The organism is Salinivibrio sp. MA607 (genome assembly GCF_001996245.1).
GTDB lineage: Bacteria > Pseudomonadota > Gammaproteobacteria > Enterobacterales > Vibrionaceae > Salinivibrio > Salinivibrio costicola.
Window position 1 is genome coordinate 1 of record NZ_MUFJ01000022.1, and the last position, 57671, is coordinate 57671.

50 protein-coding genes and 3 pseudogenes (1 of these 53 running past the window's edge) are annotated in these 57671 nt (G+C 48.3%); 27 read left to right on the forward strand and 26 right to left on the reverse strand.

The genetic code is table 11. The annotated features are described in order from the left end of the window. The first annotated feature begins 77 nt into the window (after positions 1-77). The 3 genes from BZG81_RS10975 to BZG81_RS10985 are packed head-to-tail and all read left to right on the forward strand — an operon-like array spanning position 78 to position 4872. The gene (locus tag BZG81_RS10975) at positions 78-1445 is read left to right on the forward strand and encodes an NADH-quinone oxidoreductase subunit L (protein WP_077677373.1); all 1368 of its coding nucleotides are present in this window, start codon (positions 78-80) and stop codon (positions 1443-1445) included. Next, the gene (locus tag BZG81_RS10980) at positions 1445-3892 is read left to right on the forward strand and encodes a DUF2309 domain-containing protein (RefSeq protein WP_077677374.1); all 2448 of its coding nucleotides are present in this window, start codon (positions 1445-1447) and stop codon (positions 3890-3892) included. Before BZG81_RS10975 ends, BZG81_RS10980 begins: the two co-directional genes overlap by 1 nt. Positions 3893-3900: 8 nt before the next feature. After that, positions 3901-4872 (forward strand): L-threonylcarbamoyladenylate synthase, encoded by a 972-nt coding sequence (locus BZG81_RS10985; RefSeq protein WP_108743486.1) that lies wholly within the window; start codon positions 3901-3903, stop codon positions 4870-4872. Between the two features lie 10 nt (positions 4873-4882). On the opposite strand, the gene BZG81_RS10990 is transcribed toward BZG81_RS10985, so the two are convergent. Both BZG81_RS10990 and BZG81_RS10995 read right to left on the reverse strand, forming a co-directional pair. Continuing rightward, positions 4883-5341: a PaaI family thioesterase gene (locus BZG81_RS10990; protein WP_077677375.1), complete on the reverse strand. Its 459-nt coding sequence runs from the start codon at positions 5339-5341 to the stop codon at positions 4883-4885. Beyond that, positions 5286-5801 carry a NifB/NifX family molybdenum-iron cluster-binding protein gene (locus BZG81_RS10995; RefSeq protein ID WP_077677376.1) on the reverse strand — a complete coding sequence of 172 codons (516 nt, stop codon included), beginning with the start codon at positions 5799-5801 and terminating at the stop codon, positions 5286-5288. The genes BZG81_RS10990 and BZG81_RS10995 overlap by 56 nt, the downstream gene beginning before the upstream one ends. A 361-nt stretch (positions 5802-6162) precedes the next feature. On the opposite strand from BZG81_RS10995, the gene BZG81_RS11000 reads away from it, so the two are divergent. Both BZG81_RS11000 and BZG81_RS11005 read left to right on the forward strand, forming a co-directional pair. Beyond that, a complete protein-coding gene (locus tag BZG81_RS11000) occupies positions 6163-6936 on the forward strand; it encodes a type IV toxin-antitoxin system AbiEi family antitoxin (RefSeq protein ID WP_077677377.1) in 774 nt (257 codons plus the stop codon). Positions 6937-6940: 4 nt separating this feature from the next. Further along, entirely contained in the window at positions 6941-7858 is a 918-nt protein-coding gene (locus BZG81_RS11005; RefSeq protein WP_077677378.1) for a nucleotidyl transferase AbiEii/AbiGii toxin family protein, read from the forward strand. Between the two features lie 22 nt (positions 7859-7880). Here BZG81_RS11005 and BZG81_RS11010 read toward each other — a convergent pair whose 3' ends face one another. The 5 genes from BZG81_RS11010 to BZG81_RS11030 form a co-directional block, all read right to left on the reverse strand. Then, a complete protein-coding gene (locus tag BZG81_RS11010; RefSeq protein WP_021023566.1) occupies positions 7881-8162 on the reverse strand; it encodes a DUF134 domain-containing protein in 282 nt (93 codons plus the stop codon). Positions 8163-8275: 113 nt separating this feature from the next. Beyond that, on the reverse strand, positions 8276-9724 hold the full coding sequence (gene gnd / locus BZG81_RS11015; RefSeq protein ID WP_077677379.1) for a decarboxylating NADP(+)-dependent phosphogluconate dehydrogenase: 1449 nt from the start codon (positions 9722-9724) through the stop codon (positions 8276-8278). An 11-nt stretch (positions 9725-9735) separates the two neighbouring features. Beyond that, positions 9736-10461, reverse strand: coding sequence for a 6-phosphogluconolactonase (gene pgl, locus BZG81_RS11020; RefSeq protein ID WP_077677380.1), 726 nt, complete (start codon positions 10459-10461; stop codon positions 9736-9738). Then, the gene (gene zwf / locus BZG81_RS11025) at positions 10458-11960 is read right to left on the reverse strand and encodes a glucose-6-phosphate dehydrogenase (RefSeq protein ID WP_077460712.1); all 1503 of its coding nucleotides are present in this window, start codon (positions 11958-11960) and stop codon (positions 10458-10460) included. The genes pgl and zwf overlap by 4 nt, the downstream gene beginning before the upstream one ends. A 236-nt stretch (positions 11961-12196) precedes the next feature. Next, positions 12197-13123, reverse strand: a complete 927-nt coding sequence (locus BZG81_RS11030) for a LysR family transcriptional regulator (RefSeq protein WP_077576735.1) — start codon at positions 13121-13123, stop codon at positions 12197-12199. Between the two features lie 218 nt (positions 13124-13341). Between BZG81_RS11030 and BZG81_RS11035 the strand changes: the two genes are divergently transcribed. Then, on the forward strand, positions 13342-14973 hold the full coding sequence (locus BZG81_RS11035; protein ID WP_077677381.1) for a glycoside hydrolase family 13 protein: 1632 nt from the start codon (positions 13342-13344) through the stop codon (positions 14971-14973). 100 nt (positions 14974-15073) lie between these two features. On the opposite strand, the gene BZG81_RS11040 is transcribed toward BZG81_RS11035, so the two are convergent. Beyond that, positions 15074-16381, reverse strand: a complete 1308-nt coding sequence (locus BZG81_RS11040) for an ATP-grasp domain-containing protein (protein ID WP_077677382.1) — start codon at positions 16379-16381, stop codon at positions 15074-15076. A 138-nt stretch (positions 16382-16519) separates the two neighbouring features. Continuing rightward, a complete protein-coding gene (locus BZG81_RS11045; protein ID WP_077661440.1) occupies positions 16520-17485 on the reverse strand; it encodes a zinc-binding metallopeptidase family protein in 966 nt (321 codons plus the stop codon). A gap of 279 nt (positions 17486-17764) precedes the next feature. On the opposite strand from BZG81_RS11045, the gene BZG81_RS11050 reads away from it, so the two are divergent. The 4 genes from BZG81_RS11050 (at position 17765) to BZG81_RS11065 (ending at position 24584) form a co-directional block, all read left to right on the forward strand. Continuing rightward, positions 17765-19768 carry a hypothetical protein gene (locus BZG81_RS11050; protein ID WP_077677383.1) on the forward strand — a complete coding sequence of 668 codons (2004 nt, stop codon included), beginning with the start codon at positions 17765-17767 and terminating at the stop codon, positions 19766-19768. 365 nt (positions 19769-20133) lie between these two features. Next, the gene (locus BZG81_RS11055; protein ID WP_077677384.1) at positions 20134-21963 is read left to right on the forward strand and encodes a M4 family metallopeptidase; all 1830 of its coding nucleotides are present in this window, start codon (positions 20134-20136) and stop codon (positions 21961-21963) included. Positions 21964-22227: 264 nt separating this feature from the next. Next, a complete protein-coding gene (locus BZG81_RS11060; protein WP_077677385.1) occupies positions 22228-22965 on the forward strand; it encodes a substrate-binding periplasmic protein in 738 nt (245 codons plus the stop codon). 65 nt (positions 22966-23030) lie between these two features. Continuing rightward, positions 23031-24584: a methyl-accepting chemotaxis protein gene (locus BZG81_RS11065; protein ID WP_077677386.1), complete on the forward strand. Its 1554-nt coding sequence runs from the start codon at positions 23031-23033 to the stop codon at positions 24582-24584. Between the two features lie 88 nt (positions 24585-24672). Here BZG81_RS11065 and BZG81_RS11070 read toward each other — a convergent pair whose 3' ends face one another. The 4 genes from BZG81_RS11070 to BZG81_RS11085 form a co-directional block, all read right to left on the reverse strand. After that, positions 24673-25440 carry a substrate-binding periplasmic protein gene (locus BZG81_RS11070; RefSeq protein ID WP_158011842.1) on the reverse strand — a complete coding sequence of 256 codons (768 nt, stop codon included), beginning with the start codon at positions 25438-25440 and terminating at the stop codon, positions 24673-24675. 65 nt (positions 25441-25505) lie between these two features. Next, the gene (locus tag BZG81_RS11075; RefSeq protein WP_077677388.1) at positions 25506-26570 is read right to left on the reverse strand and encodes an efflux RND transporter periplasmic adaptor subunit; all 1065 of its coding nucleotides are present in this window, start codon (positions 26568-26570) and stop codon (positions 25506-25508) included. Then, on the reverse strand, positions 26567-29875 hold the full coding sequence (locus BZG81_RS11080) for an efflux RND transporter permease subunit (RefSeq protein ID WP_077677389.1): 3309 nt from the start codon (positions 29873-29875) through the stop codon (positions 26567-26569). Before BZG81_RS11080 ends, BZG81_RS11075 begins: the two co-directional genes overlap by 4 nt. 135 nt (positions 29876-30010) lie before the next feature. After that, positions 30011-30349 carry an ArsR/SmtB family transcription factor gene (locus BZG81_RS11085; RefSeq protein ID WP_021023582.1) on the reverse strand — a complete coding sequence of 113 codons (339 nt, stop codon included), beginning with the start codon at positions 30347-30349 and terminating at the stop codon, positions 30011-30013. 214 nt (positions 30350-30563) lie between these two features. Here BZG81_RS11085 and BZG81_RS11090 point away from each other — a divergent pair, with 214 nt between their 5' ends. From BZG81_RS11090 to BZG81_RS15940, 4 genes and pseudogenes are all read left to right on the forward strand, one after another. Then, positions 30564-30755, forward strand: a complete 192-nt coding sequence (locus tag BZG81_RS11090) for a YgaP family membrane protein (RefSeq protein WP_077460700.1) — start codon at positions 30564-30566, stop codon at positions 30753-30755. A gap of 10 nt (positions 30756-30765) precedes the next feature. Then, the gene (locus BZG81_RS11095; protein ID WP_077661449.1) at positions 30766-32466 is read left to right on the forward strand and encodes an FAD-dependent oxidoreductase; all 1701 of its coding nucleotides are present in this window, start codon (positions 30766-30768) and stop codon (positions 32464-32466) included. A 191-nt stretch (positions 32467-32657) separates the two neighbouring features. Next, positions 32658-33752, forward strand: a pseudogene (locus tag BZG81_RS15935) (PAS domain S-box protein); the annotation flags it as partial. A gap of 375 nt (positions 33753-34127) precedes the next feature. After that, positions 34128-34400 (forward strand): methyl-accepting chemotaxis protein, encoded by a 273-nt coding sequence (locus BZG81_RS15940; RefSeq protein ID WP_439438228.1) that lies wholly within the window; start codon positions 34128-34130, stop codon positions 34398-34400. 70 nt (positions 34401-34470) lie between these two features. Here BZG81_RS15940 and BZG81_RS11105 read toward each other — a convergent pair whose 3' ends face one another. Next, positions 34471-35952, reverse strand: a complete 1482-nt coding sequence (locus BZG81_RS11105) for a putative bifunctional diguanylate cyclase/phosphodiesterase (RefSeq protein WP_077677391.1) — start codon at positions 35950-35952, stop codon at positions 34471-34473. Between the two features lie 391 nt (positions 35953-36343). On the opposite strand from BZG81_RS11105, the gene BZG81_RS11110 reads away from it, so the two are divergent. Together BZG81_RS11110 and BZG81_RS11115 are read left to right on the forward strand one after the other, a co-directional pair. Further along, on the forward strand, positions 36344-36769 hold the full coding sequence (locus tag BZG81_RS11110) for a YeeE/YedE family protein (protein ID WP_077576743.1): 426 nt from the start codon (positions 36344-36346) through the stop codon (positions 36767-36769). A gap of 15 nt (positions 36770-36784) precedes the next feature. Beyond that, a complete protein-coding gene (locus BZG81_RS11115) occupies positions 36785-37225 on the forward strand; it encodes a YeeE/YedE family protein (RefSeq protein ID WP_077677392.1) in 441 nt (146 codons plus the stop codon). A 59-nt stretch (positions 37226-37284) separates the two neighbouring features. Here the strand turns inward: BZG81_RS11115 and cysM are convergent, their stop codons facing one another. After that, positions 37285-38178 carry a cysteine synthase CysM gene (gene cysM / locus BZG81_RS11120; RefSeq protein ID WP_077677393.1) on the reverse strand — a complete coding sequence of 298 codons (894 nt, stop codon included), beginning with the start codon at positions 38176-38178 and terminating at the stop codon, positions 37285-37287. Between the two features lie 225 nt (positions 38179-38403). Here cysM and cysP point away from each other — a divergent pair, with 225 nt between their 5' ends. The 4 genes from cysP to BZG81_RS11140 are packed head-to-tail and all read left to right on the forward strand — an operon-like array spanning position 38404 to position 42354. After that, on the forward strand, positions 38404-39408 hold the full coding sequence (gene cysP / locus BZG81_RS11125; protein ID WP_077677394.1) for a thiosulfate ABC transporter substrate-binding protein CysP: 1005 nt from the start codon (positions 38404-38406) through the stop codon (positions 39406-39408). A gap of 58 nt (positions 39409-39466) precedes the next feature. Then, positions 39467-40303, forward strand: a complete 837-nt coding sequence (gene cysT, locus BZG81_RS11130; RefSeq protein ID WP_028569692.1) for a sulfate ABC transporter permease subunit CysT — start codon at positions 39467-39469, stop codon at positions 40301-40303. Between the two features lie 10 nt (positions 40304-40313). Beyond that, a complete protein-coding gene (gene cysW / locus BZG81_RS11135; protein ID WP_077677395.1) occupies positions 40314-41222 on the forward strand; it encodes a sulfate ABC transporter permease subunit CysW in 909 nt (302 codons plus the stop codon). A 4-nt stretch (positions 41223-41226) separates the two neighbouring features. After that, on the forward strand, positions 41227-42354 hold the full coding sequence (locus BZG81_RS11140; RefSeq protein WP_077669829.1) for a sulfate/molybdate ABC transporter ATP-binding protein: 1128 nt from the start codon (positions 41227-41229) through the stop codon (positions 42352-42354). 125 nt (positions 42355-42479) lie between these two features. Here the strand turns inward: BZG81_RS11140 and BZG81_RS11145 are convergent, their stop codons facing one another. The 6 genes from BZG81_RS11145 to BZG81_RS11170 form a co-directional block, all read right to left on the reverse strand. Continuing rightward, positions 42480-43895, reverse strand: a complete 1416-nt coding sequence (locus BZG81_RS11145; protein WP_077661456.1) for a glycoside hydrolase family 1 protein — start codon at positions 43893-43895, stop codon at positions 42480-42482. A gap of 12 nt (positions 43896-43907) precedes the next feature. Continuing rightward, positions 43908-44906 (reverse strand): LacI family DNA-binding transcriptional regulator, encoded by a 999-nt coding sequence (locus BZG81_RS11150; protein WP_021022534.1) that lies wholly within the window; start codon positions 44904-44906, stop codon positions 43908-43910. A gap of 73 nt (positions 44907-44979) precedes the next feature. Continuing rightward, positions 44980-45309, reverse strand: a complete 330-nt coding sequence (locus BZG81_RS11155; RefSeq protein ID WP_077661458.1) for a PTS lactose/cellobiose transporter subunit IIA — start codon at positions 45307-45309, stop codon at positions 44980-44982. Beyond that, on the reverse strand, positions 45309-46604 hold the full coding sequence (locus BZG81_RS11160; protein ID WP_077677396.1) for a PTS sugar transporter subunit IIC: 1296 nt from the start codon (positions 46602-46604) through the stop codon (positions 45309-45311). The genes BZG81_RS11155 and BZG81_RS11160 overlap by 1 nt, the downstream gene beginning before the upstream one ends. A gap of 10 nt (positions 46605-46614) precedes the next feature. Further along, positions 46615-46920 carry a PTS sugar transporter subunit IIB gene (locus tag BZG81_RS11165; protein WP_021022536.1) on the reverse strand — a complete coding sequence of 102 codons (306 nt, stop codon included), beginning with the start codon at positions 46918-46920 and terminating at the stop codon, positions 46615-46617. Between the two features lie 243 nt (positions 46921-47163). Continuing rightward, positions 47164-47436 carry an EAL domain-containing protein gene (locus BZG81_RS11170; RefSeq protein WP_077677397.1) on the reverse strand — a complete coding sequence of 91 codons (273 nt, stop codon included), beginning with the start codon at positions 47434-47436 and terminating at the stop codon, positions 47164-47166. Between the two features lie 340 nt (positions 47437-47776). On the opposite strand from BZG81_RS11170, the pseudogene BZG81_RS15820 reads away from it, so the two are divergent. Next, positions 47777-47947 (forward strand): annotated as a pseudogene (locus BZG81_RS15820) (transposase family protein); the annotation flags it as partial. A gap of 89 nt (positions 47948-48036) precedes the next feature. Here BZG81_RS15820 and BZG81_RS11175 read toward each other — a convergent pair. Then, positions 48037-48576, reverse strand: a complete 540-nt coding sequence (locus BZG81_RS11175) for a hemerythrin domain-containing protein (protein ID WP_069363067.1) — start codon at positions 48574-48576, stop codon at positions 48037-48039. A 183-nt stretch (positions 48577-48759) separates the two neighbouring features. Between BZG81_RS11175 and norR the strand changes: the two genes are divergently transcribed. From norR to BZG81_RS15945, 3 genes and pseudogenes are all read left to right on the forward strand, one after another. Further along, complete coding sequence (gene norR, locus BZG81_RS11180; protein WP_077677398.1) at positions 48760-50295, forward strand: nitric oxide reductase transcriptional regulator NorR; 1536 nt, start codon at positions 48760-48762, stop codon at positions 50293-50295. Next, entirely contained in the window at positions 50295-50699 is a 405-nt protein-coding gene (locus BZG81_RS11185) for a YbaN family protein (protein WP_077669825.1), read from the forward strand. Before norR ends, BZG81_RS11185 begins: the two co-directional genes overlap by 1 nt. Then, positions 50696-51117: pseudogene (locus tag BZG81_RS15945) on the forward strand (ThiF family adenylyltransferase). Before BZG81_RS11185 ends, BZG81_RS15945 begins: the two are co-directional and overlap by 4 nt. A 159-nt stretch (positions 51118-51276) precedes the next feature. Here BZG81_RS15945 and BZG81_RS11200 read toward each other — a convergent pair. From BZG81_RS11200 to ubiU, 4 genes are all read right to left on the reverse strand, one after another. After that, on the reverse strand, positions 51277-52479 hold the full coding sequence (locus tag BZG81_RS11200; protein WP_077677399.1) for an NnrS family protein: 1203 nt from the start codon (positions 52477-52479) through the stop codon (positions 51277-51279). A gap of 619 nt (positions 52480-53098) precedes the next feature. Further along, positions 53099-53635 carry a molybdopterin adenylyltransferase gene (mog, locus tag BZG81_RS11205; RefSeq protein ID WP_077677400.1) on the reverse strand — a complete coding sequence of 179 codons (537 nt, stop codon included), beginning with the start codon at positions 53633-53635 and terminating at the stop codon, positions 53099-53101. 31 nt (positions 53636-53666) lie between these two features. After that, on the reverse strand, positions 53667-54539 hold the full coding sequence (locus BZG81_RS11210) for a U32 family peptidase (protein ID WP_077677401.1): 873 nt from the start codon (positions 54537-54539) through the stop codon (positions 53667-53669). 4 nt (positions 54540-54543) lie between these two features. Continuing rightward, entirely contained in the window at positions 54544-55536 is a 993-nt protein-coding gene (ubiU, locus tag BZG81_RS11215; RefSeq protein ID WP_077677402.1) for a ubiquinone anaerobic biosynthesis protein UbiU, read from the reverse strand. 93 nt (positions 55537-55629) lie between these two features. Here ubiU and ubiT point away from each other — a divergent pair, with 93 nt between their 5' ends. The 3 genes in view from ubiT to BZG81_RS11230 are tightly spaced (at most 44 nt apart) and all read left to right on the forward strand, a layout consistent with a single transcriptional unit that may run on beyond the window. Then, positions 55630-56127, forward strand: a complete 498-nt coding sequence (gene ubiT, locus BZG81_RS11220) for a ubiquinone anaerobic biosynthesis accessory factor UbiT (protein WP_077677403.1) — start codon at positions 55630-55632, stop codon at positions 56125-56127. A 33-nt stretch (positions 56128-56160) separates the two neighbouring features. After that, entirely contained in the window at positions 56161-57522 is a 1362-nt protein-coding gene (gene hemN / locus BZG81_RS11225; RefSeq protein ID WP_077677404.1) for an oxygen-independent coproporphyrinogen III oxidase, read from the forward strand. A gap of 44 nt (positions 57523-57566) precedes the next feature. After that, on the forward strand, positions 57567-57671 hold the 5' end (the start) of the coding sequence (locus BZG81_RS11230) for a cytochrome P450 (RefSeq protein ID WP_077677405.1). It continues 1014 nt past the right edge of the window; 105 of the gene's 1119 nt are visible here — the first part of the coding sequence; it begins with the start codon at positions 57567-57569; its stop codon lies beyond the right edge, outside the window.

Here is a 57671-nt window from a genome sequence, read left to right on the forward strand (position 1 = left end):
GGTTATTTATAATGTATTTTACTTAACTGTAGTAAGTTTTCACAATGGTTCGCATAACTATTGCTGTGAGGTAAGTCATGTTATCCCTATTTCTCGTCACTCCGCTCAAACTGGTGCTGCTGGCACTGGTTGCTCTTCTTGGCGGTGTTATATGGCGATACAGTGCCACTGCGTTTGCGGGCGAAGCCGACAAACACCGTTTTCTTTTATCCTTATTGCTCACCTTGTCGGCAGTCTTGTTGGTTTTAGTCAGCAATCACCTGTTGCTGTTTTGGCTTGCTTGGGTGGCGGTTAGCCTCTCATTGGGTCGCTTAATTCTTTTCTATCCGCATCGGCCTCGCGCCCAACTCGCGGCACACAAAAAAATGCTGCTCGCCCGCTTTAGCGAATTGCTACTCGGTGGCGCATTTTTACTGTTATTTTTCCACTACCAAACCGCGCAGATTGACCAATTGATGTTTCAAGTCAGCCAGCAACCTCATACGCTGACTGTAAGCATCGCCGCCTTTATGCTGGTGGGTGTGGCGATCATTAAGTGCGCGCAACTGCCCTTGCACGGCTGGCTCATTCAAGTGGTGGAAGCACCTACGCCTGTCTCTGCCTTGTTGCACGCCGGTATTGTGAATCTTGGCGGGATCTTATTGATGCTGTTCGCGCCAGTGCTCGCGGCGAGCCCCAGTGCCAGCTTTGCACTGCTGGTTATCGCCGGTGTCAGTACCCTGGTGGCAGGGCTGGTGAGCCTGACACGCGTGAGCATTAAGGTAAAACTGGCGTGGTCGACCGTCGCACAAATGGGTCTGATGTTAGTTGAAATCGCCCTAGGCCTTTATGAGTTGGCACTGCTGCACTTACTGGCGCACTCTTTCTACAAGGCGTTCTCTTTCCTCAACAGCGGCAATGGGGTGAATCATTGGCTAGCAACCCAACTGGCCGACGCCTCAGTTCCGCGTCGCTGCCATTGGCTTGCCGCGATGGCCACCACCGCCGGTTTGATTGTCGCCGTGCACCTGAGTGTCGGTATTTTAAATAGTTTTGCAGCCGGTTGGTTGCTGTGGATGGCGATGACCATGCTGCTATTACCGGCCTTTACCCGCCCAGGCGCTGCTCGCCCGACACGCGTGCTGCTCAGTAGCGTGTTTGCGCTTGGCCTGCTCGGGCTCTACGCCGCCATTAAACATAGCTTGATTGTGTTTGTCGCGGGTGGAAATGCCACCTATTTATTTGCCGATGCCTTTGCGCTGGTGCTGTTTATCACGCTGTTTGCTCTATCACTGGCGGTCCAGTACTGGCCTCACAAAGCGTGGGTCAACCGCCTGTTTATTTGGCTGAACGCCGGGGCTTACCTTGATGAGTGGGCGACGCGCCTAACACTCAAATGGTGGCCGAGTGCTTCTTTAATCCAACTACAAACGACCCAATGGCAACCGCATAAGGAGACGCGTTAATGATTGCGAAAACGCCCAACGTATCTGCACACCCTGAGTCCCTCGATGTGAGCGATTTTCGCGATGCCACCCAGCAAGCGGTCGTAGCGATTGCGCCAAGCTGGCCGTTGGATCAAATGATTGCGGTGAACCCATGGTGGCCGCAACGCTTTACCCCCATTGAGCAAGTCTTTGCTGAGCAAGCGGTGTTAAGTGCCCACTGTCCGCTAATGCCGTCGGCGTACTATCTGTCGCATTGGCAATCGCCCATTAGTGAGGCACACCTTGCCGAGGCCATTTCAACCTCTGGCAGCGCATTAACAGTGAGTGATTGTCTGCGTGCACTGCGCATTCATAGCAGTAACCTCCCGCGTTGGAAGCCATTGGCTGAGTTGTGTGACCGCACTCGGGAAACACAAGAAGGCTTATCGTGGCAGCAAGAAATCCAGCAGCAAGTGAGCCAGTTTCTCGCGCTTTATCACCAATACCCACAGCGCTTTGATGCCCAAGGCCAAGGCGGTGAACACCTTTATCAATGCTGGTTGAGTGTGGTGAGCCAAGATAAAGGCATTAAAACCCTCACTGGCGTGGATTTGCTCGCCGATTTCGCCGCTCTACCCACCCAAATGGATGCACTGATCGCTGAAGCGGCCGCCTTTTGGCAACCGATCCTTCATGACCCAAACGGTAACTTGGCCTATTGCCACGCGCTGATGCATGGTTTATCAGGTTGGGCAAGCTGGCAGGCTTGGTTAGATTGGCAGCAACAGCTCAGTGACAGTGAACAACAAGATCATGGCATGGGCCTATTCGCGATTTTACTCGCTTGGGATACAGTGCTGGCACGCTGGCTTGCTAAACACCGTGAAGCGGCGTGGGCAAGCATTCGTCAGTCCATGCACCACCAAGCGGTGAATGTGCGCCATTGGTATCACCAAGCACAACAACAGCTCGCGCCACTGTGGATTTGGCAGCAAGCGCTGGAAATCAGTCAGCAGCGCCCTTGGGCACACGCCTTGTCCGCGCAGGCCAGTGTCGACACTCTCGCCACCTCGCCTACGCTGCAAGCTGTGTTTTGTATCGATGTGCGCTCTGAACCGATGCGTCGCGCGTTAGAAGCACAATCTGATCGGATTCAAACCCTTGGCTTTGCTGGCTTTTTTGGCTTGCCGATCGCCTATCAACCCACTGATAGCCAGATTCACCGCCCGCAACTGCCCGGCTTATTGGCACCGGCGATCACCGCCTCACAAACTCATGCCACCCCCGAACGCTGGTTGCGGATGACCAAGCTCGGCTGGCAACGTAGCCTTGATGCGCCCRCCGCCAATTTAGGCATGGTCGAAGCCGGTGGCATGCTGAAACTGGTGAGTTTGTTAAAGCGCGCATTGCGCATTTCTGGCACCGAAAACCCGCTGAATCGACTCAGTCATACTGACAGTGATTGGGCGCTCACCCGTGACAATACACCATTAACCGCAGCAGAAAAGGCGGAGCTAGGTGCTGGTATCTTGCGGGCAATGGGCATTACTGACCAACTGGCCGATGCCGTCTTGTTGGTGGGCCATGGCAGTGAAACCTGTAACAACCCTCATGCAGCAGGGCTTGACTGTGGTGCTTGCGGTGGACAAACCGGCGAGGTGAATGTCCGCGTACTCGCGCAGCTTCTGAACGATGCCGACGTGCGCGATGCCATGGCAAAGCAAGGCGTAACGATTCCCACCAGCACCCGTTTTTATGCCGCCATGCACAACACCACCACCGACGCACTGGATGTCTTTCACGCCCCCGAGCATGCCGCGTGGCAAACTTGGCTGGCCGACGCGAGCGAACAAGCACGTGCAACCCGCGCCAACCAGTTTGACCAAACGCCTACCCAGCCATCCAAGCTCAAACGCTTCTTTGCAACACGCGCCAAAGACTGGGCACAAATGCGTCCTGAGTGGGGACTATGTGACAACGCCGCGTTAATCGTGGGCCCGCGCACCCTGTCTCGACAGATTAATTTGCAAGGTCGCAGCTTTTTACACGACTACGACTGGCATAGAGACAGTGACTTTAGCCAGCTTACGGCAATCCTCACCGCGCCCATGGTGGTGACCAATTGGATCAACTTGCAGTACTTTGCTTCTGTTACCGCACCGGAAAAATTCGGCAGCGGAAACAAATTGCTGCACAACATCGTGGGTGGCCACATTGGGGTGTTTGAAGGGAATGGTGGTGACTTGCGAATTGGCTTATCGCATCAATCTGTGCACGATGGCCGTCGATATCGCCACCAGCCAGTGCGATTAAGCGTATTTATCGCTGCCCCTCGGGAGGCAATTGATAGTATACTTGCACGCCATAACGATATAGCCGCGCTGGCGAATCACGGCTGGCTGTACTTGATGCAAATTGATGCGCAAGGTGCAGTATGGCAACGCGATCGCTCGGGTCAGTGGTATCACCTGAACGTAGCAAAATAAAACGGAGCATGTCGTTGAAAACGCAACTTCTCTCAGCGCAGTGTTCAACGGACCTAACACAAGCCGCCGAGCTACTGAAAGCCGGCGAACAAGTCGCGGTGCCTACAGAAACCGTGTACGGTCTGGCAGCGGATGCCAGCAATCCAGACGCCGTCGCGGGCATTTTTACCGCCAAAGGGCGACCCGCCAATCATCCTTTGATTGTGCATCTCGGTGACGTCGCATCGATCACCGAGTGGGCAACGCAGATCCCTGATGAAGCATATAAGCTGGCGAATGCCTTCTGGCCAGGGCCGATGACGCTGCTGCTGCCACGAGCCGAGCATGTTTCACCGGTAGTCACGGGTGGATTGGATACCATTGGGCTTCGCGTGCCCGCGCAACCTGTGTTATTGGACCTGCTCGCCACCCATCAACTTGCCGTTGCCGCCCCGTCARCGAACCCGTATAAAAAGCTCAGCCCCACCACGGCAGAGCAAGTGGTGCATGGTTTAGGCGGAAAAATTGCGGCAGTCATTGATGGCGGCCCTTGCCAACATGGGCTGGAGTCGACCATTGTCGATCTTACCAAGCGCCCCTTCCGCGTACTTCGTGCCGGTCCAATCACCGCCAGCGAGCTGAGCGCCGTATTGGGTGAAACCGTGGAAGCGCCCGAGCAGCACGATAGCGTGGTGCCTGGCAATGTCGGTAGCCATTACCAACCTAACACCCGGTTGCAAATGGTGGCCGCAGATCTGTCCGATCTCCCAGCGCCTAATTCTGAAAAGCGCGCGGCCTTACTTCACTTTGGCGACGCCCTGACACGGGATGATCTGGTGTGTATTACCATGCCGAATGACGCCGCACGCTACGGGCAAGCGTTATATCACCAACTTGCCCAAGCCGATCAACTCGGCGTCGATGAAATCTGGCTCGCCCAGCCTCCTCAAGGTGAAGCGTGGCTTGCGGTCCATGATCGCCTGCGCCGCGCGGTCAGCTAGTTTTTGACGCTCACAACGCGCGTGTTTGCATAAAGCTTGCCGTTGCACTGGCACACACAGTGTCTGCAACGGTCAGTGTTGCCTCCAACCGACTCATGCCGTGTTTCGCTTTCACACACCAGGCACGCACCTCACCATAAACAGCGATAGGCACCGGATGGTGATAGCGAATATTAAGTGACGCTGTCACACTTTGCGGGGCAAACAAGAAAGTACAATGGGTCAACCCCGCATCCAAAAGCGTGGCAATGACCCCACCGTGCAGCTGATCTTGATACCCCTGCCAAGTGCTTTCTAACCATACGCTTGCGGTCACGGCGTTGTTATCGTCTTGATAAAATTTAAGATTAAACAGCCCGTTGTCACTGCAAGCCACACACTGATGATGGGAATCCGGCGGGATAACAGGTTGCTTATTCATGGCAACCGCAACCGTGGCCACTGTTTCGACCTCGTTGACCTTGTCCATGTCCACACCCCCGATGTTGACCACCTATACCACTATCTTGCGCGCCACACCCTCGCCCACGTCCTGAATGACACGCTGCTTTCCGTTGTTGTGGTTGTTGCTGTTGCTTCATTCGCTGCAACGCAGGCCGCCCTTGACTGGCCTCCGTCAGTGGTTTCCAGTACGCAGGCGACAACCACTGGGTAGGATTTAAACGGCCGTTGGTCAACTGATAAACATCAACATCCGCGGCCAGCAATCCCGCCAAGGCATGCTCACCGATATGGCGCGTCACCACACGTGTCACCTGGTTGGCTTTTAACATCGCAATCAAGGCGTTTTTGGCACCACAGCCTTCCGTTACTCGTGGGTTGGCGAGTTGAGCGAGTGCCTGTCCATCGTCGTCAAACAGCACAAAATGTTCTGCTTTCATAAAATGTCCCGCAGGACGGTCTTGGTTCATCGCAATGGCAATTGTCATCTTCCGTTCTCTCTTTATATAAATGGCATATGCTAAAAATACGCCTGATTTATGGCATATGCAAACTATTCTATGAGAGAAAAATGAAGAAAGTCACGTCAAGACGTGGAGAGTGTTCGAATCAAGCTGCAACGTCGTGCGACAAAATACTTTTTCGAACACGCGCTCATCCTTGCTAAGTCGCATGATGAATGACAATAACTAAATGGAAGCATTGGTTTAAAAAACTCCATTTTCACGGCAATAATTGACGTGAAAATATGACTATTCAAACTAAAAACCGAAAAAGTTTGAAAAACATAAAATACACGTCAATAATTAACGTGTATTTTATGTTTTATAAACCAGTGTGGAATGACTCATGCTGAACACTGAAGCGAGACAACAACTACAGAAAGTGCTGCCCCTGGATATGGTTGCTACTAAGTCATGGCTAGAGGCACAAGGACTTAATCTGCACTTCCTAGATAATGCGATACGAAACCAAACGCTAGTCCCTCTTGCAGCCGGTGTATACATAAGGCAAGAAGCGAGACTATCTTGGAAAGGCATCGTTGCTTCGTTGCAATGTATGACCCATACCCCTATCCATGTTGGAGGCCTTACCGCGTTAGAGCTGGAAGGGTTTAGTCATTATCTGTCCAAAGGAAGCAAACCCAGCGTTCACCTCTATTCTGCTGAGATGCTGCCTAGATGGCTGGCTAGAATCGATGCGCCAGCACAATTTGAGTGGCATGGCACTCGTCGCCTATGGTCAGAGACGCTAATGCAAGACAACCAGTACCTGAGGCAAGATAGCTGGCAAGCATCTCTTCCGTCATTACATTATTCCTGTCCAGAGAAAGCCATTTTAGAGCTTTTAGCTATCGTGCCCAATACCATCAGCTTTGAACACGCTGACCAACTTATGCAAGGATTACACAACCTATCGCCTCGTAAACTGAATGCCTTGCTAAGAGCCTGTCGCAGTATCAAAGCAAAGCGACTCTTTCTCTGGCTGGCAGGTAGGCATCAACACGCTTGGCTTAAATACCTCACACCAGAACAGTATGCACTGGGCTCTGGTAAAAGACTGATCGCTAAAGGCGGCAAACTAGAGCCAACCTGGCAAATAACAGTGCCTAAGGATATGTGAAAGCATGGATAGACAAAGCCACTACTACCGACAAGTGCAGCTACTACTGAGGATTATTCCTTTTGTTGCCAAGCACGACTGTTTCGCTCTCAAAGGTGGGACAGCTATCAATTTGTTTGTTCGTGACTTTCCTCGACTTTCAATTGATATCGACTTAGTTTTTCTGCCCATAATGGAACGGAATGAAGCACTACGGACCATCAAGAGCAACCTAGATACCCTAGCCTCCACGATAACGGCTAACATCGACAATACACGTGTTGTCCGCTCCTTCCTGGATAAATCAGATGCTCTGCGTTTATTGGTGGAGCGAGATGGCGTTCAAATCAAAATTGAACTCTCCCCTGTACTACGCGGTACGGTTTACGACCCCCAAGTCATGCCAGTAAGTGGGGCTGTTGAAGATGAGTTTGGTTTTGCAGAGATGCCAGTGGTGAATTTTGCCGATTTATACGCGGGTAAAATCTGTGCAGCACTGGATCGTCAACACCCGAGGGATCTTTTCGACGTCAAGCAACTACTTGATAACGAGGGACTCCCCGATGATCTTCGCAAAGCCTTATTGGTTTATATTATTAGCCACCCACGTCCTATTGCCGAACTACTTAGACCAAACTTCAAGGATATTTCAGGTGTTTATGAAGGAGAGTTTCGGAATATGGCCGATCAAGACATTCCCCAGGCGGAGCTCGAAGCAACTCGCAAGCAGCTGGTGAAGATCATAAACTCGTCTTTGACGCCCCAAGAGCGATCATTTTTACTGTCCTTCAAAAATCGCACGCCTGATTGGGCGCTTTTAGAGCTGTCGGGAATTGACCAGTTACCAGCCATCCGTTGGAAAATGCAAAATCTCGCCAAAATGAACGCCGAGAAACACTCAGACGCGTATCGTCAACTTAAACAAATATTAGGCCCTATGTAAGCCAAATAAACTCGGCACAACACTACTCTTCTGACTCAAACACCAGTGCTTTGCCTTCTACGAGGCAGGCGGTGGTTTTGGCGCGGGCGCGTTTTACTAGGTTGGCTAACGTTTGACGGGATACGCCCATGACTTCCGCCGCTTGCAGTTGCTGCATACCCTGATGATCAACAAGGCGCATGGCTTCGAACTCATCCAGACCAATGGTCACCGTCTCTAGCTCACTGAGTGGAATGGCGTTGGGTTTAAAACAGTTGGTATGCGGTTTCCCGCAGATACGGCGGGGCATTTTAGGACGCGGCATAGGGTCTCCTTTTTCGCCTATGCTAAGCGAGTTTATTGCTTATGCCAACAAAAAGGGATGCCAATGCATCCCTTTTCTATTTATTACTACTGGCAGTGACTTAGTCTGCCACGTTACACGTCGTACGTCGTCGAGGCAGTGTTACCACCGGTGCCCGTCCAGTTGGTGTGGAAGAACTCACCACGTGGCTTATCGAGACGCTCATAAGTGTGCGCGCCAAAGTAGTCACGCTGGGCTTGCAGCAGGTTGGCTGGCAAACGTGCTGTGGTGTAGCCATCCAAGAAGGTCAGCGCCGATGTAGTACACGGCATTGGGATACCGGTTTCCATCGATTTCGCCGCCACTTTACGCCATGCCGCTAAACAGTTATCCAAGATCCCTTTAAAGTACGCATCTGAGCCCAAGAAGGCCAAGTCAGGATCCTTAGCAAAGGCATCACGGATGTTACCCAAGAAGGCCGAACGGATAATACAGCCGCCACGCCACATCAGCGCGACGTTGCCGTAGTTGAGATCCCAGCCGTTCTCGTTTGACGCTTCACGCATCAGCATAAAGCCTTGCGCGTAAGAGATAATTTTTGACGCCAGCAGCGCTTGACGTAGCGCATCAACCCACTCGGCTTTGTCACCATCAACCGGCTGGATATGTTTTTCAAATAGCTTCTCTGCCGCGACACGCTGATCTTTCAATGCTGACAAGCAACGCGAAAATACCGATTCAGAGATCAGGGTCAGCGGAATGCCAAGATCCAGCGCGTTAACCCCAGTCCATTTACCGGTGCCTTTTTGACCCGCGGTGTCGAGGATTTTCTCAACCAAAGGCTCACCGTCTTCGTCTTTATAACCCAAGATGTCCGAGGTGATCTCGACCAGATAGCTATCCAACTCGGTTTTGTTCCAGTCGGTAAACACCTGCTGCATTTCATCATGGCTCATACCAAGGCCGTCTTTCATGAACTGGTACGCCTCGGTGATCAGCTGCATGTCGCCATATTCGATACCGTTATGCACCATTTTCACAAAGTGGCCGGCGCCATCACGGCCGACCCAGTCACAACATGGCTCGCCGGTATCGGTTTTCGCTGCAATACCTTGGAAAATAGGCTTCACCGCTGGCCACGCCTCTTCTGAGCCGCCTGGCATAATAGACGGCCCGAAACGTGCGCCCTCTTCACCGCCAGACACACCGGCACCAATGAAGTGAATACCTTTTTCACGCAGCGCTGCCACACGACGGTTGGTATCTGGATAGTTGGTGTTACCGCCATCAATAATGATGTCGCCTTTCTCAAGCAGTGGCGTCAGTTTGTCGATAAAGGTATCGACCACATCACCGGCACGAACCATCAGCATCACTTTACGTGGCGTTTCTAGCTTCTCAACCAGTTCTTCCAGCGAATAAGCGCCAACGATGTTAGTGCCCTTGGCTGGGCCTTCAAGAAACTCATCGACTTTGGCCGCGGTACGGTTATGTGCCACGACTTTAAAGCCGTTGTCGTTCATGTTGAGGATCAGGTTTTGGCCCATGACCGCCAAACCAATTACGCCGATATCACCTTTCATCGTGCTCTCCATTAATTCTGTTCTGGTAATTTTTTTGCTGCCGCGGCATCGAGTACCCACTCCGTGGTGCCTTTGGCACTGCGGATATTGGCGGCAGGATATGGCAGTTGAGTGGGCTCGTGTGTGGCGATCTCATGCACAATCGCTTGTTTGCCTTCACCCAACACCAGATAACTGATTTTCTTCGCCGCGCGCAGTACACGGGCGGTTTTTGATACCCGCTTTTGACCCGATTCAGGATGCGAGGCCACCAGCGCCAGTGCGGTATTGTCATACTGAGGATCGTGCGGGAATAGCGAGGCGGTATGGCCATCGCCACCGACACCCAGCAAGACCCAATCAAACACAGGCGTGCCGTTTTCGCTTGGGATCAGCGCTTGCATTTCCGCACTAAAGCGCGCGGCTTCCACGTCCGGATCGTCTTCACCACGAATGCGATGACTGTTCTCTTCTGGAATGCGAATCTGGCTAAACAGTAGTTTGTCGGCTTCGCCAAAGTTGCTCTCGGCATCATCCGGTGCCACACAGCGCTCATCGCCCCACCAAAAATGCAAGTTTTGCCACTGAATCGCCGTGGCGTAGTCATCACTGGCTAAACGCTTAAACAGCATTTTGGGCGTGCTGCCACCAGATAGCGAGATGTGTACGGCACGATCTTGCTCGCTGAACGCTTGCATCGCGTCAGCTAAGTGATTGACCACCGCGTCGGCGTCATCAAAAATACGGGCATTGATCATAGTTCGCAGTATTCCGTGTCTGTGAGGTTTTTGCAGGGGAAACGCCACGCATGGTCGTCTCGCGCCAGCAAGTGGTCGGCTTCTTTCGGCCCCCAAGTGCCACAGGCATAACCATATAGCGCTTTGCCATTATCCTTGTATTGGAGAATTGGCTCAACAAACTGCCAGCAGGCTTCCACCGCGTCACTGCGGGCAAACAAGGTTGCATCGCCTTTTAAGGCATCAAGCAATAAACGCTCGTAAGCCGTCAGCATCTGGGTTTCTTCCAGCGACGTATAATGAAAATCCATGTTTACCGCTTTGGCGTTAAAGCCTGCACCCGGCTCTTTCAGACCGAAACTCATTTGAATGCCTTCGTCGGGCTGAATACGGATCACCAAGCGGTTTTCGGGCGCATTTTTGCCGAATACGGGATGCGGGGTCTGTTTAAAGTGGATCACCACTTCGGTCACGCGCGTCGGTAAGCGTTTACCGGTGCGCACGTAAAATGGCACCCCATTCCAACGCCAGTTGTTGATAAACATCTTCAGGCCAACATAAGTCTCGGTACGCGAGTCTTCCGCCACACCTGGCTCATCACGATAGCTGGGTAATGCTTTGCCGCCAACTTGCGATTCAGTGTACTGGCCCAGCACCAAGTTATTGTGCAAGTCGTCTTCAGAGAGCGGCTCAAGCGATTGCAGCGCTTTAAACACCTCATCACGCATTGCATCAGCATTGATCTGTGCAGGCGGCTCCATCGCCACGAGCGACAACACTTGCAATAGGTGGTTTTGGAACATATCCCGAACCGCGCCCGACTGGTCGTAATAACCACCGCGACCTTCTACGCCAAGATGCTCCGCACCGGTAATTTCAACATAGTCAATGAAGTTGCGGTTCCAAAGCGGCTCGAACATCGCATTGGAGAAACGGAAAACCAACAGATTCTGTACCGTTTCTTTGCCTAAGTAATGGTCAATACGGTAAATCTGATGCTCTGCAAAGTAGGCGTGAATGTCTTTGTCTAACTGACGAGCGGAGGCTAAGTCGTAACCAAACGGCTTTTCGACCACCAAGCGTTTCCAACCGTTACTTTCATCATTCAAGCCATGTGCGGCGAGACAGGCAGGAATAAAGTTGTACAGCTTCGGCGGCGTAGCAAGATAAAACAGCGTATTACGCTGGGTGAAACCATATTGTTCGGACAATTCGTCTAAACGCCCTGTTAGCGCGCCATATTCGTGGGTGTCAGAGATATTGAACGATTGATAATGCACGTGCGCCATAAAGGCGTCGAGCGTTGCAGGATCGGTTTCTTCAAGCTCTTGCATCGAGCGACGGAGCTTGTCACGGAACGACTCGTCACTATAGAAGGTGCGGCTTGCGCCAAGAATTGCGAAAGACGCAGGCAGCTGTTTGTTCGCATACAAATGATACAGGGCTGGGATCAGCTTGCGGAAGGTGAGATCGCCAGATGCACCAAAAATAACAATACTGCTGTTTTCTGGAATTACCATCATCTTTCCTTTGATAATAAAGGTACTGCATGTGATTTGCGCCACAAATTAGCAGCGCATTGGCCAAATTGGTAATTGGCCCTACCTATTGATGTCATTGATGTCGCCACTGAAATATGGAGCCGGCTAACTCATCCCTACATTTGCAGCCAGCACGACCAATTCAATGTGCGACAAAAGCACTCTAGTCTAGCACTTTATTCGTCAATAAGCTGCCCCACACTGGTAAGAGGTGCTCAATCGACATCGCTCGCCATCCAGTCAGTCCCGCTTTCCAGCAGACACGTAACGAACTGCGAGACTTTATCGCTTGTCGCCCCGTACGCGGTATAAACACCCACGTTGCCCCGTTTTTCTGCATTAACCCAAAGCATGTTAATTCCCTTAGCGCCGAGAAATGACGCGGCTTTATCGGTGTAAGGCATGAGAGCATGCGTACGTTGCAACAACGAGATGCTGGCTGAAAGTGAGTCGAGATCAAAGGCATGCGGGTGAAGGTTTAGCAACGGTGGTAAAGGACGAGAAAGTAAATGGGCATGGCGAGGATGATCGGGTGTCACTCGCAATAACGGCCAGTCAAAAAGATGCGCTGACAACACCGGCTGATGGTGGCGCTTCAATTGGTCAAACAAAGGATGATCCTGATGTGCAAACCAAGCTTCTGTATCTTGGAACAAAGGGGTAAAACGCACCTGACTGGTGGCAATTAGTTCACTGATTTCATGGCCAATAAAAACATCAATATCGCCATTTAAAAGCGATGACATTAATGCCAACCGATTACCAAACTCAATATGCACCGAACACTGATGCTCGGCTTGATACGCCACCACCGCCGATTCGACAAACAAAGGCCACCAGGCTTCTCCCGTCCCTAGCTTAACCTGTCCGGCCTCTCTGGCTTGTAGCACATGCAACTGTGCTTGTAATCGTTGGCGCGCAGCGTGTTGGGCCGTTGCGTGCTGATAATAAAGCTCGCCAGCAGCCGTCATACTGACACCACGCGGATGCCTTATTAATAATTGGCTTGATAGACGCTGTTCTAACTTTTGGATTTGCGCGGTCAATGTAGGCTGACTGATCCCTAGCTTTAACGCTGCGGCTTTGATGCTGCCACTCTCAGCCACAGCCAAAAAATAACTTGCCGCTTTTTCTACGTCCATTGCATCACCGTTCACATTTTTGCTTTAACCGTTATAGTTTAAAACACTTACTCGCATCAATCATAGCCGTTAAATAGGTTTATTTTCACTCTTTGGTATAGCCATATAGCTATAACAAAGAGAGAGTTATCTATTTTTAATCCCCGTCTTGGGCAGGTACATTCATATCCATTATCGAACGCGTGTTCAAACTGATAAAAAACAAAGAGGTAATGGGTATGCAGTACGCTTGGTGGCATGATGCCGTTGTTTATCAAATCTACCCACGTAGTTTTTACGACACCAATGATGATGGCATTGGCGATCTGAACGGAATTATCGAGAAACTCGATTACTTACATTGGCTCGGCGTCAATGTGTTATGGCTATCACCGGTGTACCAATCGCCGATGGATGACAATGGCTACGACATTTCCGATTACTGCGCGATCGCGCCTGAATTTGGCACCATGGAAGACATGACGCGCTTGATTGATAAAGCCGGCTCGCTCGGCATCAAAATCGTAATGGATTTGGTAGTCAATCACACCTCCGACGAACACCCTTGGTTCCAAGCTGCGCTTCAAGACAAAAACAGTCCCTATCGCGACTTTTACATTTGGCGTGATGCCAAACCCGATGGCAGTGCGCCGGATGATCAAGGCTCAATTTTTGGTGGCAGCGCATGGCAATGGGAGCCAAACACCGAGCAGTACTACTTTCACTTGTTCTCCAAACGTCAGCCCGATCTGAATTGGGAAAACCCCGCCGTCCATGACGCCGTGTATAAGATGATGAACTGGTGGATTGACAAAGGCATTGGGGGATTCCGCCTTGATGTAATAGATTTAATTGGTAAAGAGATCGACAAAGGCATCACTGGCAACGGCCCGCGCCTTCACCCTCTGCTGCAGGCGATGAACCAAGCAACATTTGGCGGCAAAGGCTTGCTCACCGTCGGCGAAACATGGGGCGCAACGCCGGAGATTGCCAAGCTTTATAGCGCACCGGAACGCAATGAACTCTCCATGGTGTTCCAATTTGAACACATTACCGCGACCTGGAAAGACGGCGATAAATGGCAGCCCGTGCCGCTGGATGTCGCCGCCCTTAAACAGGTACTGTTCAAATGGCAACAAGAGCTGGCCGATAGCGGTTGGAACTCGCTGTTTTGGAACAACCACGACTTGCCCCGCGCCGTATCCAAGTTTGGTCACGACGGTGAGTACCGGACACGCTCAGCAAAAATGCTCGCCACAACCTTGCACTTAATGAAAGGCACGCCCTATATCTACCAAGGGGAAGAGATTGCGATGACCAATGTCGCCTTCCCGTCTATCGACGATTATCACGACATCGAAACCCGCAATTTTTACGACTTGCGTATTGCAGAAGGCGTTGATCCCGACACCATGATGGAGGCGGTATACCAAAACAGTCGCGATAACGCCCGCACCCCGATGCAATGGGATAACGCACCGCAGGCAGGCTTTACCCAAGGAACACCATGGTTACCGGTTAATCCTAACTACACCACCATCAATGTGGCACGAGCGACTGAAAACAGTGGCTCGGTGCTCTATCACTACCGTGAGCTGATTAAGCTGCGCAAGCAATACCCAGTGATTGCACATGGCCAGTTTGCGCCTGTGGAAGAAGCCCACCCTGACGTGATCGCCTACGAGCGCTTCGACGACACCCATCGTATTCTCGTGGTCAGCAACTTTAGTGAGGAAAAGCAAACCATCACCCTCCCCGCACACTGGCACGATAAGGCCTTAACCTGCCTTAGCTACAACATGGATCCGGTCAAACGGTTAAGCACCACCTACAAACTGGCCCCTTACGAGTCGTTTGCGGTGATGATTTAACCCTTCACGGTATCGCATGGGTAACACCCACAAAAAAGCCTGGGTTAGAGACGCCTCTAACCCAGGCTGCGGAGGATAAGCAAGGTTTTATCAAGACGTACTAGACGTAAAAATCCAAGTCTTCTTGCGCTTTTAATAAATCCCGCATTTTGATCGGATCATCCCCGAAGAAGAACACCAGCCCCCAGTGGGTACCAAACGCATCTCGCTCTGGAACCGTCTCTTCAGCAGGCGCCTGAAGCTCATGGAAATCAAAATAGGGATGTTCTATACACTCTTTTGGCATCTCTAACTGACTGACGACACGCCGTTTTGGATATACGCCAAAGCAGCCAGCATAGCCTTTTGCATCAACAACTTCACGCGGGAAGAAAGCGTCAACTTCTTCTTTTGTGCTCTTAGGATCAAACACCAAAAATGAAGCCTGATAAGCATTAAAGCCATAAGCTCGCTCAATCAACTCAAACGCTTTAAATCCCGGTGGGCGGTAGGCGACCTCACCAAAGTACATAGTGCCGTCACTGGTCACAAAGTATTCTGGGTGGATCTGACCGAACTGGATATCAAAGGTTTTAATCAATAACTCAATTTGCTTAGTAATCGCGTCTCGCCAACTTTCGAGCTCTTTTGTCGCAGGCACAAACACCGAGTAGCCGAGTGTGACGTATTCAGAGATATTTAAGAACATGATCTTGCCATCGTGAACCCAGGCTTCAACGGCAAACTCCCATCCATCGAGATGGCTTTCCATAAGCAGCGGGTATTCTTCAGCCGGGATAGCATCGATTTCGTCAACGGTTCGCAGCATGCGATGTCCTAAACAGCCTGCTTTATCAAACGCTTTGACATGAATCGGATCGTCTGGATCGCCGTCAAGTTTGAGTAATGTTTGATTAACTCGCTTCATAAATCGCACGATATCTTCTTTTTCATGCGCCTCTTCAAAAATGCCGACACGAATACCGCCAAGCTGAGCTCGACGTTTCATTAGCGCTTTATCACGGAATAAAATCGATTGCCCGTACATCCGAGGATTATCAAGCAGTACAGAGTTGATGGCGCCGGACCATTCAACGGTTTCTTCAAACAGTGGCACAGCGACATCGACGCCCTCAGCCTTGAGTTTTCTAGCAAGCTCGATAGAAGTGTCATCAAGTCGAAGGAAATCCCATGACATAAACGGGATATTGTTCGCAGTACAAAAATCTCGCGCCCACTCAGGTGCAACCACGATATAGCGACGATCAAATTTCTGGGCCGCTTTAATTGCGTTGACACTCCACCCTAATAGCGCAATGTAACCTTTGTTTGGATCTTTGGGGGTTTCAGTTCCTTGGACAGAGTCCATAGAGGGATCTCGCCAGGACAAAACTTCTGGTGACATGTCTGATTTAGGCGTAATCGCCATATTTATAACTCCTTTTATTTGATACTTAGGCATCGGAAACGGACCAACGTTGATGCGATGCATCCTATTCCCATCCATCGTCTTTTAAAGACACCATTCCAAGTAGATGTTCGTTAAGGCCTTTGACCTATATAAAACTCATCGCCCCTGCGCGCCACGACGAAGCCAGTCATGTACAAACGCAAGCTTTCGATGGGCAGTCTCAGACAATACATAGGGATAAACGTCAGACAAGCCCATGGATCGATTAATATGATTTACTCGCATCACAATGGCAGAGGCCACATGAACCAGCAGCTCCGTGTCAGGCTCGGCATAGGGATCCCAGCCGTGGCTAGGCATCTCCGGCGACACAAGCCCCGAGGCCACAAAGCTATCAGTGATATCAGTAAGATGTAATAGGCTTGCTGCCGTTTCCGCCCAATCTTCATGGGGGTGAGCCGATGCATAAGAAGTGATGTACGCCTGCTCCCACCCTACCGGTGGCCCTTGATGATAATGATTTTCCAGCGACGTGGTGTAATCGATACGTTCGTCCCCGAACATCTCACGAAATGCATTAAGAAAATCTTCTCGAAGGCTTAAGCGCCACCAAAGCATATGCGCAATTTCATGGCGCATATGGCCTATCAGCGTTCGATACGGTTCATCCAAGGCTTCCCTGCGGGAGATACGCACCACAGGATCGGCCTCAGAAACGCTCATTGTTACCACGCCATCCCCATGCCCCATTGCCGCCAACGTATTACCATCAGCGAGCATATGAAAGGTAGGCCGTGTACCAGGATCTTCTGGTCGGAACCAATGCCACCGCCCTAAGTTATCGATGACCCAGCGTTTAGCCGCTTCCGTTTCTGCCCAGTAATCAATGGCGTTAGGTATGTCAGGATCTGGTGCGAGTGCTGTCATTGCGCAAGCTCGGCAGAAAGCACCTTCTTCAGGCGCTATCCAATTACACCCTATAATGACACGGTTGGCACAAAATGGTGGCATAGGCAGAAAAGCACGCGCCTGAGGGTCATAAGCTACCGGTGTTCCTTCTGCAGTGGCCAAGTTGTGAAACCATAACGTGCCGGGACCTACCGGATTCGTGAAACTCATCATATTCGGCAAAACTCCAGAAAAGGCAAACGATGCCGCGGAAAAGTCCTTTCCGAGCCACTTATCGTAGGCTTTGGCTGTGATCACAACCAGCGATATTTGCCTAAAACTGCGACTGGGTCACAACAAACGGCTTTCGATTTGCTTAACAATCCAGCGCCATGCGTGGAACACCTTGTGGAGTAGCCTAAATGTGATCTAAGCGCGCTTTCGCTTCCCCCTGCTTTCTCGCTCTTGTAGACTACGCGGGCGTTGACTATCTACTGATAAGAAAATTGATTTATGCCTGCGATTACACCGGCCTTTAAAGTGATAGACGGTTTCTCTCTCTGTGCCAATGACACGGAGCGCCTTGATGTATTCTTTACCTACCTTCGTGAAGGAGAGCCAAAGCTGGCAGAATTGCGTCTTGAGCAGCTTGTCTTAGCGTTAGCCAACTCCCCCTCTCAAGCCGCGCTCTTTGCCAACAGCGTGTGCAATGAAGCCAAAAAAATAAAGCTGTCACCGGCGTTTGTGCAGTTGGGGATTTTCTCTAAAAACGGTCTTGTTACCGACATTTTTCGTCGTCTTTATAACAAAGTCAATCCGCCGCCTAAGCGCTGTAACGATATTAACGACCTATTAAGTTACTTTGTGGGAGGGGAAGATAAAGCGTGGGTCAAAGCCATCTCTCATAAGTGCTGGTTTAAGCTATACCGCCTCTTAGTAAAAAGTGCCGCTCCCGAAACAATCCGCTCAACAGGTGCGTACATTAAAAGCGAGCTGTGTTATTCATTAGAAATGCTCTCTATCTGGATTGCCGCGGAGGAATTGGATCCAGAGCTGTTGCGCATTGATCGGCGTCTCAGCGAGGTTGATTCACCGTTCATTGCATTGCAGCGTGAAACCCACCAACTTGTGAACGCGATTAAAAACGACACGTTGGATCCCAAAGACAGGGCACATTTTTGGGTGATAATTGAGCAATGCCAGCAGCAGGTTAAGCGGATCCGAGCTCGTGGTATTAACCAAATGGGCTTCTCTGCGCACGCCTCACGTATGCTTGAGCGCTTGGATCAAACGTTAAACAGAATGGTGCTACTGATCCAAATCCTAGACTTTCGGCATCCACACCAAAAAGCACGCTGCGTATTAAACCTCTGGCGGCAATTGCTTATTTCAGTGACTGAACGCAACAGTGTACGCGCGATTTATCGCAAAAGTACCCGCACATTCGCACAAAGCGTGACACAAAATAAGAGCAACCACGGCGAGCATTATATCGCCAAAACCAAAAACGATTACTTTAAAATTCTGCGCGGCGCCTGCGGCGCAGGGGTGATTATTGCCCTGTTAGCATGGGTAAAAATGTATATCGAGACCCTGCAATTATCACCACTCAATAATGCATTACTGGTCAGTTTAAACTACGGCGTCGGCTTTATGCTGGTGCACATTTTACACTTTACCATTGCCACCAAGCAGCCGGCGATGACCGCGGCAAACTTTGCTGCACATGTGGAAAAGAACAAACAAGGGCGCACGCGTAGTAAAAAGCTGGCACGGTTACTGATCAATGTGAATCGTTCTCAGTGGTTTGCAGTCTGGGGCAATATCACCGCGGCAATTATCGTAAGTGTGTTGGTTAGTCTGCTTTTTAGCCATTTATATGGCAACCCTTTACTAAACAGCGAACAAGTGGCCTATCAAACCGCTGCGATTCATCCGATCCATGGTTTAGCCTGGCTTTACGCCGCTATCGCTGGAGTCTGGCTATTTTTGTCGGGTATTATTACCGGCATACTCGATAATCGGGCAGACTACATTGAGTTGAAAGATCGGTTAATCGGCCATCCGTTATTCCGCGCAATCTCGCTTCAACGACGAGAGCGGATAGCGCTGTATATTCATCAAAACTATGGCGCATTGGGGGGTAACTTCATTTTTGGTGTGCTTTTAGGTATGACCAGTTACTTAGGCTATCTTATTGACGTTCCGCTTGATATTCGCCATGTTGCTTTCTCTTCTGCCCATGCGGCCTATGCGCATATTAGCGATTACCAGTCGTGGTTGTCTGTTTTATCCAGCCTGTTTTTTGTATTGATGATTGGCTTTATCAATCTGTGGGTCAGCTTTGGCCTCGCATTATTCGTCGCGCTGCGCTCGCGTAACTGCGAGCTAGACATCGCATCGGTCCGATCCGCCGTTATCACCCAAATAAAACAACGCCCAACCTCTCTGTTTTGGCCAAATGATCACCAGCCCCTGACTAAATCACAATCGTCTAGTCAGCGTCGTACGCCATAGATAACAGGCATGACATCGACGAGGGTCACGCTCAAGTGACCCTCGCTTATCTCGTCGACCATGCTATACGTTAATTTTGAGGCCAGTCTCTCATAACTAAATAGTCATTTATTCTGTAAATAATTCTGGTCATTGATAAATCAATAACCATAACCTCTTTTAGATAAACGGTTCACAGCAAGGTTGATCACGCTATTGCATTTAAAACGGTCCGACCATGTCAGTGTTTGTTTACACAACTAATTGTAACAAGCTTGTAAAGAGAGCTGTTGATAGGTCACGTTAGAGAAGTGGACTAAAACGTTCGCCTTCCTATTGTGCGGTTGGGAAGAAAGGAATCTTTCAACAACAATTAGGGCAATAACATGAAATTATCTAAATTAGCATGGCTTATCGCTTCTGGCATGGCCATTAGCACTCCCGCTGTGAGTGCCGATCTCATTAACGTTACTGACGAAACAATACTCAACCAAGTTTTGAATCAACCGACTGGCGTTTATGCACCGTCAGGATCGCAAACGAATCCTTTAGGATTTAAAGAGGTCAAGCGTGTCACCTTGCCAAATGGCAAAATCAAAGTCCGCTACCAACAAACCTTTCAAGGTGTGCCGGTTATTGACACGGCTGTTGTTGCGACAGAAAAGCAGGGCCAACGGAGCGACGTTTACGGCACCATGGCCCAAGGCGTAGCGAATGACATTGTTAATGTGTCACCCGCGCTCAACAGCCAGTCTGCGTTAGAAGCGGCCAAAGCCGATTTTACGCAAAGCCAGAAGACACTTACTTCCGCACCTTTCGAAAACGAAAACACCCGCTTGGTGGTGAGGCTCGATGATCAACAAAATGCACAACTCGTCTACCTCGTTGATTTCTTTGTAGCTGGTAATGATCCAACCCGACCATTTTATATAATTGACGCTAATACAGGCGAGATCTTAAAACAATGGGACGGCATCAACCATGCCTCGGCAGTCGGCACCGGGCCGGGCGGCAATGAAAAGACTGGTCAGTATACTTATGGCACCGACTATGATGGCCTGCCTATCGATAAAGTCGGCAGTACTTGTACACTTGAAAACGACAAAGTCAAAACGGTCGATTTAGACAATGGTACCTCCGGTAGCACTGCCTTTTCCTACCCTTGCACGGACACCGGTAATTACAACGATAAAAAATATGTTAATGGTGCCTATTCGCCGCTCAATGACGCGCACTACTTTGGAAATGTTGTCTTTGACATGTACAAGGACTGGATGAATACCGCGCCACTTAGCTTCCAACTCACCATGCGAGTGCACTATGGCAACAATTACGAAAATGCATTCTGGAATGGTCGTTCAATGACGTTTGGCGATGGCCAAAACACTTTTTACCCCTTGGTCGATATCAACGTCAGTGCTCACGAGGTTAGTCACGGCTTTACGGAGCAAAACTCGGGGCTAATTTACGCTGACATGTCAGGCGGGATAAATGAAGCTTTCTCTGATATCGCTGGCGAAGCCGCTGAATTTTATATGCATGGTGATGTCGATTGGCTGGTTGGTGCCGATATCTTTAAAGGCTCCGGTGGGCTCCGTTACTTTGAGCAGCCTTCTCGCGATGGCAACTCGATTGATGACGCCGGCCAATATCGTGATGGCATGAATGTTCACCACTCAAGCGGTGTATACAACCGTGCCTTTTATCTACTAGCCAACAAAACGAATTGGGATGTTCGTAAAGGCTTCGAAATATTTACTACGGCTAACCAACTATATTGGACCGCAAATAGTACATTTGATCAGGGTGCATGTGGCGTAGCAAAAGCCGCCAAAGACCTGGCTTATAACGAGCAAGATGTCATTGACGCCTTTAACGCGGTAGGTGTTAGCGCAAGTTGTGACGATAACACTAACAATGTACTTCTACCAAACCAGCCTATTACAGGCTTAGCCGGTGGCAGTGGAAGCGAGACTTTTTTTACATTTACCGTGGATAGTAGCCGCAGTGTCAACGTCAGCATGAGTGGTGGATCTGGTGATGCAGACCTTTATGTCAAGGAAGGAAGCAAACCGACCACCAGCAATTGGGATTGCCGCCCCTACAACAACGGCAATAATGAAAACTGCACACTAAATGCGCAGCAAAACGTGGCATACCACGTCATGCTACGTGGCTATCAAAACTATTCAAACGTCAGTTTAGTCCGCGATTAACCGCTATCATGCCGCTGTAATCACAGCGGCATTTTTGTCTAGTCGACATAGGGTATTTACTGAAAAGATAGACAATTTAAGGTCTATCCTTTTTCTCTTTGATGATTTAGCTATCAATGTAAACGCTGAGCGTGCATATAAATTTATAGCTTTCATCACGTTATAGACATTAATCACACGATTATCACAGGTAAAAAAAGATCACGACGCTCATATTTTTTATCTCGTCTACGCTTATAAGAAGATAAAAAAATTGGAGGCACCATGCTCAAACACCTGTTCACACTCGCTTTCTCAGCATTACTACTGATCACGACACCCGCTCGTGCCGATGTGCTGACTATGCCATCTCTTGAATGGCCCCCTTATTCTGGTAAAAACTTACCGGATCAAGGCGCCTCTGTCGCTGTTGTGCGCGCAGCGGTTCAGGCCATGGGTCATGAGCTAAATGTCGAGTTTTATCCTTGGTCGCGCACCGTGTACCTGGTAAAAAACGATGCCAAATATGCAGGGTACTTCCCAGAGTATCACTATGGGACAGATGATCTCATTTTCTCTGATCCTATAGGAACCGGGCCACTGGGTTTTGTTGAAAACGTTAACCGCCCTATCGAATGGTCAACGCTTGATGATCTTGCACCTCACACGATTGGTGTCGTCCGTGGTTACGTCAACACACCGGAATTAGATGCCCGTATTGCGAATGGCTCATTAAAATCCTCCGACGTCACCAGCGATACCCAAAACCTAAAAAAAGTGGGCCGAGAGCGTATCCCTCTCGCGGTGGTTGATGCCAACGTTCTGGATTACCTCAAAGAGAATGATCCTGCCCTTAGTGCAGTAAAAGCCAATCTACAAATGAACAAAAAGCTTCTCGTCGACAAACAACTCCATATCGCATTTGCTAACAATGAGGCGGGAAAAAAGTGGCGCGATATCGTTAATCAAGGGCTCAAGAAAATCGATATCGAACAGATAATGAAAGAACGTTTGGGCGAATAATCTCCCTTACCAATAAAAGCGATCGAAATGGATCGTGCGGCAAAGACAAATGGAAGAGTAGCGCTATGTTTAAGAGTCTTAAAGCAATATTTGTCACTCAAGTGGTTATTGCTGTTTCTATCGTGTTAGGCATATCAAGTTATATTGATTACCAGAGCACGAAAAAGGAACTGAGTAGCGCGCTTGAAACCACCGTGGCTAACGCCACCAACCGAATGAACCTCAGTCTCCCAAAAGCGATTTGGGATTTTGATTTGGAAGCGGCGAAGTTATCCATTTCTGCCGAGCTCAAAGCGCCAGATATAAAAGCGGTAAGAGTGCTTGATAAACAAGGCGAAGCCATTGTGTTTTTGCGTCTTGGCCAAGACAATGGCAAAGACGGTGAAAGGCAGGCAAAAACGATTGGTGATGGTGAAAAATCGATGTACGAGTCGATGATGCTGAAAGAGAACGAGCTGTCATTTACAGAATATGGAGAAACCAATCTGGTCGGTACATTGCAAGTTTTCTACAACACTGAGCGATTAGAAGCCGCACTAGCAGACACACTGAAACGAAGCGTTATCGAACTCGTCGTGCTTGATCTTGTCATTATTGTGTTCCTAATTCTGGCACTCACTGCAACGGTGGTGAAACCACTCAATGATCTCACTGCTAGAGTTCGTGAATTGGCCAGTGGCGATGGTGATCTTTCTAAAGTTATCCCCGCGCCAAAGTATAAAGAATTTGCTCAGATAACCGAACATATTAATCATTTCACCGCCTCTCTTCGTGAGATCGTCAATGAAGTGACACAGGCATCGATTAATCTCGCCAGCGTCTCAGCAGAAAGTGGACAAATGGCACGAACCAACGCCGAGCGTTTAGAACAGCAAAAACAGAGCCTGTCTACCGTCGCTGCGGCCGCAACACAAATGAATCAGTCGATCGCAACGGTTGCGGATACAGCGAATGATGCAGCGACACATGCTGCCAATGCAACCGACCTTGTCAATCAAGTCTACGGCACTATTGAAAGTTCAGCGTCTGAAATTATTAACATGCGCACTGAGATGGAAAATGTGAATACTGAAATGCACAAGCTGTTAGAAGAGGGTGAGAAAATTTCAGATGTCGTCAACGTGATCAACGATATTTCAGAACAAACAAACTTATTAGCATTGAATGCCGCGATTGAGGCGGCACGAGCGGGCGAACAAGGGCGAGGGTTTGCGGTTGTCGCCGATGAAGTGCGTAGCTTATCAGTGAAAACCAGCGAATCGACTGAGAAAATCCAATCCAACATTAAGTCACTGAGTGACGCAACGGAATCGGTTGAAAAAGAAATCAATCGTATTAGTAGCATTCTAGAAAGCACCGCAGGGCGCGTATCAGAATCACAAGAATCCGTTAGCCAAGTGCGCGAAACCATTACGGATATTTCTGAGCGTAGCGGCCAGATTTCGCAAGCAACCGATGAGCAGCGTCAGGCCATCGATGAAGTCAGCCAAGCGATTAACGAGGCCTCAGAAGCGACTAATCAGGTTACAGAAGGGGCGCAAGATAATGCCACGCGCACTGATAAAGTGCTGACGCTCAGTGAGGATATCAAAGGGCAAATGGAGAAGTTTAAAACCTAGCGATTTCATCAACTGCGGCAAAAAGAGAAAAGAAAGAGGTGGGATTGCACCTCTTTTATTACGATTTACGTGCGTTAAGTTCGCACCTTTAGTTCAAATAACCATCAAGTATTGCTTTTAATTGACCGGACTGGCGCATGGATTCAAAGTTTTGGTCGAGCAATGCTTTTATCTCATTAGCCTCTGGGTGTTCACGCGAAATCATCATATGGAACTTATCACCCATATTGCCGGGAATCGGCTCGACTTGCATCCCGCCAGCGAGGTAATCAATGCCTTGTGCTGCTTTGAACCCTGCGAGTATCTCGTAGCGTGCTAAAAATACATCACAGCGCCCTGCTTGCGTCTGTTTTACCAGTTGCTTAAAGTCTTTTGCTGACTTCCTCACCTGGCTATCATCGACACTGAACCCTGTGTAGTTATAGCCCAAAAGGCCACACATCCGCAGCTGGTTAATATCATCCGCTGTCTCGATGTTCAGGCCATTCGGATGTTGTTGAGTTGAGTAAATATAGCTAGGCTGCAGAGTGTAATAATAGTCAGTTAAAAGAAAGTCACGATCGCGTTCTTCGCTGTAAGATGCGCTGAGCGCAATATCGTAATTGCCTGATTTTGTCTCAAAAACGCACCGCTTCCACGGCGGTAAATCTACCGATACATCTACTCCGCTGTTTTGAAAGATGGCATTGAGGACATCAATGTCATAGCCTTCGATATTCTCGCCTTTTTTATAGTGAAAAGGTGGCCAATTCGCCCCATCACCACACACTTTAAGCGATGAGGTATCGAGTGCCATCGCTGGTCCTGATAATAAGCTGCCGGCTAAGGCCGTGGCAGAGAGTAACGCAATCTTCATAGTCAACTCCTTGAGGGATAACTCACCTCTAAGTATCGTCGACATTGTTAAAAATGCGAACGCGATCAGTCAGTCTTCTGCGATTTAGGATGCAGTAATACAGTTTCGCCAGCCTTTAGCCCTTTTCGCACTCGGCCCTCTTCGGTCAGTACCACCAAGCGTCTTATAATTTGGTTGTCTTCAACCACGTTCACATAGTCAAGTTGACCAATTTGGTAACGCGCGTTAGCAGGAACCGATAAAATAGAGTCTGCCTTTTGTGACACTGTCACTTTAACAAACATGCCAGGTAGTCGTGCCTGATCTTCACCGTCTGTAACAGGCAAAGTCAAAGCAACGCGATAGCTACGTGACGTCGCATCGGCGGCCGGCGTGATCGTGCGTATCGTTCCGGTCAGTGTTTTTTCATAAGTTGGCAAGCGTAGATGAAGCGTGTCTCCAATAGTCACAAAAGGCAGTGAAGACTCGGCGATGTTCACTTGTGCCTCCATACTGTCTGGGTTGTACAACGTCAGCATCGCTGCACCCGGCGTCGCCGTATCCCCTTGATTGATAATTTTTTCGGTGATCAGTCCAGTAAATGGCGCGCGCACTAGACTAAATCCGAACTGGGTTTCGGCCTCATCCACTGCCGCGATCGCCCGGCGGTATTCAGAGCGCGCGGTATTTAAGCGGTTCTCGGCATCATCGAATTGTGATTGCGGCACGAGCTTTTTCGCTAATAAGGTTTCCATCCGGCGATAATCGCTGCGCGCAGTATTCAGTTGTGACTGTGCTGAGGCCAGTGCTTGTTGCACTTGGCGCACTTTAGCACTGAGATCGGCGTTGTCTAAGCGGATCAGTATATCGCCTTGCTCCACGCGATCGCCAACATCGACCAGGACATCGGCAACCGTTGCCGTCATTCGCGCCGCCAATGTTGCGTTTTGCCGCGCCACCAGCTGCCCTGAAAAAGTTCGGGTTTGCGGCTGCTCAATCGCGGTAAGCGTCAAGGTGTTATGATCGTCCGCTCCTTGCGAAGAGCTGGCCTTTGAGGTCACCTTTTCTGTAAAGACCCCAGCCATACCAAGAAATAGCACTAACAATCCAGTGCCCAGCACGACGGCCTGTAATCCTTTTTTCTTATTCATGCCTCGTCTCCTTCTGCCGGTAAGCCATGGGTAGGATGATTTTGATACGCTAAGTTGTACACCACAGGCACAACCAGCAAGGTAAAGACGGTTGATGCCGCAATCCCGAAAATAATGGCCCATGCGAGACCATTAAAAATGGGGTCAAGGGTAATAATCACATTCCCTAATAAGGTGGTACCGGCGGTCAGCAAAATCGGCCGCATACGTACCGCTCCCGCTTGTATTAAGGCTTCACTAAGTTCCATACCGCGCGCCAATGATTGCTGAATAAATTCAATCAATACCAGGGAGTTACGCACCACGATGCCGGCCAATGCAATCATGCCTATCATCGCGGTAGCGGTGAAAAGTGCTGGGTTTGGATAGCCGTTAATGTCGCCACTTAAGCCATTAAGCAACCAAAAACCGGGCATGATGCCGATTACCGTGAGGGGAATTGCCAGCATAATCATCCCAGACACCGCCGGTAAGCCGGTTTGGATTAGCATCACGATAAAGACGCCTAACAAAGCGGCGCCGTAAGCTATACCAAGGTCACGGAATACATCAATGGTGATCTTCCACTCTCCCTCGCCGCTCCAAACAACATTAATATCGTCACGCACCTGCCAACCATCACCAGCACCATTGTCGAGGTAACTACGCGCTGCAAGCGGCCGTGGTGTATCCGTTTTTGGCTGATTAAAGTCAGCGATCACATCAGCGACCACCTCCCCAGGTACACGTCCAATTGGCTCGGCATAGACATACACCACAGGCTGAAGATTTTTATGATAAATCGGTTGGTCCACCGGTTGTCGCTCAAAATGCCCCAACTCGCTTAATGCCACCAGCGGTTGCGGTGCATCGACCAAAGCGCCTTGCACCGATTGTTTTGCGACACCGGCACGGCCTCGTATATGAAGCGCTAATAAGGTATCCAGTTTATCGCGTGCATCCGGGGCTAAACGCAGCGTGACCGGTAAGGGATCGATTTCATCAGCATCCGCCAGGTGAGCCAACGTGACGCCTTGATTGGCCGCGCGCAATGCTTGGTTAATATCAGTGATAGCAACGCCAGACAATGCCGCTTTTTCTTGATCGACCACAAACTGCCAGCGCGATAGCGGTCCTTGAATACTGGTACTGACTTCCGAGACTAACGCTTCTCGTTCCAATCGCGCCGCAACCTGTTGGGCTTGCGCTTGAATATCTGCATAAGGCGTACTCGGTGCACCATAGACTTCTGCGACAAGGGTCGCCAGTACAGGTGGGCCGGGTGGCATTTCCACCAGTTGTATGTCGGCATTATGTTTGGCTGCGATCGATTCCAGATCATCACGCAAGCGGGTCACTAAACCATGTGATTGTAATTCTCGCCGCTGCTTATCCACCAAGACGACGCGCAATTCGCCCTGATAGGGGGCATTTCGCGCAAAATAATGACGCACCATGCCATTAAAATCCATCGGTGATGCAAGCCCCGCAAACCCCGACACAGAGACAACTTCCGCTTGCTGCTGAAGATAAGTGTTCATCTCACGTAATGCATTCGAGGTCTCGACATAACTGGCGGTTTCTGGCAAATCCAACACCACCTGAAATTCGTTTTTGTTGTCATAGGGTAAGAGTTTAAGCGGCACGAGACGTAGCGCCGGTAACATCGCCGCTACCACAAACAGCCCCCCTACTACCATAAGAAACCTTTTCGCACGGCGATTATTTTCTAACAGGGGAAGTAATAGTCGACGATAGCCCCGATAAAGTGGTGTCGTTTCCATACGATAGTCATCACCCTTATTCGAGGCACGAACAATTTTTTTCGCCAGCCAAGGCGTGACTAAAAACGCCACCAAGGTACTGATCACCACACTCACAGGCACATTAAATGCCAGTGGCGCCATGTAAGGTCCCATCATCCCGGTGATAAAAAACATCGGAGTAAACACAATAACAATCGCCACCGTCGACATGATCAGTGCCCGTTTGATTTCCAGCATCGCCAGCACAATGGTGCGACCCCGCGGCTTATTATCATGGGTCAGGTGGCGCTCAATATTATCGATACTGGCTATTGGGTCGTCGACAATCAGGCCCAACGCCAAAATCAGAGCAAACAAGGTGACACGATTGATGGAATACCCAAAAGCGAGATCAAGCCCCAGCGCCGCGCCATAGCTAATCGGAATCGCGATGGCCACGACCAAGGCACTGCGCCAGTTTAAAAACAGCCCCACAAACACCACCACGGTCAGCACGGCAATGCCTAAGCTCGAGACTAAATTATTGACTTTAGCATCAGCGGTTTGACCATAGTTGCGAATAATCTCAACCTCTACGCCCTCCGGGAACTGGGTGTTCGCTAAACGATCGAGGGTGCGCGTTACATCGTCGGCAACCGTCACCGCGTTCGAGCCTTTTTGCTTGGCGACCGAGATAAATACAGCGGGATGCGGTTTGGTCTGTTGTTGCGATTGAATCCAAGTATCGGTGCTGGCCTCAGTGGGGCCATCACTTAACGTGGCGACATCTTGCAAGTACACAGGCTTGCCATTCACAACCGCGACAACCAACTGGCGAATATCGTCACGGCTTTGATACCACTGCCCGGTTTCAAGGACATACCGCTGGCCTTGATGCTGAATATCACCGGCGTTACGTTTTTGATGACTCAGTGAAAATGCACGGGTTAAATCGGCCACACTGATTTGATAACTTGCCATTGCCGCCGGATCGAAAGCCACTAACACCTGGCGTGGCATACCCCCGACAACGTTAACCACATTGGTTTGGGGAAGGGCTTTTAAATCCAAGGTGGCTTGCTCAGCAATACGACGCAGCGCGTAATGATCGACAGTATCTGGTTTATCGCTACGCAGCGCCGCCATCACAATAGGGACATCATCAATTTCAACCGGCTTAATCGCCCACTCGCTCACCGCGGCAGGGATCTCATCTTGGTTGGCGTACAGCTTGTTATATAGCTTGACCAGCGCTGATTCGCGATCTTCTCCGACATAAAAACGCACGGTCACACGCGCCGATCCGGTTTGTGTCGTGGAATAAACATACTCCACCCCGTCTATTTGACTGACTTTTTTCTCCAGCGGCTGCGTCACCTGCTTTGTCACTTGTTGCGCGCTTAAGCCCGGTGCTTGTATCAGCACATCTGCCATCGGCACCACAATTTGCGGATCTTCCTCTTTGGGTGTAAGCCACAGCGCGGCAGCCCCAACCAAAAATGCCAACGCAATTAAAATAGGCGGAAAAAAACTGTTCATCACACGGGTAATAAACGGGCCTTGAGGTTGATCATCTCGCATAACAGTTCCTTGTTGCTGTCGTCCGTGCGCATCCTTTACGGAATGGATATAACGTCTACATGCCTAGATATAACTTAGTTAACCATCGCCGTCTGATATGTTGGTAGCATCACAACAACGAGTAATAAATCAAGATTACGGGCAATAGATGCGTTGTAACGTGGCGATAATATCCGCGACGTTGGGATCTCGTAAGCGATAAAATACCTGCTGTGATGATTTACGTACGCTCACCAGTTGATGACGTTTGAGCACGCTTAAGTGTTGAGAAAAAGCCGACTGACTGAGGCTCGAACCTTGTTGCAACTGTCCCACATGGGTCTCTCCAGCCAGTAGCTGACATAACACCACCAGGCGCTCAGGATGCGCCATTACCTTCAACAAGGTCGCCGCTTTCGATGCTTGTTGTCGCATTGCGCCAATGTCCATATCAGGCACATCATCTTTTTCATATAACCCTGTCTGAACCACCATGTTAGGCTCCTGTTGTAAGGACTTCCTTAAGCTTAGCCCCTCTTATTATTTAGTCAACTCTAATTTAGACAGATTATAATTAGACTTTTCTAAACATAGCGACTACAGTGAAAGTAACGCTGGATTCAATCCATATAACAGGACACGCACCCAAAGCAACCAACGTCAGTCGAGCGGTAGCTACGGTGCAATATCAATGCAAAGGAGTCTTACAATGACAATTGAAAATGCAGTTCGCGTGATCGCTGGCAGCATAGTGCTGCTTTCTGTGGTACTTACCCTCACCGTGCACAGCCAATTTGTTTGGCTTACTGTATTCGTGGGCGTAAACCTCATTCAAAGCGCGTTTACAGGGATTTGTCCGGCAGCCTTTTTCCTGAAAAAACTTGGATTACGTCACGCTTAACGGAGTCAAAATGACCAAGATAGTAATTATTGGAGGCGTCGCCGGTGGCGCTTCTGCTGCAGCTCGTGCACGCCGTCTGACCGAGGACGCTGAGATCATTATGTTCGAACGCGGCCCCTACGTTTCGTTCGCTAACTGTGGTTTGCCTTACCATATCGGTGGCGATATCACGGATCGCAGTAAGCTCTTGCTACAAACGCCAGATAGTTTTCGTGCGCGCTTTAATGTCGATGTGCGTATTAATAGCGCCGTCAGTAACATTGACCGCGAAAACAAAACCGTTACGGTCACTCGGGCCGATGGCAGCACCTATCAAGAGAGCTACGACAAATTACTATTAAGCCCTGGCGCGGCGCCAATTATGCCGCCGATTCCTGGCTTAGATAACCCACTCACACATTCTTTGCGCAACATCCCGGACATGGATGCAATTTTGCACACCATCGAGATGAACAACCCCAGTCACGCAACCGTCGTCGGCGGAGGCTTTATTGGTCTTGAGATGATGGAAGCACTCCATCAGCGTGGCATTGAAACCACCCTTTTAGAAATGGCCGATCAGGTGATGACGCCGGTTGACCGCGAAATGGCAGGCTTTGCCCATCAGAGCATTCGTGATCATGGCATTGATTTACGCCTGGGGACGGCCTTGGCGTCGGCCGAATACATTCCAACCACGCATGTGGCCAGTGATGACGCCGGTGAACCCAGTGAACCGCAACACTTAGAAGGTTCACTGAGCCTCACGCTAAATAATGGTGACACGCTACACACTGAATTGTTGATCATGGCTGTCGGCGTAAAACCTGAAGTCACCCTAGCACAACAGGCCGGCCTGGCGATTGGTGAAAAAGGCGGGATCGTGGTCAACAGCACCATGCAGACCCAAGACCCAGATATTTATGCGGTCGGGGATGCCGTCGAAGAAATCGACTTTGTCACTCACAAGCCGACGCTGGTACCACTGGCTGGACCGGCTAACCGTCAAGGGCGCATGGCCGCTGACAACATGCTAGGAAGCACTGAGCATTATCTTGGCACCCAAGGCACCGCCATTTGTAAGATTTTCGATCTGGCCGTTGCCTCTGTGGGCCAAAATGAGAAGCAACTTAAACAGGCCAACATTGATTACCAAAAAGTCTATGTTCACGCGGCAAGTCATGCAGGTTACTACCCGGGCGCAGAAATTGTCTCGTTTAAAATGTTATTTGCACCCGACACGGGCGCTATTTTAGGCGCACAAGCGGTAGGCAAAGATGGCATTGATAAACGCATTGATGTCATGGCGGTTGCACAGCGTGCCGGGATGACGGTTGAGCAACTGCAACATTTGGAGCTGACCTATGCCCCACCGTATGGCAGTGCTAAAGATGTGATCAACCAAGCCGCGTTTGTAGCAACTAACCTGATCAAAGGTGACGCAAAAGCGGTTCATTATCACGATTTAGCGACCCTAGGTGATGACCAAGTGCTTCTGGATGTGCGCAATGCCCCTGAACGCGAAAACGGTGAGTATATCGAAGGCGATATCCATATTCCGGTTGACGAACTGCGCGGGCGCATTCATGAGCTTCCCAAAGACAAAGAAATTTTGATTTACTGCCAAGTCGGCTTGCGCGGCAACGTCGCCTATCGCCAGTTAGTCAATCATGGCTTTAAAGCCCGTAATTTACTGGGCGGCTATCGCACTTACAAGTTTGCCACAGCTTAAACACGAATCATTGCCAGTCAAAGGCGCGAGCCAATGCTCGCGCTTTTTGTTTATTGGAAAACCCGCCCAACCTGGCTTATACCTATTAAGTTATCATCATAATTTGTCAGTTTTGTTGATAATCAAGGTACCGACTTAGGGCTCACTCCTTTTGTCCCACAGCTTTAAGGCCATTAACAGAGAGGATCAATATGCTAGGTCGTTCTAACTCTCACCTACAAGCGCTTGAGCAAGCAATTATCGCGGTTGTCACCATTGATCACCACAATAACATCACTTTCTTTAATCAGGCAGCAGAGGACATTTGGGGATATTCAGCAAGCGAGGTGAAAGGAAAGAACGTAGCAATGCTGATCCCCACCGAATTACAAGCCAACCACGACAGCTACGTTAACCGGCACAGATCTGGGGGAGAAGATCGCATCGTCGGGCGTTCTCGTGAAGTGCAGCTCAGGCGAAAAGACGGCTCATTGACTTGGGTGCAACTGTCTTTATCCAAGATACGCGTCTCTGGCAAAATTCATTACACGGCATTTGTTCGTGATGTTACCGCTGAACGAGATGCGCGAGAGATGATGACCCAAACCCTCGAACAAGCGCTTGATGCTGTGGTGTGTATTGATGAAAATAATTGTATTACCTTTTATAACAAAGCGGCCGAGCAGCTGTGGGGATACAGCAAAGAAGATGTTCATGGCAAGAACGTTAAAATGTTGGTGCCTCATGCAATCCAAGCCAACCATGATGACTATGTAAATCGCAACCGAAAGACCGGCGAAGATAGAATTGTTGGCACCAGTAGAGAAGTCGAGATCGAACATAAGGATGGTCATCGACTCTGGGGCCAGCTCTCACTATCGAAGGTACATCTTGGTAATCGAACACTTTATACTGCCTTTGTAAAAGATGTCACTGAGACTGTGCAACGCCGGGTAGAAATGCAGTTATTGTCCATGGTGGCAAACGAAACCGATAACGCAGTTGTCGTGACTAACCCTCAAGGGAAAGTGGTTTATGTAAACCGTGGTTTTGAGCGGATGTCAGGGTATAGCTTAGATGAGATGAGAGGGAAAAAGCCTGGTCATATTCTTCAAGGAGCAGATACTAGTCCTGAAACCGTGCAAAACATTCGTGATCATCTTGCCCGTCATGAGCCCTTCTATGATGAGATTCTTAACTACAGCAAAAATGGTGAGCCTTACTGGATTTCACTCTCCATTAATCCTATTAGGGATGATAACCACCATATTACGCACTATATCTCTGTGCAGGCCAATATTACTCAGGTAAAACAAACCTACTTAGATTTCACCCGCAAATTAGATGCTATCAGCGGCGCATTAGTTATTATGGAAATTTGCCCCGACGGTAAACTTGATTCCATAAACTCTCTATTTGAAGACGCCTTGAAAAATATCGGTACGCGATGCGAAGACGCCTCCTATGACATCTACCATAAAATCACACACGAATTAAAAGAAAGTATCGATAAACAAGGCCATGCCTCTACCCTCATTGAGTTTAATGGAAAAGGGGAGCAACTCGCAATTGATGCGAGGATTTGTGTACTCAAAGATTTTTCCGGCAATATACTCAATTATGTCATGTTTGGTATTGATATCAGTGCTCGACGTAAAACCGTGGCAAAAACGCAAACATCAATGCAGTCCGTTTCTCAGTCAAGCCAGGAAGTGATGAAAATTATTGATACTATCAACAACATTTCCGAGCGCACCAATCTTCTGGCACTGAACGCAGCGATCGAGGCCGCTCGTGCCGGTGAGCTCGGACGCGGCTTTGCGGTGGTCGCCGATGAAGTTCGCCAATTAGCTCAAGTCTCTCACCAGTCGAGCAAACAAATTAGCGAGTTGGTAGAAAGTACCGTGCAAAGCATTGATGAGCTTGCGGTTTTATTGAACGACATTGAAAGCTAAAGCGTCAATAAGCGCGAGATCAAAACACTCGCGCTTTTTTCTTTTTATACGTTGGCCAAAGTCATGACCATTAAACCGACTGGACTACAGCCAACTGCTCTAAAGGCGCTGGATGTCCAAGATAAAAACCCTGCGCGTATTCACAATCGAGCTGTTTTAGTAACGCTAGTTGCGCACGCGTTTCTATGCCTTCAGCTACAACATGAATACCCAAACCTTTAGCAATCCCGATAATGCCGGCAGTAATCGCTTTAGCACGGTGATCTTTTTCCATTGCCTGGATAAAACTACGATCAATCTTAATTTCATCCACGTTGATCCGGTTAAAAATACCCAACGAGGTATAGCCAACACCAAAATCATCGATCGAAAAGGTGACGCCATGGCGTTTAAGCGTATCAACAACCCGCGCGCACTCAATAATGTCATCTAATGCGGCAGTTTCTGTGATCTCCAGGCAAAGATAACGAGCGAATTCAGGGTTAGCCTGCAAATAGGTATCGATACGTGCTATCGCGTCCACACTGTTAAATTCAACCGCGGAGATATTGATCGATACCCGTTTAACCATATTGCCTAGCAGCTGACTTTCGTTCAGTTGTTTGGCGGCTTTTTCTAACACTAGTGCCGTTAAATCCTCGCAAAAATGCTGCTCTTCAGCTAGGGGAATGAACACACTCGGGGGTATATTGCCATATTGATCGTGCGTCCATCTTGCCAACACCTCTAGGCCGGTTAACTCTCCAGAAGACAAGCGATACTGTGGCTGAAAAACAATATCAATCTGCTTATCATCAATGGCTTGGCGAAGATCGTAGACAAGATTTTGCCGCTTTTTAGCCTCTTCTGTCAGATAGATATCATGATATGCAACGGCATTTTTATGCTTCTTCGCTTCGTTCAATGCGCGTGTCGCCGCTGTCATTAAAGCCGTGGTGTCTTCGCCATCCGAGTCAAACACCGCCACGCCTACCGAACAGGTAATGTCTCTATCGTATCGTTGCAAAAACTGGTTACACTGACGATGTAACTTGTCAATGTATGGCGTCATTTCGCAAACATCGGACAACGTCAACAAACATGCAAATCTATCGGCGTGAACTCTCGAGGTTAGGTTTTCAGGCACGGTGGGCGTATCTATTTTACGCGCCACCCCCATCAGCAGTTGATTGGTGCGATCAAAGCCCAGCTTATTGGTTACCGACGTGTAGTTATCAATGTCGAGTACAAACAACATATAGCACGACTCAGCATTAGCACGCTGCAGTAATGTATCAGCGCGACGAATGAATACGGAGGGACTATGAAGCCCGGTAACCGTATCGATGTCACTCGCTCGCTCTAAATCACGATTATTTTTCTGTGCTAACCCCCAAAGTAACACTGAGGTAATAACGACAAACAGGTGCCCCTTGAACGACTGTGCCCAAGTATACATTTCAAGATTATTGGACAGCACGTTAACCAATTTATCGGAAAACAGTATCCACAACGAAGCAAAAAAGAAGTAAGTTAATGCTAATTTTAGTGCGTAGTACGCTGTTTTCTTCATTAAAAGCCTTTTTTATCTCTTAACACTGCTCAGTTGCTCCTCTTTGACACCTACGGCTGTGATATTCGTCGAGTATAGCAGCTCTATCGCTTCACAGCTTCAAGCTATTGAATCAAATAAGTATAATTTGCCCAGTGTTGCTCAGATAACCAAAATGCAGAGAGCGTAACCTACCGACTCTATGATTGCACCTTCGGTTTTTACTGACTAAGACGGTGCGTATTGCTCATTCTAGCTTAAATTAGATTGGAGCAACGATTAACACAGGTCAACACGTCCAACAAGCAAATAAAACACCCAACCCTAAATTAGCATTGACTTATAAATGTGTTCAAGTATGCTGCCCTTCTCCTTTAGCCATAACGTTTTTTGACTCACTGAGAGGAAAATCATGACGTTTCAAATCCCATGGGATGCCTTGTTTGGTGGCATGCTGGTTGGCACTGCCTGTCTCGCACTTTTAGCACTCAATGGCCGTATTGCCGGGATCAGCGGTATTGTGTCAGGCGCGTTATCATCACACGGCCGTGAAGCTCAATGGCGAGGTCTGTTTTTGCTGGGTATGGTCAGTGCGGGGGTCTTCATGCCATTTATCGGTTTTGAACTACCCAACTACACAAGCCTTGCGCCTGCACTCACACCTATGGTTGCCGTACTCGCGGGGTTGCTGGTCGGGATAGGCACTAAATTAGGTAACGGCTGTACCAGTGGTCATGGCATTTGTGGCATGGGTCGCTTATCGAAACGGTCAATCGTGGCAACGCTCACTTTTATGGGTGCTGCCTTTGTCACTGTTTTTGTTCGTTTACACCTTTAAGGACGTTTATCGCTTATGTTTCGCCTTGTTGCTCTACTCTCTGGCTTTATCTTCGGTGTGGGTATGATGGTGTCAGGCATGGTCAATCCCGCGAAGGTGATTGGCTTTATGGATGTATTCGGCCAGTGGGATCCCAGCCTTGCGTTTGTGATGGGCGGTGCGCTGTTGGTCTTTGTTCCCGGCTACTTTTTGGCCGTACGTCGGCAGAAAAAACCCGTACTGGCCGATCAATTTTGTCTACCCAAGACGCAAACGCTTGATAAAAAACTCATCGGCGGTGCATTACTCTTTGGCACCGGCTGGGGACTCGCCGGACTTTGCCCAGGCCCGGCAATCACGGCTATTGGCTCCGGCGCACTACCGATCGGTCTATTTGTGATTAGCATGCTAGTGGGAATGCGGCTTGTACAAGTGTTCAATGCCAGCTCAAACCGCGCTCTCGCGACAGAAAGTTAACAAACAACGAGTAAAAAAGAACAGGCGGCGCAATCGCCGCCTGTTCACGGTTTATCCTATTACGATGAAAACAGTCCCGACGATAAATAACGATCGCCGCGATCGCAAATAATGGCCACCACCACAGAGCCGGGTTCAGCTTTGGCAACTTGCAGTGCCGCATATACGGCCCCGCCAGAGCTCACACCCGCACAAATCCCCTCTTCTCGCGCTAATGCTCGCGCCGTTTCTTTGGCGTCTTGCTCAGAAATATCCATCACCACATCGATATGCTCATCGGTATAAATACCCGGTAAATACTCAGCCGGCCAGCGCCGGATCCCAGGGATGGCACTGCCCTCTGTCGGCTGCAAGCCAATGGTTTTTATCGCGGAGTTTTGCGTTTTTAAGTACTTTGATGTGCCCACAATCGTGCCTGTGGTGCCCATGCTGGCAATAAAGTGGGTGATTTTTTGTTGGCTTTGCTGCCAAATTTCAGGCCCTGTACCGGTCACATGAGCCTGAAAGTTATCCGGATTATTGAACTGATCCAACACTTTGCCCTTGCCCTGTGCCTGCATGGATAACGCCAAATCACGCGCACCTTCCATTCCCGACGCTTTAGAGACGAGAATCAACTCACTGCCATAGGCACGCATCGCATCTTTGCGCTCCTGTGTAGCATTTTCAGGCATGATTAAAATCAGACGATAGCCTTTAATCGCCGCCGCCATTGCTAGCGCTATCCCGGTGTTGCCACTGGTCGCTTCAATCAAGGTATCGCCCGGTTGGATATCTCCCCGCGCTTCGGCCTGCACAATCATGTTCAGCGCGGGCCTATCTTTGACCGAACCGGCCGGGTTATTGCCTTCAAGTTTAACCAAAACAGTACTCCCCGTATCAGCGCCTAGACGCTGCAAGCGTACCAAGGGTGTTTGTCCTACGTAGTCTTCAAGCGTTGGGAAATCAGTCACGTCTCTTACCTCTGCCTATTTTTTCACTGGCGTCATGCCATGGGGCACTGTCTATAAACGCCATGTTACAAGGGTTTATCACTGGCACGCAGATAAATTGTCACTAACATATACAAAATGGTTATAGTAAAACTGTTTTTTATTCCTAATGATTGCTTTTATTCTGTGACTTATAGCTACTTCTTTTGTTGAACAAGCATCAACCGGTCATTAAGGAACATTACAATGAAGGTATTCAAAACGCTGGCTCTSTCRGCCCTACTTGCCACCAGCAGCGCACAGGTATCCGCCGCTGAACAAACACTGTTGAACTCTTCATATGATATCGCAAGGGAGCTTTTTGCCGACTACAACCCACTATTCGCAGAGCACTGGCAAGAAAAAACCGGCGACTCCGTAACGATTAAGCAATCCCATGGCGGTTCATCGGCTCAAGCGCGCGCAATTATGCAAGGGCTGCAAGCGGATGTCGTCACCTTTAACCAAGTCACTGATGTGCAGGTACTGCACGATCGTGGCAAACTGATCGATGCCAATTGGAAAGACAACTTCCCCAATAGCAGCTCGCCCTATTATTCCACCACCGCCTTTTTGGTGCGTAAGGGCAATCCCAAAAATATTGAAAACTGGGACGACCTTGCCAAAGACGATGTCGCATCGGTCTTTCCTAACCCAAAAACCTCAGGCAATGCGCGCTATACCTATTTAGCCGCGCTCGGTTATGCGCAAAAAACGTTTGGCAAAGACAACACCGAACAGCAAGATGCGTTTTTGAAGCAGTTACTCGCCAATGTGGCCGTATTTGATACCGGCGGCCGTGGCGCAACCACCTCATTTGTTGAACGTGGCATTGGCGATGTCTTAGTCACCTTCGAATCAGAGGTGAATAACATCCGCCAACAATATGGCAGTGATGATTACGATATCGTGGTGCCTAAAACCTCGATCCTGGCTGAATTCCCCGTTGCCGTGGTAAAGCGAAATGCTAAACGCAATGGCACCACTGAACTGGCGACAGAGTATTTGTCTTATCTTTACAGTGAAAAAGCGCAGCGCTTACTGGCTAACTTTAATTACCGCGTTCATCACCAAGCCGTCGCAGACGAGTATGCCGATCGCTTCCCTCAGGTTGAATTGCTGACGGTAGAAGAGATTTCAGGTAGCTGGGATAAGGCGATGAAAACCCACTTTGCTAGTGGCGGAAAGCTAGACCAGCTCCAGCGCCGCTAATTTCTATTACGACTTAAATCGAGACGTTATGCCATCGTTATCGCATCAACGCCAATCTATGCCACGGGGAGTGCGTCATCAGCGCGTACTCCCAGGGTTTGGTATCAGTCTGGGCGTATCGCTATTGTTTATTAGCCTGATTTTACTACTGCCAGCCAGTGGTTTAATCATGCAAACCAGTCAAATGACTTGGCAGGAATATTGGTTTGCCATCTCAGACCCACGTATTGTCGCCAGTTATAAAGTCACGGCCGGCGCGGCGCTTATCGCTTCCTTATTTAATGGTGCGATTGGACTGCTCTTTGCGTGGGTGTTGGTGCGGTACGATTTTACGGGTAAACGCTTTATTGACGCGTTGGTGGATTTGCCTTTCGCACTGCCCACCGCAGTCGCCGGTGTCACCCTCGCTACCTTGTATGCCGATAATGGCTGGATAGGTAGCGTACTCGCGAACCTCGGTATACAAGTGGCTTATACGCCGATAGGCATTATGATTGCGATGATGTTTACCAGCCTGCCGTTTGTCGTGCGCACCGTACAGCCCGTACTGGAAGAAATTTCTCAAGAGGAAGAAGAAGCTGGCACCTTATTAGGCGCAAGCGATTTTGCCGTGTTTTGGCGCGTTATCCTGCCGACCATCAAACCCGCTTTATTCGTGGGTATCGCCTTATCTTTTACGCGCAGTCTTGGCGAATTTGGGGCCGTGATTTTTATTGCAGGCAATACGCCTTACGTCAGCGAGATCACCTCCTTGATGATTTTTGTCCGTTTGCAAGAGTTTAATTTCCCAGCGGCAAGCGCCATTGCTTCAGTGATCTTGATGGCATCATTGTCGTTACTGTTTGCGATCAACCTATGGCAAGGTCGCTACTTAAAACGCATTCACGGTCGCTAAGGATAGCTTTATGACTCCCCACACTGCCCGAATCGGTGATTCTGTTTGGATCAAACGTAGTTTGATTGGCTTAATGCTGATACTGGTTGCGCTCGTGTTGGTGCTTCCCTTATTAAGCATTTTTTCTATTGCATTTTCTGACGGTATTGGTACCTATTTTGAGCACCTTATTGCCCCCGATACACGCCATGCGATTGGGTTAACGCTATTGGTTGCCGTTATCACGGTGCCGGTTAACTTAGTGTTTGGTGTCATGCTCGCATGGGCGGTAACTCGGTTTCAGTTCCCAGGCCGAAAACTGGTCACCACCTTGATTGATATTCCCTTCGCGGTATCACCTGTGGTCGCTGGTCTACTCTATTTGCTGCTGTACGGTAGTAACGGCTGGCTAGGCGCGTGGTTGTTTGAGCATGATTTACAAGTGATGTTTGCACTGCCTGGCATTGTTTTAGTCACCCTTTTTGTCACCTGCCCCTTTGTTGCTCGCGAGCTTATTCCGCTGATGCAACAGCAAGGACACGCCGAAGAAGAAGCGGCGGTGATTTTAGGGGCGTCTTGGTGGCAACTGTTTCGACGCGTCACCTTACCGAACATCAAGTGGGCCCTGATATACGGGGTGATCTTGACCAATGCCCGGGCCATCGGTGAGTTTGGCGCGGTGGCAGTGGTGTCAGGTAGCATTCGTGGCCAAACCAATACCTTGCCTTTGCAAGTGCAGCTTCTGTATGAAGACTATCAAACCCAAGCCGCGTTCGCTTGTGCCTCTTTGCTTGCCTTTATGGCATTGGCAACGTTAGCGCTCAAAGCCTTAGTGGAGTGGCGTCAGCAACGCGCACAGACAAACATAACACCGCTTGATGAGCACAGTGCGTCAACGCCAGCCCAATTTATCCCACAAACGACCCAGAGTGAGCAGTAACATAATGCAAATTCAATTAGACAATATCACCAAACACTTTGGCCAGTTTCAGGCACTTTCGCCGCTATCTCTCACCATAGAAAAGGGTGAAATGATGGGGTTACTTGGACCATCAGGTTCGGGAAAAACCACGTTACTGCGGATTATTGCGGGGTTAGAAAACAGCAATAGTGGCCAAATCCATTTTGGCGAACGCGATGTCACCCAGGTGCATGTTCGCGATCGACGCGTTGGCTTTGTCTTTCAAAACTACGCTTTGTTTAAACACATGACAGTCGCTGAAAACATTGCGTTCGGCTTACAAGTCATGCCGCGGCGCGAGCGCCCTTCAGCGGCCGCCATCACTCAACGAGTTAACGAGCTGCTCGAGGTGGTCCAGCTTGGTCATCTTCGCCAGCGTTATCCCGAACAATTATCGGGCGGACAAAAACAACGTATCGCTCTGGCACGTGCACTCGCGACGCAACCAGAAATTTTACTTTTGGATGAACCGTTTGGGGCATTAGATGCGCAAGTACGTAAAGAACTACGACAATGGTTACGACGCCTACATGATGAAATGGCATTCACTAGCGTGTTCGTCACTCACGATCAAGATGAAGCGCTGGAGCTATCCGATCGGGTGGTGGTGATGAGTAACGGGCAAATTGAACAAGTCGATAGCCCGGTTGATCTGTATGCTTCGCCGAAGAGTCGATTTGTGTTTGATTTTTTGGGGAACGTGAATGTCTTTTCCGGCCAATTTCAGCAAGGGGTATGGAAAAATGGTAACGCCTTTATCGAACCCGCCCTCAATGCGCAGACCAAACAGTCCGGCGATTTGTATGTACGCAGCCATGAACTGACCATCACCGATAAACCGAACAGCCAGGTATCGCTGCCCATGCGCGTGGTATCAGTCAACCCTGTCGGCGCCGAGGTACGCGTATCACTGGCACCACAAGGTTGGGAAAGTGATCAATTGTGGGAGGCCACCCTAACTCATCATGCTTGGCAAGCCGCATCGTATCAAAAGGGCGATACCGTTTATGCCATGCCACATATTGGTTATTTCTTTAACCATGACGATACAGCCCCCCACCGGCTGCAATGGCCATTTTTGGCGGCAGATAGCTTGGTGTATGATATTTAATAATATAAAAAGGGATTTTTCGCATAGTCGAAGATAAATAGAACATCTGCGAACTTATGATCAGAAAACGCGGGTTCAATTACCCGCGTTTAAACATAAACAGTAACAGTATTATCTATAAAGCACTAGCTCTTAAGGTTACTGCCTCGCGTTTCTATTACTTTTTGGTACCAATAATACGACGCCTTCTTTTTCCTGGCTAAACCATTATCATGGTCAACATAGATGAACCCGTATTGCTTTTTAAACCCGTTGAGCCAGCTCAATAAATCAATTGCCGACCATGCGTAATAGCCTTTGACATTCACACCAAGCTCTATCGCTTTTTTTACAGCCACCAAGTGATCATTAATAAAATTAATCCTTGGAATGTCGCAGACCTCACCATCTATAATAGGGTCTTCATCCCCTAAACCATTTTCAGTAATATATATTCTGATATCACCATAGTACTCTTTTAGTAGCTGTAGACCACTCACAAAGCCATCAGGTGATATTTCCCATCCCCATTTTGTATATCGCTTATCATCCATCGCGACCGTTCGGTATACACCGTCAAAGCTCGGATTACCGGGGGCTCCTGTCGCGTTCTCTCGCGTCGGCTCAACAACATCGCCTGGCATATGTATTCTTTCTACCCGCATGGGCTGGTAGTAGTTTAATCCAATAAAGTCATTGAGTGGTGCAGCAATTATTAAACTTTCTCTATCATCTGCCGTTATTTTGGGTTGGATACCTTGGGTTTCGAGCCACGCCATCACATAGTCTGGGTACTCTCCCTTCAAAATAGGGTCATAAAACCAATTAAGGTTAAACTGATTAGCGTGCATGGCTGCAAATAGGTTATCTTCACTATTATCAATTGAAAACGCGGGTGTGAAGACATGGCTCAAGCCTATTTCTCCATATTGTTTACGCTTTTTATATGCGATTACAGCTTTAGCATGCGCAGTAAAAACATGATGCGTCGCTTGAAAATACTTTTCTGGCGCATTATGAATACCCGGAGGATGCGCACCCGCAAGATATCCGTGCCCACAAAAAATAACGGTTTCATTGAATGTAATAAAATGTTTGACACGATCACCAAAGCTCTCAAAACAAACGTTTGCATAGTTCAAAAAAGCATCGATTGTTTTTCTATTTAACCACCCTCCGTCTTTTTCCAAACAGAGAGGAAGGTCCCAGTGATAGAGCGTTACAAAAGGAACTATTCCATATTTTAAACACTCATCAATGATATTGTTATAAAACTCAATACCTTTAGGATTTATAGCGCCTACACCATCAGGAATAATTCTTGCCCAAGAAATAGAGAAACGATAAGACTCAAGCCCCATCTCAGCCATTAACTTAATATCTTCTTTGTAACGATGATAGTGATCAATCGCCACTTCACCCGTTGTTCCTTCAAAGGTTTTTCCCGGGATTTTTACAAACTCATCCCAGTTAGTCGGCCCTTTACCGTCGACATCCGTTGCCCCTTCGATTTGATAAGAAGCCGTCGCGGCGCCAAAAAGAAAATCATGTGCAAATTTCATAAAAACATCTTTTTATACTAGAGGCTTAGTCGAATCGCGCACAAATAACTCACCCACAACAATCTCTGGTCTTATAGTTACTTGATCCTCGATAAGTTGTTGGGCAACTTCCATCGCTCTTTCCGTAATACGTTCGATAGGAATATCAACTGTCGTAAGCTGTGGTACAACAAACTCAGTCATTTTTTCATTATCGATACTCACGATTGATACATCTGAAGGTACATCAATGCCTTTCTCTCGACAGGCACGTAAAATACCAATAGCAATATCATCACTCGCTGCGACAATGGCACTGAAACGCCAATTGTTGGGAATTTGTTCCAGCGCTTGTTCATAGGCTGCTTTTACATCAAAGCCACACACCAAATGCTGTGTTTCCACAGAAAAGGGCTGCTTCTCAGTAATCGCTTTAAAAGCCTCTAACCGAACTTGGGTCGTCCTTGTTGTTGGACAAGGCCCAAAATACGCAATGTGTCGATGACCAATGCTCATAAGATGGGTCGCCGCCGATTCTATCGCGCGCTTTTGATCAAATGCAATTGAATAACCTGCCGATTCTGGAAGCTCTTGCCCAACGTGAATCAAAGGCGTGGATATTTCATGATTAAGCTCGATAAGTTGTTGCGCCGTCAGCTGACGGCTGTAAAGCACAATCACATCACACTTTTGTTCAACCAGGGAGCTCACTGCTTGTAATTCAAACTCAGCTTGGTTTTTTCCATCCGCAATAATCAGCTGCTTGCCCATTCTAGTAGCACTGGCAGATGCTTGCTTTAATAAACTACCAAAGTAGCTGCCATCAAAGTCCGATAGCACTAGGCCAATACTGTTGCCGCTACTCGCAGCTAATGTTTGAGCCAAGCTACTGGGTCGATAGTTCAATTGTTCAATAGCTGCTTCAACTTTTACTCGGGTACTCTCTTTGACCTGTCCAGTCTTATTGATAACACGAGACACTGTCGCCTTAGATACACCGGCAGCCTTGCAAACATCTTTAATCGTGGCCATTCGTACCTCTAAAGGTGAGAGGGAGTTTCCCTCGAAACTACAAACTTTCGGATTTTCAGTATTGTAACATTAATTACACAGAATCCAGTTTGCGATGGATAGCAATTAATTCTTCAACCAATTCTCTGGCTAACATGCTGGTCATAATATGATCCTGGGCATGCACCATCACCAAATTCACGGGCACCTTTCCTTCGCCCTGATCGAGCCCAATCAGCTGAGTCTGTACATCATGTGCTTGCTTCGAGGCGACAGACGACTGAGACAGGTATTCGTCAACCGCGTTCCAGTCACTCGCTTTCGCGGCTCTCAACGCCTCCATTGCGAAAGACTTTGCTGAGCCTGCATTGATGATGAGCTCCATCACCGTTGATTCTTGGTCAAAATCTGCTAGTGGTGTCATTAGTTTTCCTCCCCTTGGGCTTCTTGTGCTAAAAGCTGTTTTTCATAAACTTTAAAAAATGGATAATAGATGGCGGTTGCGACAAGCATGAGGACAACAACTAATATAGAAGAGCTAATTGCCCAACCTGCTGCCCATGCCGCGCCAACCGGAGCAGGTGCAGTCCAAGGCACCACTGAAATCACAGCACCTACAATTCCCGTTTTGACACAAAAGTACGCAATCGTGGCGTTAACCAGTGGGGCTGTAATAAACGGAATAAAGAAGGTGGGATTCATAATCAAAGGGGTGCCAAATATCACAGGCTCATTGATATTGAAGAGCGAAGGTACAACACTGATTTTCCCGATTGTCTTTAGGTGAGCAGCACGGCTACGCATAAACAAAAAGACCAGGCCTAATGTCGCACCAGAGCCGCCAAGCACGATAAAGAAACTCCAAAAACCCTCTACAAATACATGAGGAATTTGAGCACCAGCAGCAAGCGCAGTTTGATTGGCAGACAGGTTGGTGAGCCAAAAAGCTTGCAACATACCGCCGACAATAGCAGCACCATGAATGCCTGCAAACCACAATACATGTGTAAGTAGCACGGCCAAAAGAATAGCTGGCAACGAGTCAGCAGCACTGACCAGAGGTTTGAATGCCGTCATGATAGCTTCAGGGATGATCATGCCGGTCTGACTTTCAATATATAAATTGAGAGGATATATAGTCAGTACAACCAGTAGTATCGGAATCAACAAATCAAAAGACTGTTTGATTTTACCAGGCACTTGCTCAGGCATTTTGATGCCTATGTTTTTCCTTTGGAGGAAATACATCAGCTCTGTACTATAAAGAGACACAAGAATTGCCGTAAAAATACCTGTACCGCCTAAATATCCCGCAGGCAGTCCTCCTTCAGTCAGTGGCGCAGCTACCAATAGGAAGGACATCAACGACAGCATCGCTGGCATGAATGGCTCCATACTGTAACTTTGCGCCAAGTTATAAGAGATGGCGGCGGTGATATAGACAGACATAATGCCCATCGTCATATTAAATGGTGTGAGTAGTTGCCCTTGATATCGCTCAGCAAGCTGCAACCATACTTGAGCAATGGCCCAGTTTGAATCCGCTGCAAACGGAGGGAAGGCAAATATGAGTAGAAATGAGCCCACAATCATAAATGGCATCGCAGAGATAAATCCATCTCTCATCGCCATAATATGGCGCTGAGACGCTGCCTTACCGGCAACAGGCGTTACTCTATTCTCAATAAACCCAAACACATTATCCGTTAATGTCGTCATTATGAGCCCCCTAACCTAGCTCTACTAACGTATCGTTGAGGATTTTTTCACCATTCATCATTCCATAATCCATGGAGTTAATGACTTTTACTTTTTTGTCTTGTTTAGCTGCGCTTGCGGAAAAATCTGCCTCTTTATATTTCACTTGTGGTCCCAGTAAGCAGATATCGAACTTGGGAAGCATATTTTCAAACTCATCCAAACCAACTGCTTGAATATCAGCTTCTATGCCTTGGCTCTTCGCCGCCTGTTCCATTTTCTTGACCACCATGCTGGTTGACATTCCCGCTGCACAACAAAGAAGAATTTTTACCATTTTCATACCTCTTGACATTCAAGTTACTTAACCAATAGCCCTAATCTATCCAAAAAAGAAACCGGTTTCAGTAACCGGTTTCAAAGTTGAAGACGAGGATCACAGAAACCGGTTACATCAAGCGAGTCATTGTGGTTTTGATCACATTGCCGGGAGGCTCTGTATGGGTTGTACGAAGAATTCGGAACGAGTAGATATAGGGAGAGAGGATGAGGTAAAACAACTATGCACTGACGCTATACATTAAACCGATAGCGCCGCGGTTTCGGTTATTTCTAGGCATAAGTAACGCACGAATTCTGGGTTCAATTGCAAGTAATAATCAATACGCTGAATCGCACTCTCTCGGTTATACTCAACCGCAGAAATATTCACCGACACACGCGGAATGACATTTCCCAACAGACCACTATGTGTAACTACTTGGCGGCTTTTTCGAGTACAAGCGCCGTTAGGTCTTCGCAAGAAGCCTTGCTTTTCTGCGAGAGGAATAAATGTACCAGATTGCACCACCATAGGTTTTCTGGGTCCATCTCGCCAAAACTTCTAAGCCAGTTAGCTAGCCCGACGCCAAGCGATATTGCGGTTGAAAGACAATCTCAACCTCTTTGTTATTGATTTCGACTCCGAGTACGGAAACGAGGACCTACACTTTTGAGCTTGTTCGGTTAAATGAATATCATGATAAATTAAGGTGTCTTTGCGTTTTTTAGTCTCATTAAGAGCGATCATAGCTGCAGTCATCAAGGTGATGGCATCCAAGGCGAGCTCGCGAATATTTTTTTAACCAAAGAAGAATCGGTTTAACGATCACTTCTGGCTGTGGTCATATAGGCCGATTCTAAAATGGTTCGGGATGGATACCGTGGACATCGATACATGTAAAGACTACTTCAGCGCCGTTGATGATAATCGCTAGAGTGCCAAGATAACCTACCCGCTATTCGGCCTGCTTTTTTCCTCATTATGCGCGGTTATTTCGAGGTCGAGAGGATGGTACGAGATTCAAGAATACATCCCTAAACACCTTCTCTAATGAAAGCGCTAAAATAGCTTAAAACAGGATCAAATACAGAATATTCGCATTTGCATTCGACCCTTGTCACTTCAGATTAGTTACTGACACGAACCACAACAGAAGTTTTTACCGTGCTCTGACGCTGCTGCCTGTTTYTCAGTAAAAAGTATGTTGTTCTCCAGGTGAATATGCTCGTGCAAATCATCCTGTAACTCTTTTAAACCATTGTACAGAGCTGTCCAAGTACCACATGCGCCTTCCGGTAGTGTCAGATTGTTGGTTAACCGATTAATTTTCACCAACTCGGCTTCGTGCTGCACGTGTTCTTCTTCCATGACAGAAATAGGACCACTTGGATACACACCGCGCGACAGCATTGGGAAAAGAATTTGTTCTTCTTTCATCATATGACTTTCCAATTCCTGCAACATAGCGTCCAGATGCTCCGCTAAACCGCGTGGTGCGAGTTCGTGGTCACCGTGCACGTCTTCCACTTTCATTGCCAGTTGCTTAAGTTCTGGTAATTGCTCACGATGGCGTTGATGGAAACGTAAATAAATGTGCTCGATTAATTCCTGCGCTGTTGCTTGTTGCCATTTGGCTTCGCTATCCGCCAATCTTTGCTGTAAATCACTCATGCTAAACTCCTTAACTTAATCCGCAACTCCAGGAACTACTCCCGGATGAAACATGAATTCCTAAGTAACAGTGCAACAAGTGCGCCAACTTCTATCCAATTGTAATTATTGACATTCAGAAACCCCACGGTAGTATCAACCCTAACAATTAGGGTAGTTTTTACCAATATAGTGGATTTAACTATGCTACAAGAAAGTATTTTAGCCGATTTGTTAACAGAGCAACCTACAGCTGTACGATTGCAGAATCTCGTCAGTACGTTGCGACGTCATTTTAACTGCGGCGCAGTCGCACTATTGAAACTCGAGAACGAAGTACTACAACCTATCGCCGTCAAGGGACTCGTGCGCGAAGCTTTGGGCCGTCGCTTTGTGTTAGCGCAGCATCCACGTTTAGCGGTCCTAATATCGTCACGTTCAGCCGTTCGTTTCGAATATGACTCTGCTCTTCCTGATCCGTACGATGGTTTAATGGCTAACCAACCAGGCGACGCATTACCCGTGCATGACTGCATGGGCATTAGTTTGTATTTGGAGAGCAAATGCTGGGGCGTGCTAACACTTGACGCATTAGAGCCCGGCACATTCACTGATGATTCCATTATTGAATTACAAAAATTTAGCTTATTTGTAGAAACTGCTATTCGCATTGGTCAGTTAGAGCAGAACGTCCGTGCACTGCGGCAAGGGCAAAAGCAATCAGTCGAACACAGCAGTACCTCCGACGCCAATGAGTCAGAAATTATTGGTGAAAGCAAAGCCATTCATGCGGTCTTAAAAGAGCTTCGGATCGTAGCCGGTGCCGATTTGCCCGTATTGCTACTGGGCGAAACCGGGGTCGGTAAAGAACTATTCGCGCGGGAATTACACCGACTGTCGCAACGCAGCGGCAAGCCGTTGATATACGTAAACTGTGCCGCATTACCCGAGTCCTTAGCGGAAAGTGAACTCTTTGGTCACGTAAAAGGCGCTTTCTCGGGCGCAAGCAGTGATCGATCCGGGCGTTTTGACGCGGCTAATGGTGGCACCCTGTTTTTAGATGAAGTTGGCGAGTTACCGCTTTCCATACAAGCCAAACTACTACGCGTACTGCAAAACGGTGAAATTCAACGCCTCGGCTCAGACAAATACCGCAAAGTGGATGTACGCATTATTGCCGCGACCAATCGAAACCTTAAACAGCAAGTCAGTAACGAAACCTTCCGTGCCGACTTGTACCATCGCCTGTCCGTGTATCCACTGCCGATACCACCACTACGTGAACGTGATGACGATGTTTCCATTCTGGCCGGTCATTTTTTGGAGCTGAACCGGGCTCGGCTAGGCTTGCGCGCCATTCGCTTGTCGCCCGAAGCTGAGTTGGCAATTCAACAGTATCAGTGGCCAGGTAACGTTCGCGAACTGGAGCATGTCATTAGTCGGGCCGCCATTAAACTATTGAGTCATGGCATCGACAAAAATGACATTGCCAGCATTGAGCCTGAAGTGCTCGACTTAGACGTGCGATTGCCTTCGGTGGCAGACTCGGGCACGCAAAGCAATGACGCGAACTTACCGACCCAGAGTTTGTCGATGAAAGAAGCGGTACAATATACACAGCGTAAAATGATAGAAGCGGCACTTAAGCGTAACGATGACAGTTGGAGTAGAGCTGCTAAAGAGCTCAAGCTCGACTCCAGTAATTTACATAAAATGGCCGCCCGATTAGGAATGAAGTAATGACCCGAGCGCTTTTAATGAAAATACTATGGCGCTCTTTGGCTGCTTTCTTTGTTTTACTGGGGCTTATTGGTATCGCTTTGCCCGTTATACCCACCGTACCTTTTCTTATTGCCGCGTTATGGGCAGCCAGCAAAGGCTGGCCCCGCTTAGAAACCTGGTTGGTCAACCATCCACAGTACGGACCTGATATTCGAGCCTGGCGCGATAACCGTGTGGTAAAGCGCCGTTCTAAAGTCATTGCACTGGTGATGATGGTCAGTGGTTGCGCCATTTTATGGTTATTCGTGCCACAAGTGCCGGTTTGGCTAAAGATAATTGTCGGCGTGGTATTGGTCACTGTGGGTGCTTGGTTAGCCAGTCGCCCTGAGTCCGTACCTGCACCGTCAGAGAAGTCGTTATGAATAAAACCCTGCCCACTGAGCTGACATTGGTCGATGACGATACTATTGACCGCCACAACCTTCAGCGTCAGGTACGATTTTCAGAGCACTGGATAGGTGAACTAAAAGTCGAAGCGACTAAGCATAGCTTAATAGCGAAAAACGCATTCAAACGATTAATACGCGAGTTGAGGAAGGCACGCTGGAGCTATTAGTCAGCGCTGAAACCCTGGTTGTCGATTACTGCGATAATTTGGAAACACGCAACGCTGTGAATAAAACCTGTCTGCTACACAAAACGCCCTTGGTATCGGGTTCTGCCATTAGCGTTGAAGGACAAGTAACCAGTTTTTCAATGCAAAATGAGAGCGCGTGTTATGGGTGCTTAAGTCAGTTTTTTGGCGAGCAGCTACCGAAGCCGGAGTGTTGTCGCCGCTAATGGGCGTTATTGGTACGATCCAAGCCGTAGAGCCATAAAAATAGCGGCCAACATAGATCAGCCGCTTTATTCATCATTGTTACTCTTTGACGTATTGCACAGCGAATAGCAGCGGATGAATCTACTAAAGCACCCTAACTGCCCTCACTGCTCCAACGCTTAGCCCGGGTTACCGTCCGCTCGCGGCGTGATCAATACTTTGAAGTAAACGACCACGTAAATGCTGTACGCAATAGCCCAGGCTAACGTACTCAGCATTAACCACTGGCTACTCAGTTCTGGCATAAACCAAATAAGAAATACGCGAGTCACTGCCGCAATAGCTACCAATAAAAATGCGCCCCACATAATAGGTTTAGCCTGAAGCGGGCGTCCGCTATGCCCTAACGACACCCGAGCTATCATGCTTAAAATCATGTTACCCATAGCGCCAGCGGTCAGTGCGTGCATGGCTACACTCTGAGTAATTTCAATACCGGCATAGCGCAGTGCAAATAACGCTAAACCGATGGGAATGAACCAGTAAGCAATATGCAGCGACCACAACAGCGGCACCCGCCAGGTTATCCAAATTTTCCAACGCACAACACGGACGGCTGTTGTGATGGCACAAAAGGCGAACAACACAACCATAACCTGACTAGGCAACCGCATATGCAGGTTAAAAAAGTGCACCGCGAATATTAGCCATAAGCTGCCCAGCGCCATTTTATCCAGCCAGGGCAATGCCTGAACTTTCTTTGTCATGGTGCCGTTGGCCGTAAACATTGGCAGAACACGCCCGCCGATAATGGCCATTAGCAATGTCACTAGGAATACAGCGTTATAAGCTCCCAGTACTTGGATGTTGTAATGACCAAAATGCAACCCGTAGTGCATCAATAGATTACACACCGTTAATAACAGCAGAATGGGGACAAAAAACAGATTTCTGGTTTGGTTAATTTTTAGCACCATTATGCCAAACAAGAATGCAGCAACAGGCAGAACACTGACGTCCACCGCCGCCACAAGCCACCACGGCAAGTTTTCACCAAACAACAATAATAATCGTGCCGCACTCCATAGCACCGTCACCACTAGCAAGGTATTACCATGCGGCGCGCGCAGTCCCGTCCAGTTCTGCACTGCAGTGAGCAAAAAGCCCAACACAATGGCAACTACAAAACCGAAAATCATTTCATGGCTGTGCCAGAACATAATATTTCCGTACACCGGCAAGCTCACCTTCCCCGCCAGCGCAAAGCCCCAAAGCAGAATTGCCACAGCACTGAATAGTGCGCCTAGCAGGAACAGAGGACGAAATGCTTGTCTGAGTATCGGCGTTATTTGATCTTCTTTCTCTCGGTTTGTGATCTGCATCATAGTCACCTGAACACTTTAAAGATGCATTTATAATATATGTTTTAAACGTAAAAAAATAGCGTTTTAACGCCGCAAATAAGGGAGTATCCTTAGTAGATTTGCCGGTTTGTCGTGTTCGCGAAACCACCTCTAAAAGAATAGCTAACTGCTGAATGCGCTTTGATTTTGTTATGCCTACTTTTGGGTAGCGTTAACTTGTGCAAAATGAATATAGATAACTGATAATAAAGCATTTTATCGAAACTCACAGTAAAGTTTAGGTATCTGACTTAAACGGATATAACTGGAGGTCTTCGATGCCCCCTATCAGCAACAGGTGGCCAACGCAATTACTCGCTGGTGTTATCAACACGGGCGTCTACACTCTGTTTTAAGGTTTGGACCATCTTTTCAATTATCGGCATTCAGGTTAAGGAATATTTTAATCTAATCGATACTCAATTTGGCTTGCGCATGGCAACCCAAGGCGAGCGCATGAGTGTTCATTTATCAATCATCACCGGTATGCCTGCGGCTAAAACCTTCTCTAAGAAACTGAGGTTGTTGATCTGGTGATACCAATCAACACCTCACACCGCATTCTTTTTAGCTCATACACCAGAAATCACTGTAGCTCTTATTTTTTAGGACGGAAGGGTTTAATCACCGTTTCGTTACATTCCAAATAAAGACCTTCCATCAAGTCAATACAATAAGGCACTGCCGGGAATACAGCATCTAAGCACTGACGAATGGCTTTTGGCTTACCAGGTAAGTTGATAATTAGCGATGAGCCGCGTAAACCCGCAGTTTGGCGAGAGAGAATGGCGGTTGGTACGTACTTTAACGACTCTTGTCGCATCAGCTCCCCAAAGCCCGGCATCATGCGGTCGCAAACTGCCTCAGTTGCCTCGGGAGTGACATCGCGTTTAGCCGGGCCAGTACCGCCGGTGGTCACCACCAGACAACAGCCTTCTTTATCGACTAAGTCTTTTATGGTCTGTTCAATCAGCGATTGTTCATCTTCAATAACCCGATACACCGGCTGCCACGAAGACGTTAAGTAGTCTTTTAATGTCGCTTCAATGGCTGGACCTGAGATATCCTCATATTGCCCTCGACTGGCGCGGTCGCTAACCGTTACAATTCCAATACGTGCGATATCGTCTGACATAATTGTCCTTTTGTCTCTCAATTCCGTGTATTTATGCCGTCAGTAACCCGGCAAGCTGTAACCAATAGCCGTTACTTTCTTTGCTGCCCAATTTTACGGGATGATCGCCATCAACATTGTTACGGAAACGATCTAGCCAGTCAAAAGTGCCTTGTGGTTGCGGACTAATACGGACGATATCCACTAACCCCTGCATACTCGGAAGCTGGTTTATCAGGTTATAACGAGACCCCGATTGGGTTTGAATACCGTTAAGTATAAACACTTGCTGTCCTTCCTGGCTTTTCACTTCACGCCCTTCGGGGTACTTGATGCAGCACAGCTCACACTGATCTTTCGGGCGGTTTTCAGATCGCGCAGTAAAACAGCGACCCGACCAGGCAAGCGGCATATGCCCAAACGAGAATACCTCAACATCGAAGCAGTCACGCACGCTTTCAATGACCTTTTGCTGCAAAATATCCTGCAACCAGTCACGCGACAGCTCAAAAGGTGCTACCCAACGGTTCATGCCCATATCAATTAAACGACGCAGGCTTTGATGATTGTAGATGTTAATGGCCGGCCCAGCAGTGAAGTTCAGTCCTTGCTCCTGTAACAGACTAATAGCGCTGACATCGTTGGCTTCGACCTCAAATTCGCCGTTGTCACAATATTTACCCAACTCCCGCAACTCGGCCGGGGCTTCCAGCAACGTCATAGTTGATAGCGTCACTTTCTTACCGGCTTCCCTGAGCATGTGTGCAATTTCAAGGTAATCGTCAAGCTTAAGCTCGCGGCGTTTACTACACACGGTTTCACCCAAATACACATGCTCGACGTTAGAGTCAGCGGCTTCGCGGTAAAAATCCATGACTTGTTTTTTTGGCCAAAAGTAAAGAATCGGCCCTAGAGAAAATTTCATATCATTACTTCCATTTCCGATGATACGCACCGAGCGTGGTTTGACTGCCCTCTGAGAGCGATGCAAGAACCGAGTTCCAGTTGTCAGCAACCTCAAAACCATCAGGATCGGCCATTACGGCATCAATAGCCTGGCGCCAGACTCGGGTAATTTGTGAGACATAGGCAGGACTGCGCTGACGGCCTTCTATTTTGAGTGAGGTAATACCCTCTTTGTGTAACTGCGGTAGTAGGCTTAAGGTGTTCAAACTCGTGGGCTCTTCCAGAACATTATAGACCTCGTCGTCGACGGAGAAGCGTCCTTTACAGAGCGTCGGATAGCCCGCTTTTTCGTTTTCAGCAAAACGGTCTATCAGCACGCCGTTTAACCGTGACTCCAGTTTGTTGTCTTGCTCGTCCCACTCAACAAAAGCAGCAGGCGAGCAGGCACCCGCGGTATTGGGCGACTCGCCGGTCAGGTATGAGCTTAGGTAGCAGCGCCCTTCCGCCATAATGCACAAACTTCCGAACGCAAAAACTTCGAGTTCAACGTCCGTTGTTCGCGCAAGTGCACGGACTTGCTGCATCGATAGTACACGAGGCAGTACTACTCGTTTCACACCGTATTGTTGATAAAAACGAATTGCCCCGGCATTGGTCGCCGACGCCTGCACCGATAAGTGCGTTTCTACTTTCGGGTAGCGTTCGGCGGCATAAGCCAACACAGCCAGATCGGCAATAATCAGTACGTCTGCGCCAGCCAGAACGGCATCATCGACCGCCTGGCGCCACTTCTCCCAGCTGTTGGCATGCGCGAACGTGTTGATAGCAACATGCAGCTTTTTACCATGCCGATGCACATAATCAGCCGCTTCTGACAGCTTCAGTTGGTCCAAATTAAGGCCCACAAAGTGTCTCGCGTTGGTTTCATCTTTCAAACCAACGTAAACCGCATCGGCACCATTTTCGATAGCCGCTTTTAATGCCGGAATACTTCCAGCCGGACAAAGCAATTCCATTCAAACCTCTATTTAGTTGTTTTGTGGTGCGCAATTTGTTTATTCATTATAGTATTGATAACATCTTTTTTGTTATTTCACGAGGAGCGAATCATGAGTACCAACAAATGGGTAGATGCCATACCTAAAATAATTCAGCCAATTAAAAATTCAATCCCAGACCCAATTGTAAACTTCAGCATAGAAAAGGTTTTAAACCAGTTATTTAAAGAGGAGAAAATACAAGGAGAGCTTAGTTTTATCGCTGAAAGGATCATTGAGATTCATGTTAAAGACATTGATTTTTCTCTGTTTTTTACTCTTAAAAACGAAAAAATAAAATCACTCAGAGGGCCTCAGGAACCTGACGTAACGCTATCAGCAACCGGTGATGCGCTTATTTTATTGATCTACAACAAGGTTGACCCTGATACGTTATTTTTCAACCGAAAATTAATGGTAAAAGGAAATACCGAATTAGGGTTACATCTCAAAAATTTTTTAGACACCATCGAGGTACACCAAAAGCTACCAAAGGTTATTTATTTAATCGGTGATCGTTTTAGTGATTTTATTTACAAAGAGAAAAGTGAAACAATACCTCTCAATTAGTTAAGCTATTTTGAAGCACGTCAATAGGTAGTTATGAGCACGATCATTTGGGATAAGAAGTTAATCGAAAAATACAATATTAACGGCCCCAGATACACATCATATCCGACGGCACTAATGTTGTCTGAACAGTTTTCTCAAGATCGCATCGCCAATGCACTGAAGGCGACTGGCGATGAACTGTGCTTATATCTACACTTACCATTTTGTCATAAACTCTGCTATTACTGTGGCTGTAACAAGATTATTACCCGCCACCAGCATAAAGCAGACAAATACTTAGACTACCTCGCACAAGAAATGGCGATGTATCAGCCATTAGTTAAAAACAAGAAAATTCGTCAAATTCACTTAGGCGGGGGAACGCCTACCTTTTTGACCGAGAAACAACTGACACGACTGATGAGCTCGATTCATCAACATTTTACCTTTGCCGAAAACCCAGAGGTGAGCATTGAGATAGATCCGCGCAGTTGCAGCGATGAGAAACTGTATCACCTGCGTGATCTTGGATTTAACCGTGTCAGTTATGGCGTACAGGACTTTGATAAGAAAGTACAAATTGCCATTAACCGCGTGCAGGATGTCGATCTTATTGCACATCAGTTAAAACTCAGCAAAGAACTGGGCTTTGACTCAATTAACCTCGACTTAATTTATGGCCTGCCGTACCAGCGCCCGGAAACCTTTAAGAAGTCGATAGAGCAGGTCATTGAAATGAGCCCCGATCGTATTTCCGTATTTAGCTACGCGCATTTACCACAGCGCTTCGCTGGGCAGAAGAAAATATCGGAAGAGTCCATTCCACAGCCGTCAGTTAAGTTAAGCTTGTTCGAACAAGCCATTACTCAGCTCAACGACGCGGGCTATCAGTTTATTGGCATGGATCACTTTGCTAAAAAAGACGACCGCTTAGCCATTGCCCAACGCGAAGGTCGCTTACAGCGTAACTTCCAGGGTTACACCACAGACGGTCAGGACGCATTACTAGGCTTGGGCGTGTCCTCTATTAGCCAGGTTAACGGTGTGTTATGGCAGCATGAAAAAGAGCTACCAGCTTACTACAAAATAATAGATGACGGACAAAAGCCCATTGTTAAAGGCATGGCATTGAACGACGAAGACAAAGTGCGGGCAGCACTTATTTCACAAGTCATATGCCACTTTGAGATCGATATAGAAATTTTTAAAGCCGAGTGGAATATCGACGATTTCTGGGCACACTTTGCTGAAGCCATACCGCTATTGAAACCGTTTATTGAAGACGGCTTGGTCGACGTATCCGACAAAAAACTCCGCGTCACAGAAATAGGCCGCCTCTGGGTACGCAGCATTTGTGCCTGTTTCGATGAGTACCTAAATCACGGTCAAAATCGCTACTCCAAAGTGGTTTAATATGAAGAGGCCAGATTGCCTTGTACGATTAATCAGGAGATTGTATGAAAAATTGTCATTGGGAGCCTTCCGAACAGCAGGATCAAATTACATCACTTGATAAGCTTAGGCAAAAATGTCCTGTTGCCCAAAACGAGATGCTGGGTCAT

Excerpts from the sequence above, each read along its gene's own strand:
- BZG81_RS10975 (WP_077677373.1), top strand. The coding sequence starts at position 78 with ATGTTATCCCTATTTCTCGTCACTCCGCTCAAACTGGTGCTGCTGGCA.
- BZG81_RS10990 (WP_077677375.1), bottom strand. The coding sequence starts at position 5,341 with ATGGACAAGGTCAACGAGGTCGAAACAGTGGCCACGGTTGCGGTTGCC.
- BZG81_RS10995 (WP_077677376.1), bottom strand. The coding sequence starts at position 5,801 with ATGACAATTGCCATTGCGATGAACCAAGACCGTCCTGCGGGACATTTT.
- BZG81_RS11000 (WP_077677377.1), top strand. The coding sequence starts at position 6,163 with ATGCTGAACACTGAAGCGAGACAACAACTACAGAAAGTGCTGCCCCTG.
- BZG81_RS11005 (WP_077677378.1), top strand. The coding sequence starts at position 6,941 with ATGGATAGACAAAGCCACTACTACCGACAAGTGCAGCTACTACTGAGG.
- BZG81_RS11010 (WP_021023566.1), bottom strand. The coding sequence starts at position 8,162 with ATGCCGCGTCCTAAAATGCCCCGCCGTATCTGCGGGAAACCGCATACC.
- gnd (WP_077677379.1), bottom strand. The coding sequence starts at position 9,724 with ATGAAAGGTGATATCGGCGTAATTGGTTTGGCGGTCATGGGCCAAAAC.
- pgl (WP_077677380.1), bottom strand. The coding sequence starts at position 10,461 with ATGATCAATGCCCGTATTTTTGATGACGCCGACGCGGTGGTCAATCAC.
- zwf (WP_077460712.1), bottom strand. The coding sequence starts at position 11,960 with ATGGTAATTCCAGAAAACAGCAGTATTGTTATTTTTGGTGCATCTGGC.
- BZG81_RS11030 (WP_077576735.1), bottom strand. The coding sequence starts at position 13,123 with ATGGACGTAGAAAAAGCGGCAAGTTATTTTTTGGCTGTGGCTGAGAGT.
- BZG81_RS11035 (WP_077677381.1), top strand. The coding sequence starts at position 13,342 with ATGCAGTACGCTTGGTGGCATGATGCCGTTGTTTATCAAATCTACCCA.
- BZG81_RS11040 (WP_077677382.1), bottom strand. The coding sequence starts at position 16,381 with ATGGCGATTACGCCTAAATCAGACATGTCACCAGAAGTTTTGTCCTGG.
- BZG81_RS11045 (WP_077661440.1), bottom strand. The coding sequence starts at position 17,485 with ATGATGAGTTTCACGAATCCGGTAGGTCCCGGCACGTTATGGTTTCAC.
- BZG81_RS11050 (WP_077677383.1), top strand. The coding sequence starts at position 17,765 with ATGCCTGCGATTACACCGGCCTTTAAAGTGATAGACGGTTTCTCTCTC.
- BZG81_RS11055 (WP_077677384.1), top strand. The coding sequence starts at position 20,134 with ATGAAATTATCTAAATTAGCATGGCTTATCGCTTCTGGCATGGCCATT.
- BZG81_RS11060 (WP_077677385.1), top strand. The coding sequence starts at position 22,228 with ATGCTCAAACACCTGTTCACACTCGCTTTCTCAGCATTACTACTGATC.
- BZG81_RS11065 (WP_077677386.1), top strand. The coding sequence starts at position 23,031 with ATGTTTAAGAGTCTTAAAGCAATATTTGTCACTCAAGTGGTTATTGCT.
- BZG81_RS11070 (WP_158011842.1), bottom strand. The coding sequence starts at position 25,440 with ATGAAGATTGCGTTACTCTCTGCCACGGCCTTAGCCGGCAGCTTATTA.
- BZG81_RS11075 (WP_077677388.1), bottom strand. The coding sequence starts at position 26,570 with ATGAATAAGAAAAAAGGATTACAGGCCGTCGTGCTGGGCACTGGATTG.
- BZG81_RS11080 (WP_077677389.1), bottom strand. The coding sequence starts at position 29,875 with ATGCGAGATGATCAACCTCAAGGCCCGTTTATTACCCGTGTGATGAAC.
- BZG81_RS11085 (WP_021023582.1), bottom strand. The coding sequence starts at position 30,349 with ATGGTGGTTCAGACAGGGTTATATGAAAAAGATGATGTGCCTGATATG.
- BZG81_RS11090 (WP_077460700.1), top strand. The coding sequence starts at position 30,564 with ATGACAATTGAAAATGCAGTTCGCGTGATCGCTGGCAGCATAGTGCTG.
- BZG81_RS11095 (WP_077661449.1), top strand. The coding sequence starts at position 30,766 with ATGACCAAGATAGTAATTATTGGAGGCGTCGCCGGTGGCGCTTCTGCT.
- BZG81_RS15940 (WP_439438228.1), top strand. The coding sequence starts at position 34,128 with ATGCAGTCCGTTTCTCAGTCAAGCCAGGAAGTGATGAAAATTATTGAT.
- BZG81_RS11105 (WP_077677391.1), bottom strand. The coding sequence starts at position 35,952 with ATGAAGAAAACAGCGTACTACGCACTAAAATTAGCATTAACTTACTTC.
- BZG81_RS11110 (WP_077576743.1), top strand. The coding sequence starts at position 36,344 with ATGACGTTTCAAATCCCATGGGATGCCTTGTTTGGTGGCATGCTGGTT.
- BZG81_RS11115 (WP_077677392.1), top strand. The coding sequence starts at position 36,785 with ATGTTTCGCCTTGTTGCTCTACTCTCTGGCTTTATCTTCGGTGTGGGT.
- cysT (WP_028569692.1), top strand. The coding sequence starts at position 39,467 with ATGCCACGGGGAGTGCGTCATCAGCGCGTACTCCCAGGGTTTGGTATC.
- cysW (WP_077677395.1), top strand. The coding sequence starts at position 40,314 with ATGACTCCCCACACTGCCCGAATCGGTGATTCTGTTTGGATCAAACGT.
- BZG81_RS11140 (WP_077669829.1), top strand. The coding sequence starts at position 41,227 with ATGCAAATTCAATTAGACAATATCACCAAACACTTTGGCCAGTTTCAG.
- BZG81_RS11145 (WP_077661456.1), bottom strand. The coding sequence starts at position 43,895 with ATGAAATTTGCACATGATTTTCTTTTTGGCGCCGCGACGGCTTCTTAT.
- BZG81_RS11150 (WP_021022534.1), bottom strand. The coding sequence starts at position 44,906 with ATGGCCACGATTAAAGATGTTTGCAAGGCTGCCGGTGTATCTAAGGCG.
- BZG81_RS11155 (WP_077661458.1), bottom strand. The coding sequence starts at position 45,309 with ATGACACCACTAGCAGATTTTGACCAAGAATCAACGGTGATGGAGCTC.
- BZG81_RS11160 (WP_077677396.1), bottom strand. The coding sequence starts at position 46,604 with ATGACGACATTAACGGATAATGTGTTTGGGTTTATTGAGAATAGAGTA.
- BZG81_RS11165 (WP_021022536.1), bottom strand. The coding sequence starts at position 46,920 with ATGGTAAAAATTCTTCTTTGTTGTGCAGCGGGAATGTCAACCAGCATG.
- BZG81_RS11170 (WP_077677397.1), bottom strand. The coding sequence starts at position 47,436 with ATGGTGGTGCAATCTGGTACATTTATTCCTCTCGCAGAAAAGCAAGGC.
- norR (WP_077677398.1), top strand. The coding sequence starts at position 48,760 with ATGCTACAAGAAAGTATTTTAGCCGATTTGTTAACAGAGCAACCTACA.
- BZG81_RS11185 (WP_077669825.1), top strand. The coding sequence starts at position 50,295 with ATGACCCGAGCGCTTTTAATGAAAATACTATGGCGCTCTTTGGCTGCT.
- BZG81_RS11200 (WP_077677399.1), bottom strand. The coding sequence starts at position 52,479 with ATGCAGATCACAAACCGAGAGAAAGAAGATCAAATAACGCCGATACTC.
- mog (WP_077677400.1), bottom strand. The coding sequence starts at position 53,635 with ATGTCAGACGATATCGCACGTATTGGAATTGTAACGGTTAGCGACCGC.
- BZG81_RS11210 (WP_077677401.1), bottom strand. The coding sequence starts at position 54,539 with ATGAAATTTTCTCTAGGGCCGATTCTTTACTTTTGGCCAAAAAAACAA.
- ubiU (WP_077677402.1), bottom strand. The coding sequence starts at position 55,536 with ATGGAATTGCTTTGTCCGGCTGGAAGTATTCCGGCATTAAAAGCGGCT.
- ubiT (WP_077677403.1), top strand. The coding sequence starts at position 55,630 with ATGAGTACCAACAAATGGGTAGATGCCATACCTAAAATAATTCAGCCA.
- hemN (WP_077677404.1), top strand. The coding sequence starts at position 56,161 with ATGAGCACGATCATTTGGGATAAGAAGTTAATCGAAAAATACAATATT.